Origin of the sequence: Rhizobium leguminosarum bv. viciae USDA 2370 (genome assembly GCF_002008365.1) — a bacterium.
Classification (GTDB): domain Bacteria; phylum Pseudomonadota; class Alphaproteobacteria; order Rhizobiales; family Rhizobiaceae; genus Rhizobium; species Rhizobium leguminosarum.
Genome location: NZ_MRDL01000047.1, coordinates 389,618 through 432,378, shown reverse-complemented (window position 1 = coordinate 432,378; position 42,761 = coordinate 389,618). Strand labels below are relative to the sequence as shown.

General features: G+C 61.1%; 40 protein-coding genes (1 of these 40 cut by a window edge). 19 read left to right on the top strand and 21 right to left on the bottom strand.

What is annotated here, in order from left to right:
- Positions 1 to 251: 251 nt before the first annotated feature.
- The 3 genes from BS629_RS26140 to ribH form a co-directional block, all read right to left on the bottom strand.
- Positions 252 to 2,390: a sodium-translocating pyrophosphatase gene (locus BS629_RS26140; protein ID WP_018447477.1), complete on the bottom strand. Its 2,139-nt coding sequence runs from the start codon at positions 2,388 to 2,390 to the stop codon at positions 252 to 254.
- Positions 2,391 to 2,588: 198 nt separating this feature from the next.
- On the bottom strand, positions 2,589 to 3,071 hold the full coding sequence (gene nusB, locus BS629_RS26135; protein WP_018241520.1) for a transcription antitermination factor NusB: 483 nt from the start codon (positions 3,069 to 3,071) through the stop codon (positions 2,589 to 2,591).
- A gap of 3 nt (positions 3,072 to 3,074) precedes the next feature.
- Positions 3,075 to 3,530, bottom strand: a complete 456-nt coding sequence (ribH, locus tag BS629_RS26130; protein ID WP_018241519.1) for a 6,7-dimethyl-8-ribityllumazine synthase — start codon at positions 3,528 to 3,530, stop codon at positions 3,075 to 3,077.
- A gap of 347 nt (positions 3,531 to 3,877) precedes the next feature.
- Between ribH and BS629_RS26125 the strand changes: the two genes are divergently transcribed.
- From BS629_RS26125 to BS629_RS26115, 3 genes are all read left to right on the top strand, one after another.
- Positions 3,878 to 4,237, top strand: coding sequence for a hypothetical protein (locus BS629_RS26125; RefSeq protein WP_018241518.1), 360 nt, complete (start codon positions 3,878 to 3,880; stop codon positions 4,235 to 4,237).
- Between the two features lie 209 nt (positions 4,238 to 4,446).
- Positions 4,447 to 4,968 (top strand): cupin domain-containing protein, encoded by a 522-nt coding sequence (locus BS629_RS26120; RefSeq protein WP_018241517.1) that lies wholly within the window; start codon positions 4,447 to 4,449, stop codon positions 4,966 to 4,968.
- A gap of 27 nt (positions 4,969 to 4,995) precedes the next feature.
- Entirely contained in the window at positions 4,996 to 5,511 is a 516-nt protein-coding gene (locus BS629_RS26115) for a GNAT family N-acetyltransferase (RefSeq protein WP_018241516.1), read from the top strand.
- Between the two features lie 31 nt (positions 5,512 to 5,542).
- Here the strand turns inward: BS629_RS26115 and BS629_RS26110 are convergent, their stop codons facing one another.
- From BS629_RS26110 to BS629_RS26080, 7 genes are all read right to left on the bottom strand, one after another.
- Entirely contained in the window at positions 5,543 to 6,154 is a 612-nt protein-coding gene (locus BS629_RS26110) for a riboflavin synthase (protein WP_026188350.1), read from the bottom strand.
- Entirely contained in the window at positions 6,154 to 7,275 is a 1,122-nt protein-coding gene (ribD, locus tag BS629_RS26105; RefSeq protein ID WP_018241514.1) for a bifunctional diaminohydroxyphosphoribosylaminopyrimidine deaminase/5-amino-6-(5-phosphoribosylamino)uracil reductase RibD, read from the bottom strand. Before ribD ends, BS629_RS26110 begins: the two co-directional genes overlap by 1 nt.
- Before the next feature lie 3 nt (positions 7,276 to 7,278).
- Positions 7,279 to 7,755: a transcriptional regulator NrdR gene (nrdR, locus tag BS629_RS26100; protein ID WP_003547190.1), complete on the bottom strand. Its 477-nt coding sequence runs from the start codon at positions 7,753 to 7,755 to the stop codon at positions 7,279 to 7,281.
- 9 nt (positions 7,756 to 7,764) lie between these two features.
- Positions 7,765 to 9,063, bottom strand: a complete 1,299-nt coding sequence (gene glyA / locus BS629_RS26095) for a serine hydroxymethyltransferase (RefSeq protein ID WP_003547182.1) — start codon at positions 9,061 to 9,063, stop codon at positions 7,765 to 7,767.
- A gap of 215 nt (positions 9,064 to 9,278) precedes the next feature.
- Positions 9,279 to 10,580: a L,D-transpeptidase family protein gene (locus tag BS629_RS26090; RefSeq protein WP_018241513.1), complete on the bottom strand. Its 1,302-nt coding sequence runs from the start codon at positions 10,578 to 10,580 to the stop codon at positions 9,279 to 9,281.
- A 441-nt stretch (positions 10,581 to 11,021) separates the two neighbouring features.
- Complete coding sequence (gene ldtR, locus BS629_RS26085; RefSeq protein ID WP_018241512.1) at positions 11,022 to 11,537, bottom strand: transcriptional regulator LdtR; 516 nt, start codon at positions 11,535 to 11,537, stop codon at positions 11,022 to 11,024.
- 128 nt (positions 11,538 to 11,665) lie between these two features.
- Positions 11,666 to 12,103: a DUF6163 family protein gene (locus BS629_RS26080; RefSeq protein ID WP_018447468.1), complete on the bottom strand. Its 438-nt coding sequence runs from the start codon at positions 12,101 to 12,103 to the stop codon at positions 11,666 to 11,668.
- Positions 12,104 to 12,332: 229 nt separating this feature from the next.
- Between BS629_RS26080 and hemB the strand changes: the two genes are divergently transcribed.
- From hemB to BS629_RS26045, 6 genes are all read left to right on the top strand, one after another.
- Positions 12,333 to 13,346 carry a porphobilinogen synthase gene (gene hemB / locus BS629_RS26075; protein WP_018241511.1) on the top strand — a complete coding sequence of 338 codons (1,014 nt, stop codon included), beginning with the start codon at positions 12,333 to 12,335 and terminating at the stop codon, positions 13,344 to 13,346.
- 281 nt (positions 13,347 to 13,627) lie between these two features.
- On the top strand, positions 13,628 to 14,086 hold the full coding sequence (locus BS629_RS26065) for an RDD family protein (RefSeq protein WP_018241510.1): 459 nt from the start codon (positions 13,628 to 13,630) through the stop codon (positions 14,084 to 14,086).
- A 206-nt stretch (positions 14,087 to 14,292) separates the two neighbouring features.
- Entirely contained in the window at positions 14,293 to 15,069 is a 777-nt protein-coding gene (locus BS629_RS26060; RefSeq protein WP_018241509.1) for an arginyltransferase, read from the top strand.
- A complete protein-coding gene (locus BS629_RS26055) occupies positions 15,070 to 15,957 on the top strand; it encodes a DMT family transporter (protein WP_018241508.1) in 888 nt (295 codons plus the stop codon).
- Between the two features lie 57 nt (positions 15,958 to 16,014).
- Positions 16,015 to 16,236, top strand: coding sequence for an AbrB/MazE/SpoVT family DNA-binding domain-containing protein (locus BS629_RS26050; protein WP_018241507.1), 222 nt, complete (start codon positions 16,015 to 16,017; stop codon positions 16,234 to 16,236).
- Between the two features lie 36 nt (positions 16,237 to 16,272).
- The gene (locus BS629_RS26045) at positions 16,273 to 16,614 is read left to right on the top strand and encodes a type II toxin-antitoxin system death-on-curing family toxin (protein WP_063824128.1); all 342 of its coding nucleotides are present in this window, start codon (positions 16,273 to 16,275) and stop codon (positions 16,612 to 16,614) included.
- Here BS629_RS26045 and BS629_RS26040 read toward each other — a convergent pair.
- Together BS629_RS26040 and parC are read right to left on the bottom strand one after the other, a co-directional pair.
- Complete coding sequence (locus BS629_RS26040) at positions 16,598 to 17,056, bottom strand: SRPBCC family protein (RefSeq protein WP_018241505.1); 459 nt, start codon at positions 17,054 to 17,056, stop codon at positions 16,598 to 16,600. The genes BS629_RS26045 and BS629_RS26040 overlap by 17 nt on opposite strands.
- Before the next feature lie 211 nt (positions 17,057 to 17,267).
- Positions 17,268 to 19,523: a DNA topoisomerase IV subunit A gene (gene parC, locus BS629_RS26035; protein ID WP_018241504.1), complete on the bottom strand. Its 2,256-nt coding sequence runs from the start codon at positions 19,521 to 19,523 to the stop codon at positions 17,268 to 17,270.
- Positions 19,524 to 19,758: 235 nt separating this feature from the next.
- On the opposite strand from parC, the gene BS629_RS26030 reads away from it, so the two are divergent.
- Positions 19,759 to 20,946, top strand: coding sequence for a YdgA family protein (locus tag BS629_RS26030; protein ID WP_018241503.1), 1,188 nt, complete (start codon positions 19,759 to 19,761; stop codon positions 20,944 to 20,946).
- Between the two features lie 104 nt (positions 20,947 to 21,050).
- On the opposite strand, the gene BS629_RS26025 is transcribed toward BS629_RS26030, so the two are convergent.
- A complete protein-coding gene (locus BS629_RS26025; protein ID WP_018241502.1) occupies positions 21,051 to 21,692 on the bottom strand; it encodes a TetR/AcrR family transcriptional regulator in 642 nt (213 codons plus the stop codon).
- Positions 21,693 to 21,758: 66 nt separating this feature from the next.
- On the opposite strand from BS629_RS26025, the gene BS629_RS26020 reads away from it, so the two are divergent.
- The gene (locus BS629_RS26020) at positions 21,759 to 22,928 is read left to right on the top strand and encodes a serine hydrolase domain-containing protein (protein ID WP_018241501.1); all 1,170 of its coding nucleotides are present in this window, start codon (positions 21,759 to 21,761) and stop codon (positions 22,926 to 22,928) included.
- 63 nt (positions 22,929 to 22,991) lie between these two features.
- On the opposite strand, the gene aspS is transcribed toward BS629_RS26020, so the two are convergent.
- Positions 22,992 to 24,782, bottom strand: coding sequence for an aspartate--tRNA ligase (aspS, locus tag BS629_RS26015; protein WP_026188349.1), 1,791 nt, complete (start codon positions 24,780 to 24,782; stop codon positions 22,992 to 22,994).
- 253 nt (positions 24,783 to 25,035) lie between these two features.
- Here aspS and BS629_RS26005 point away from each other — a divergent pair, with 253 nt between their 5' ends.
- The 4 genes from BS629_RS26005 (at position 25,036) to BS629_RS25990 (ending at position 30,565) form a co-directional block, all read left to right on the top strand.
- On the top strand, positions 25,036 to 26,427 hold the full coding sequence (locus BS629_RS26005; protein ID WP_018241498.1) for a multicopper oxidase family protein: 1,392 nt from the start codon (positions 25,036 to 25,038) through the stop codon (positions 26,425 to 26,427).
- A 176-nt stretch (positions 26,428 to 26,603) separates the two neighbouring features.
- A complete protein-coding gene (gene rnd, locus BS629_RS26000) occupies positions 26,604 to 27,749 on the top strand; it encodes a ribonuclease D (protein WP_018241497.1) in 1,146 nt (381 codons plus the stop codon).
- 187 nt (positions 27,750 to 27,936) lie between these two features.
- Positions 27,937 to 28,998 carry an adenylate/guanylate cyclase domain-containing protein gene (locus BS629_RS25995; RefSeq protein ID WP_018241496.1) on the top strand — a complete coding sequence of 354 codons (1,062 nt, stop codon included), beginning with the start codon at positions 27,937 to 27,939 and terminating at the stop codon, positions 28,996 to 28,998.
- A gap of 208 nt (positions 28,999 to 29,206) precedes the next feature.
- On the top strand, positions 29,207 to 30,565 hold the full coding sequence (locus BS629_RS25990; protein ID WP_018241495.1) for an esterase-like activity of phytase family protein: 1,359 nt from the start codon (positions 29,207 to 29,209) through the stop codon (positions 30,563 to 30,565).
- A gap of 102 nt (positions 30,566 to 30,667) precedes the next feature.
- Here the strand turns inward: BS629_RS25990 and ppx are convergent, their stop codons facing one another.
- The 4 genes from ppx to BS629_RS25970 all read right to left on the bottom strand — a co-directional run bounded on the left by ppx (position 30,668) and on the right by BS629_RS25970 (position 36,302).
- Positions 30,668 to 32,188 carry an exopolyphosphatase gene (ppx, locus tag BS629_RS25985; RefSeq protein WP_018241494.1) on the bottom strand — a complete coding sequence of 507 codons (1,521 nt, stop codon included), beginning with the start codon at positions 32,186 to 32,188 and terminating at the stop codon, positions 30,668 to 30,670.
- 12 nt (positions 32,189 to 32,200) lie between these two features.
- Positions 32,201 to 34,405: an RNA degradosome polyphosphate kinase gene (locus tag BS629_RS25980; protein WP_018241493.1), complete on the bottom strand. Its 2,205-nt coding sequence runs from the start codon at positions 34,403 to 34,405 to the stop codon at positions 32,201 to 32,203.
- A gap of 66 nt (positions 34,406 to 34,471) precedes the next feature.
- The gene (gene hdaA, locus BS629_RS25975; protein ID WP_018241492.1) at positions 34,472 to 35,185 is read right to left on the bottom strand and encodes a DnaA regulatory inactivator HdaA; all 714 of its coding nucleotides are present in this window, start codon (positions 35,183 to 35,185) and stop codon (positions 34,472 to 34,474) included.
- Positions 35,178 to 36,302 (bottom strand): AI-2E family transporter, encoded by a 1,125-nt coding sequence (locus BS629_RS25970; protein WP_018241491.1) that lies wholly within the window; start codon positions 36,300 to 36,302, stop codon positions 35,178 to 35,180. The genes hdaA and BS629_RS25970 overlap by 8 nt, the downstream gene beginning before the upstream one ends.
- A 245-nt stretch (positions 36,303 to 36,547) precedes the next feature.
- On the opposite strand from BS629_RS25970, the gene purM reads away from it, so the two are divergent.
- Together purM and purN are read left to right on the top strand one after the other, a co-directional pair.
- Positions 36,548 to 37,621 carry a phosphoribosylformylglycinamidine cyclo-ligase gene (gene purM, locus BS629_RS25965; RefSeq protein WP_018241490.1) on the top strand — a complete coding sequence of 358 codons (1,074 nt, stop codon included), beginning with the start codon at positions 36,548 to 36,550 and terminating at the stop codon, positions 37,619 to 37,621.
- Positions 37,618 to 38,289, top strand: coding sequence for a phosphoribosylglycinamide formyltransferase (gene purN, locus BS629_RS25960; RefSeq protein ID WP_018241489.1), 672 nt, complete (start codon positions 37,618 to 37,620; stop codon positions 38,287 to 38,289). The genes purM and purN overlap by 4 nt, the downstream gene beginning before the upstream one ends.
- On the opposite strand, the gene BS629_RS25955 is transcribed toward purN, so the two are convergent.
- Positions 38,286 to 39,455 carry an alpha-D-ribose 1-methylphosphonate 5-triphosphate diphosphatase gene (locus BS629_RS25955; protein ID WP_018241488.1) on the bottom strand — a complete coding sequence of 390 codons (1,170 nt, stop codon included), beginning with the start codon at positions 39,453 to 39,455 and terminating at the stop codon, positions 38,286 to 38,288. The genes purN and BS629_RS25955 overlap by 4 nt on opposite strands.
- Positions 39,456 to 39,691: 236 nt before the next feature.
- Here BS629_RS25955 and BS629_RS25950 point away from each other — a divergent pair, with 236 nt between their 5' ends.
- A complete protein-coding gene (locus BS629_RS25950; RefSeq protein ID WP_018241487.1) occupies positions 39,692 to 40,312 on the top strand; it encodes a PadR family transcriptional regulator in 621 nt (206 codons plus the stop codon).
- Between the two features lie 4 nt (positions 40,313 to 40,316).
- The gene (locus BS629_RS25945) at positions 40,317 to 41,615 is read left to right on the top strand and encodes an FAD-dependent oxidoreductase (protein ID WP_018241486.1); all 1,299 of its coding nucleotides are present in this window, start codon (positions 40,317 to 40,319) and stop codon (positions 41,613 to 41,615) included.
- A 67-nt stretch (positions 41,616 to 41,682) separates the two neighbouring features.
- Here the strand turns inward: BS629_RS25945 and BS629_RS25940 are convergent, their stop codons facing one another.
- Together BS629_RS25940 and BS629_RS25935 are read right to left on the bottom strand one after the other, a co-directional pair.
- A complete protein-coding gene (locus BS629_RS25940) occupies positions 41,683 to 42,273 on the bottom strand; it encodes an NUDIX domain-containing protein (RefSeq protein ID WP_018241485.1) in 591 nt (196 codons plus the stop codon).
- Positions 42,270 to 42,761, bottom strand: the 3' portion of a protein-coding gene (locus BS629_RS25935; protein WP_018241484.1) for a molybdopterin oxidoreductase family protein. The gene runs 1,713 nt beyond the window's last position; 492 of the gene's 2,205 nt are visible here — the last part of the coding sequence; its start codon lies beyond the right edge, outside the window; the stop codon is at positions 42,270 to 42,272. Before BS629_RS25935 ends, BS629_RS25940 begins: the two co-directional genes overlap by 4 nt.

Genomic DNA, 42,761 nt, shown 5'->3' with positions numbered 1-42,761 from the left:
GGGCTGAGCCCTGTGCAATACAGAACTCAGCCCTTAAATCTAACCAGCCTTTAAACCGTCCAACTTATTGGGGTCAGTTCACTCCGGCGGGCTTTTTACTGCATGATTCCTTAAATCGGAATCGATTTAAGGATAACATCATGCAGCCATTCAAAGTGTTACAGCGTCCTTTGCGCGTCTAGAAAGACGCGCGGCGCTGTAATTGCCTCTGCTTGGCGTGAAGTGTACCACGCCAAGCCGGCGGTCTTTGTTTATCCAGCGAGAACGGCGAGCAACAGCAGCGCGACGATGTTGGTGATCTTGATCGCCGGGTTGACGGCAGGGCCGGCGGTATCCTTGTAAGGATCGCCGACGGTATCACCGGTGACGGAGGCCTTGTGTGCATCCGAGCCCTTCATGTGGCGCACGCCGTCCTTATCGACGAACCCGTCTTCGAAGCTCTTCTTGGCATTGTCCCAGGCGCCGCCGCCCGATGTCATCGAGATGGCGACGAAGAGGCCGTTGATGATGACGCCGAGGAGCGATGCGCCGAGGGCGGCAAAGGCGGAGGCCTTGGAACCAGAGATAAGAAGAACGCCGAAATAGACGACGATAGGCGCCAGCACCGGCAGCAGCGAGGGCACGATCATCTCGCGGATGGCGGCCTTGGTCAAAAGGTCGACCGCCCTGCCGTAATCCGGCTTTTCCGTGCCTTGCATGATGCCGGGCTTTTCCTTGAACTGACGGCGCACTTCCTCGACGATCGCGCCGGCAGCACGGCCGACGGCGGTCATAGCGATGCCACCGAAGAGGTAGGGTATGAGACCTCCGAAGATCAATCCCGCCACCACGTAAGGGTTGGAAAGATCGAAGGAAATTTCGCCGATGCCGGCGAAATAAGGGAACTTGTCGCCATTCGCTGCAAAATATTTGAGGTCGTAGGAGTAGGCCGCGAAGAGAACCAGGGCGCCGAGACCGGCGGAGCCGATGGCATAACCCTTGGTGACGGCCTTGGTCGTATTGCCGACGGCATCGAGCGCATCAGTGGATTTGCGCACCTCCGGCGGCAGATGCGCCATTTCGGCGATACCGCCGGCATTGTCCGTCACCGGTCCGAAGGCGTCGAGCGCGACGATCATTCCGGCGATGCCGAGCATCGCCGTGACCGCAATACCGGTGCCGAACAGGCCGCCGAGCTGGTAGGTGGCGAGAATACCGCCGACGATGACGATCGCCGGCAGCGCCGTCGATTCCAGTGAGACGGCTAGGCCCTGGATGACGTTGGTGCCATGACCGGTGACCGAGGCCTGGGCGATCGAGACGACCGGACGCTTGCCCGTGCCGGTATAATATTCGGTGATCACCACGATCAGCGCAGTGACGACGAGGCCGACGATGCCGCAGAAGAAGAGGTGTGCGCCTGATATGTCGGCGCCTCCGACGGAACCGATCGATCCCCAGCCGATGGTGAGCGAAGTGGCAGCACCAAGTCCGACGATCGACAGTAGGCCGGTGACGATGAGGCCCTTGTAGAGAGCGCCCATGATCGAGCCGTTCGAGCCGAGCTTGACGAAGAAAGTGCCGATGATCGAGGTGATGATGCAGGCACCGCAGATCGCCAGCGGATAGACCATCGCAGACTGGAGGATCGGCGCGCCGGCAAAGAAGATCGCGGCAAGAACCATGGTGGCGACGACAGAGACCGCATAGGTCTCGAAAAGGTCGGCGGCCATGCCGGCGCAGTCGCCGACATTGTCGCCGACGTTATCGGCAATCGTTGCCGGGTTGCGCGGATCGTCTTCGGGAATGCCGGCTTCCACCTTGCCGACCAGATCGCCGCCGACATCGGCGCCCTTGGTGAAGATGCCGCCGCCAAGACGGGCGAAGATCGAGATCAGCGAAGCGCCGAAGCCGAGCGCCACCAGCGCATCGATGACTTCGCGCGAGCCGCTCTCATGGCCGAGCCCGACGGTCAAGACCGTATAGTAGATGGAGACGCCGAGCAGCGCCAGGCCAGCCACCAGCATGCCGGTGATCGCACCCGACTTGAAGGCGATGTCGAGGCCGGCGGAAAGGCTGACGGAAGCCGCCTGGGCGGTGCGCACATTGGCGCGGACGGAAACGTGCATGCCGATGAAACCGGCAGCACCGGAAAGCACGGCGCCGATCAGGAAGCCGATCGCGGCCTCGGCGGAAAGAAGCAGCCAGGCTAAAATGAAAACAACAACGCCGACAATGGCAATGGTTTTGTACTGGCGCGTCAGATAGGCTTGAGCGCCTTCGCGGATATAGCCCGCGATCTCCTGCATGCGGCTATTGCCCTGATCGGCGGCAAGCACCGACCGGGTTGCCCAGGCGGCATAAACCACCGAGAGCAGACCGCATGCGATTACGCATAAAAGAATCGTCATTTCGCTCTTTCCTCCCATAGGCCGGAGATCACTCCTTCTCCGGCAGATACGCCGCCGAATCGCCTTCCTCTCCACAGAAATGCCACAGCTAAGCGTTGCGGAGATTGCGTGGTCGATCACGTGGCGTCAAGACCGCAACGGGCGAAAACCATTGCGGTGCGAAGAAAGAAGCGGGAGGACTATTTGGCGGCGAAAGACTTATTTCTTCGCCTCGCCGCGAACCTGCTTTGCGATGCGGTCGAGCACGGCGTTTACGAGCTTCGGCTCGTCGTCATCGAAGAAAGCCTGGGCGATCTCGACATATTCGGTAACGATGACCGCCACCGGAACGTCCTTGCGGTCGGTGATCTCGAAGACGCCGGCGCGCAGGATGGCGCGCACGGTACTGTCGAGGCGCGACAACGCCCAATCATCCTGCAGGGCTGCGGCAATCAGCGGATCGAGGCGGACCTGATCGCGCACGACGCCGGAGACGATGGAACGGAACCAGGCGGCATCGGCCTTCAGATAGGTCGCGCCGTCGAGTTCCTGGCCAAGACGGTGCGCCTCGTATTCGGCGACGATCTCCAGAACGCCGGTGCCGCCGACATCCATCTGATAAAGTGCCTGAACGGCAGCAAGACGGGCAGCGCCCCGCTGGTTTGCAGTCTTGACTGGCCGTTCCGTCTTGTCGTCGTTCATTCGTTATGCACCCAGTTTCTGCTTCAACTCGATCATGGTCAGAGCTGCACGAGCGGCAAATCCGCCCTTGTCCTTGTCCGAGCGGCGCGCGCGCGCCCATGCCTGTTCGTCGTTTTCGACGGTCAGGATGCCGTTGCCAATGGCAAGGGACTCGCTGACCGCGAGATCCATCAAGGCGCGCGAGGATTCATTCGACACGATATCGAAGTGATAGGTCTCGCCGCGAATGACCATGCCGAGGGCGACATAGCCGTCATAATGCGTTCCGCCATTGTCGTCTCCATCGAGCGACATGGCAATCGCCGCCGGAATTTCCAGTGCGCCGGGGACGGTGACGACCTCGAAGGTGGCGCCGGCCTCTGTCAATGCGAAGGTCGCGCCTTCGAGCAGGGCGTCGGCCATGTCGTCGTAGAAGCGGGCCTCAACGATCAAAATATGGGGAGCGGTCTCTCTCGACATGGTTCACCTTCGGTTGGCGGGACATTTACCCACTCGGCAGCCCGCGGTCAAAACATGCCTTCGTCCGAATGGCAAGCAATTTCGCCCGATGCCGCAATGGGAAAGAGGAAATATCTGCAAGGGGATAGCCGCGCCCTGTATGCACAGCTGGGCAAGCCTCTGAATTCAGCTTTCCCGGACGCCCGGAAAGCGGCAATTCGAAGGCAGTTTTCATGAACAATTCTTAATGTCTTTTCAGTGGCTTAACCCATTGAATCGCGAATGGGAGAACGCCAATTTCATGTCGTGACGCAGACGATCCCCTGCAACGACAGCCGACCGTCTAAGCAGATGAAAGGATACAAATCATGCACCGCGTTCTCACCATCACCCTCGCTGCCGCCCTCTCCTCCCTCGCCTTTGCCGGCGTCAGCCGGGCCGAAAGCCTCGGAATGAACACCCCTCAAGGCATCGAACAGACGCTCAGGGGTTTCCAGGGCAATGATTTCAATGTCCAGGAGGTTTACAACTGGCGCAACTTCGACGACGCGACGAGCGGCCCACACTCGGCACCGCTGCGCTCCGGCGAGGCTATCCGTGGCATCCAGGCGTCGATCGATGCCAACAGGTCGCTTGCCCACCGTCTCAACAATGAAGGTGTCAACATTCGCAATGTGGTCAACGCCGAGCAGGCGGCCGATGGAAGCATAACCTTCTACGTTCGTTGACGGCTCCAGCGCATAACCTCGAAAATCGGAACGATCTTCGGGGGGGTATGCGTGGGTCGAAGTGATAGAGCGTCCTTCACGCGTCCTATTCGACGCACGGCGCTCGAAGCATGGGCGGCGGTCTCCTCTCCGCCCATGCTGGGGATATCGGAGATAAGCATTGAATTTTCCTGGGATGACGGCTTCTCTTGCTGAAACAGGAGGACGTCATGGCAACGGAACCGAAGGCGGTGATCAATACCGCCGATCTCAAGCTCGACCACTGGAAACAGGGCGAGCTCTATGAAAGCACCGACACCTCTTTCGGTGCGCTTCTTGGCTTGGCCAGCCTCGGCGTCAGCTACAACGAGGTACCTCCCGGCAAATCAGGCTGCCCCTTCCACAACCACCATGTCGAAGACGAGCTCTTCTATGTGATCGCGGGCTCTGGCGAATATCGCTTCGGCGACGCGCGCCATGTGATCAAGGCGGGCGACGTGCTCGGCGCGCCGGCCGGCGGGCCTGAAACGGCGCACCAGATCATCAATACCGGCACGGCGACACTCGTCTATCTCGGCATTTCGACAATGGCGAGGACCGAGATCGTCGAATATCCCGATTCCGGAAAGTTCCTTGCCAAAACGAACTGGGCAGCCAAGACCAACAGGGACAATACAGAAACCAAGCGCTTCCGTCATATCGGACGGCCGGAAGGCGATCTCGACTATTGGGACGGCGAGCCCGGCGCCTGAGGACACGTTATTTCACAAGGACCCGATGTGACCGACATTCCAACCCTCGAAACGGCGCGGCTGACGCTTCGCCCTCACCGCCTCGACGATTTCGACGCGCATGCGGCACTATGGGCGGACGAGGATGTCGTGCGCTTCATCACCGGCGTGCCATCGACACGCGAGCAGAGCTGGAGCCGCATGCTACGCGTTGCCGGCATGTGGCATCATATGGGCTTCGGTTTTCTGGCGATCGTCGAAAAGGGGAGCGGCCGGTTCATCGGCGAAGCGGGCTTCCTGGAAGCCCGGCGCGAGATGGAACCCTCGATCGAGGGGACGATGGAGGTCGGCTGGGCGCTGATACCCTCGGCGCACGGCCGCGGTTATGCCACCGAGGCGCTGACCGTCCTGATCGGCTGGGCGGAAACGCATTTCCCGGGTAAACCGATGAGCTGCATCATCAGCCCCGAGAACCAGGCCTCGCTGCGGGTTGCGGCCAAGCTCGGCTTCCGCGAGACGGCGCGCACCCAGTACAACGGCGATATCATTCAATTTTCGCGTTAGAGCGTCGGACGTCGATTCCGATTTTCGACGGTTATGTGCTGGGGAACTCAGCCAACCGGGCGGCATAACGCGCCATAGTGTCGACTTCGAAATTGACGAAATCACCGGCCCTGCGCTCGCCCCAGGTGGTGACCTCAAGCGTGTGCCGGATGAGCAGCACGTCGAAATCCGTGCCGTCGACGGCATTGACCGTCAACGAAGTACCGTCGAGTGCAATCGACCCCTTGGGGGCGACGAATTTCGCCAGATGTTCGGGCGCGCGCAGGCGGTAGCGCGTGGCGTCGCCCTCTGCTGTTACCGAGAGGATTTCCGCCTTGCCGTCGACATGGCCGGAAACGATGTGACCGCCGAGTTCATCCCCGATCTTCAGCGACCGTTCAAGATTGATGCGGCTGCCCTCCTGCCAGTTGCCGATCGTCGTCAGTCGCAGCGCCTCTTCCCAGGCCTCGACCTCGAACCAGCGGCCGTTGCTTCCCTCGGTCGGAAGTCCAGTGACAGTCAGGCAGATGCCGGCGTGAGAGATCGAGGCGCCCATATCGATGGTTGAGGGATCATAGGCGGTCGCGACCCGCAGCCGGATACCTTCCTTCAGCGGGGAAACGGATTCGACCGTGCCGACATCGGTGACTATTCCGGTGAACATCAAAGCCCTCTTTCGTATTCGTCCAGGCGATCGCCGCCGAACATCAGCGTGCCCGTATGGGCAAAACCCGATGGTATGTCGGTTGCATCAAGCGGGGATTCAATACCACCCTCGCCAATCATAACAGGCGCCTGATAAAGCTGGATGCGATCGACGAGGCCAGCCTCGAGGAAAAGCCGCGCCGTCTTTGCACCGCCCTCGACCAGAAGCGAGGAAATACCGCGCGTCGCGAGTGCCGGCAGCAGGACTTCCGGATGGTAGGGATTGCAATGGACGACCTCGACGCCGGCGGCCTCGAGGGCTGCGCGGCAAGATTCCATCTCTGTGGATGCGATATCACCCTCTGCCTGCGACAATGATCCTTCCTCACTCGTAACCACGATGACTGGCACCTCCCGCGCCGTCCCGACGAGTCTGCTGGTCAGCGGCAATGCCAGGGAAGGATCGAGGACGATGCGGATCGGCGATTGTGATTCAAGACCTGGCGAGCGCGCAGTCAGCAGCGGATCATCCGCAATCGCGGTACCGATGCCGACCAGGATGGCATCGGTTTCGGCGCGCAGCGCCTGCACCTGGGCGCGGGCCTCCGGGCCTGTTATCGCCACCTGCCCTGCCCCCTGGCGGCCGATCATGCCATCGGCGGAAACGGCAAGTTTGAGAGTCACATAGGGCCGGTTCTTCGTCTGGCGGGTGAGATAGGCGGCAAGCGACTGCCTGCCCTCCGCCTCCAGCACGCCGGCGTCCACCTCTATGCTAGCTTCGCGCAGCCTGGCGATGCCGCGGCCGGAGACCCGCGGATCGGGATCGGTGACGCTGATGACGACGCGGGCAACACCATAGGCGATCAGCGCCTCGGCGCAGGGCGGCGTCTTGCCGTGATGCGAGCAGGGTTCGAGCGTCACATAGGCGGTAGCGCCGCGGGCCAGCGCGCCGGCTTCAGAGAGCGCCTGCGTCTCGGCATGCGGGCGGCCGCCGAGGGCGGTCACGGCACGGCCGACGATGACGCCGTCCTTGACGATCAGACAGCCGACGGAAGGATTGGTGGCGGTGCGGCCGAGATGCCAGCGCGACAGACGGATCGCCGCCGCCATGAAACGTTCGTCATGCGGCGTGATGCTCATGGCTCACCTGTCCAGCGGGTCGCGGGCGATCTTGGCGTTGATTTCGGAAATAACCTTCTCGAAATCCTCGGCAAGCGAGAAATCCCGATAGACCGAGGCATAGCGCACGAAGCCGACATCATCGAGGCTCTTCATGGCTTCCAGCACCTGCAGGCCGATCTGCTCGGAGGAGATCTCGGTCTCGCCGGAGCTTTCAAGCCGGCGGACGATACCGGAGACGGCGCGCTCGATGCGATCGCGCTCGACCGGGCGTTTGCGCAGCGCCACCTCGAAGGAGCGCACCAGCTTGTCGCGGTCGAAGGGCACTTTGCGTCCGGTCTTCTTGATGACCATCAACTCGCGCAGTTGCACACGTTCGAACGTGGTGAAGCGGCCGCCGCAATCCGGACAGATACGCCGCCGGCGGATGGACGTGTTGTCCTCCGCCGGGCGCGAATCCTTGACCTGGGTATCTTCCGAACCGCAATAGGGGCAGCGCATCCCTACTCCTTATCCCATGTAGCCGTACATGGGGAAGCGGTCGGTGAGGTTGACCACCTTGCCGCGCACAGCGGCTTCGACGGCAGCGTTGCCTTCATCGGAATTGGCGACCTTCAGCCCGTCGAGGACCTCGACGATGAGATTGCCGATCTCGCGGAATTCAGCTTCCTTGAAGCCGCGAGTCGTGCCGGCCGGTGCGCCGAGGCGCACGCCCGAAGTAACGAAGGGCTTTTCCGGATCGAAGGGAATGCCGTTCTTGTTGCAGGTGACGTAAGCGCGGCCAAGCGCTGCCTCGGCGCGCTTGCCGGTGGCGTTCTTCTTGCGAAGGTCGACCAGCATCAGGTGGTTGTCGGTGCCGCCGGAGACGACGTCAAGGCCACCCGATATCAGCGTTTCGGCCAGCGCCTTGGCGTTCTTGACGACCTGGGCGGCATAATCCTTGAATTCAGGCTGCAGCGCCTCGCCGAAGGCCACAGCCTTGGCGGCAATAATGTGCATCAGCGGGCCACCCTGCAGACCGGGGAAGACGGCCGAATTGAACTTCTTGGCCAGATCCTCGTCATTGGTGAGGATGACACCACCGCGCGGGCCGCGCAGCGACTTGTGGGTCGTCGTCGTCGCGACATGGCAGTGCGGGAATGGCGACGGATGAACGCCACCGGCAACGAGGCCGGCAATATGCGCCATGTCGACCATGAGGTAGGCGCCAACCGAGTCGGCGATCTCGCGGAAACGCTTCCAGTCCCAGATGCGGGAATAGGCAGTGCCGCCGGCGATGATGAGCTTCGGCTTGGTTTCCTCGGCCTTGCGGGCCACTTCATCCATGTCGAGCAGGTTGTCGCCTTCGCGCACGCCGTAGGAGACTACATTGAACCACTTGCCGGACATGTTGACCGGCGAACCATGCGTGAGGTGGCCGCCCGAATTCAGGTCGAGACCCATGAAGGTGTCACCCGGCTGCAGCAGCGCCAGGAACACCGCCTGGTTCATCTGCGAGCCGGAATTCGGCTGAACATTGGCGAAATTGACGCCGAACAGCTTCTTGGCGCGCTCGATCGCCAGTTCCTCGGCGATATCGACGAACTGGCAGCCGCCGTAATAACGCTTGCCGGGATAACCCTCGGCATATTTGTTGGTCATGATGGAGCCCTGGGCTTCCAGCACGGCGCGGGAGACGATGTTCTCAGAAGCGATCAGTTCGATCTCGTGCCGTTGGCGACCGAGTTCCTTTCCGATCGCGCCGAAAATGTCGGGATCGACGTCCGCAAGCGAGCGATTGAAGAAGGATTCGGTGGAAGCATTGGTCATGGGCGGGCTCCTCAACTGGAATGCGCTGAGGTATTAGCCTTCCGCCGTGGCGAGGGCAATACGAAGAACGACATTTGCTGAGCAAAGCGCGCGCTCTCGCTCTTTTGTGGTCGCACCGGCCGATCCTTGGCGACGACATCGAGGAGCGTCTCCTCGGACATAAAAAAACCGCGCCCGAAAGCGCGGTTCTCAAATCACGATGCAAAGGTCGCCGCTTACTGGACCGGCTGTTCCATGCCCGCCGTGGTGTCGAGCGCCAGCTCGGCATTGCCGTCCATCTGATAGATGTCGTCGCGGAACTGGACGATGCCGTCGGGCATGCCCCAGGCAGAGATGTAAACGAAATAGACAGGAACTTCCGCAGCGAGCTTGATCGGCGTGTTGACGCCGGTTGCAATCACCTGCTCCATCTGCTGGCGGCTCCAGCCGGGGGTCTCGCGCAACAGCCAGTTCGTCAGGTCGCGGACGTTCTGAACGCGGACGCAGCCCGACGATTCAAAGCGCATCAGCTTGTTGAACAGGCCCTGCTGCGGCGTGTCGTGCATATACTCGCCGTTCTTGTTGTAGAAGTTGATCTTCGTCGAGGCCATGGCGTTGATCTTGCCGGGGTCCTGACGGAACATCAGATTTGGCGCCTCGCCGTTCCAATCGACGGTTTCGGGGGCGACTTCATTGCCCTTGCCGTCGATCAGGCGGATGGCGTTCTTTTCGAGATAGGTCGGATCCTTGCGCATCAGCGGCATGATGTCTTTTTCGACGATCGAGCGCGGCGCCGTCCAGTAAGGATTGAGGATGACCTCGTAAATCTTCGAATTGACGAGATGCGTCGGGCGGCTCAAGCGGCCGACAACCGCGGTGTGGCGCGTCGCGACACTGCCGTCTTCGACAGCCTCGACATAAGCGGCCGGGATGTTGACCATCAGGTGACGGCGGCCCATGTCTTCGGGGAAGGTCTGCAGGCGGATCAGATTGGTGTTCAGCTGCTGCAGGCGGACATCGGCAGGAATGTTCATCGCCTTCAGCGTGAATTCGCCGAGAACACCATCGGACGGCAGACCGTGGCGGGCCTGGAAGCGCTTGACGGCGCCATCGACATAGGAATCGAAGGCGTTGGACATGCCGGCTTCGCGCGGCAGGTCGCCGGTGATCGCAAGGCGCTGGCGCAGCGCCTGGACGGAAGGAGAGCTAACGCCGAGCTGCAGGCGCTGGTCACCGGGGTTGACCTCAGGCCAGCCGCCGGCTGCGGCGATCTGCTGATACTGCATGATCGCCTGCTGCGCGCTCGCAACCGACTGCGGGCCGAGGATCGGCGTGTTGGAAACCATGGCGGTCGCCGTGCGCGAAGCCGCCTTGGCGTCAAACTGGTCGTCCCAGTTGCCGCGGCGCGGCGCATTGATCAGCGTATCGAGCGCCGATTGCGCGAATGCCGGCGCAGCAATCGCGCTGGCGCCAACCGTTGCCGCGGACGCAAGGAATGCGCGGCGCGAGAGAGCTTCAATTCCGTTTTTCTTCGACATAGTCCCAACCACTGACTGCGGCGATAAAGAGATGCCGCGGGCTCTTTGCGATATCACTGCGCTTTAACGCAGATCCCAGTCCATTCGTTGTCCCGGCGCATCAAAAAATTCCGCTTGCCCCATCACAAGATTGCGATGCGACAGCCAGCATTCCTGATCGGTCCATTGAAAGCGCCGGTTGTTAAGCCTTCCGCTGCCACACCAATATGGCCAATTCGTGTTGCCGGGTGGGTAGAAGGACTGCCGGCTACCGGAAACACGACACAACGAACCATATGACGGGGTAAAGCGTGCCGGTTAATAACGGCTAAAAAACGGCTTGAATACCGGGCTTTGCGCTTGCCTGCCATGCGTTGCAAAGATGCCACGCGGATCAAACGGCAAATCGGACGTGCAGGGACACGTCCGATTTTCTGCAACCCTGGAAGGAGGTCAGGGGTCTTAGAGACGGTACAGGATCTGATCGTTCCAGAAACGGTCCAGACGCTGGAGCAGCTTGTTCATCTGCGTGAACTCGTCGGTGCCGATGCCGCCGACCTTGTCGATCGAGGCGATGTGGCGTTCGTAGAGCTTGGCCACCGTTTCGGCGATGTCCTGGCCGGTTTCGGTCAGGCTGATGCGGACCGAGCGGCGGTCGATGCGCGAGCGCTGGTGGTTGATGAAACCGAGATCGACCAGTTTCTTGACGTTGTAGGAGACGTTGGAGCCGAGATAGTAGCCACGCGAGCGCAGCTCGCCGGCGGTCAGCTCGGAGTTGCCGATGTTGAAAAGGAGCAGCGCCTGGATGGCGTTGACATCGCTGCGACCCTGACGGTCGAATTCGTCCTTGATGACGTCGAGAAGACGACGGTGCAGACGTTCAACGAGGTGAAGGGATTCCATGTAAAGATCACGGATGTCATGATCCTGCTGGTCACGGAAGTTCGATACCGCCTGCGGCTTAATTTTCGTGTTCATATTGACTGCCTCACTGTTTGTTTGGCGGTGTGTTTTCTTCCCGCCTTGAGTGAGACCCTATCGAATACATATAAAATTCGACTTAAACCGCAGGCTTAACGGAGCCTTACCGCTAACCCCACGTTGTCTCAGGGTAAATCAACACTTACCTGGCGGCGGTGCCGGCGCTTTTCCAGCCACAGCAGCAGGCGGAAAATCCAGTAGACGACGGCGACCATGAGATGCAGCAGGATGATCAGCTGGTTGGGTCCGAAAATATCCGGCAGCAGGCCATACATGAGGATCTGCCCGCCGGCGGCCAGCACCCAGATGACCGGTCCCCAGGAGACGGTGAGCCAGAGGCCGAGGGAGGCGACGGGGAAGAGCACGGCGAGGCTGGTGCTCGCCACCTTCCACGGCAGGCTCAAAAGATCGAAGCGGCCGGCGCCGACCAGCGAATAGCCGACGAGCATCGCCCAATATTGCAGGCCAAACCAGAAGCAGGATACGGCAACCAGCCTCAGGAAGAGAATGAAGAGGATATCCGCCAGTGTGCGTTTCGGTATCGTCGGGGATTCGGTTTCCATAGCGCAGACATCGGTTTGGGGTTGCATCTTCACAAGGGCGCCCGCGCGTCTGACACGACGCGCCAGGGACGCTCTATAACATCGAGTTGGCGCATAACCCGAAAATCCATTTCGATTTTCGGGTTATGCGCCAGAGGTTTTTCCGCCGCGGCCAATCGTCCGGTTTGGATTTTCCAGGCGCCATGATAATGAGCGCTCCGATAAATGGAATGGGCCAAGGACAGATATCATGCAGGACAGGACGCATCTCGTCGACGACATCACCGGTCATCGCCGCATGCGGCGCAACCGCAAGGCGGATTGGACACGCCGGCTGGTGCAGGAGAACCGGCTGACGGTCGATGACCTGATCTGGCCGATCTTCATCGTGCCGGGTTCCGGCATCATCGATCCGATCCCGGCCATGCCGGGCGTCAACCGCATGAGCATCGACAAGGCCGTGGAAGCCGCGCGCGAAGCGGCCGGCCTCGGCGTTCCGGCGCTTGCCACCTTTCCGAATATCGAGATGGAACTGCGTGACGAGACCGGCTCGAACAGCCTCGAGGCCAACAATCTGATCAATCAGACGACGGCGGCGATCAAGAAGGCGGTGCCCAATATCGGCGTCATTACCGACGTCGCGCTCGATCCCTTCACCAGCCACGGCCATGACGGCATTCTCAGGGGCGGCGAGATCGTCAACGACGAGACCGTTGACCAGGTCGCACGCGCCGCCGTCATGCAGGCGGATGCCGGCGCAGACATCATCGCGCCGTCGGAGATGATGGACGGGCGCATCGGCGCGATCCGCATGGCGCTCGATGCGGCCGGCCACCAGAGCGTCGGCATCATGAGCTATGCGACGAAATTCGCCTCCGCCTTCTACGGTCCCTATCGCGAGGCGATCTCGACGGGCGGGCTGCTGAAAGGCGACAAGAAGACCTATTATATCGACCCCGCCAACGGCACCGAGGCAATCCGCGACGCGGCCCTCGACGTCGAAGAAGGCGCCGACATGCTGATGGTCAAGCCCGGCCTGCCCTATCTCGATATCTGCTGGCGGATGAAGGAGGCCTTCGGCCTGCCGACCTTCGCTTACCAGGTTTCCGGCGAATATACGCAGATCAAGGCGGCGGCGATGAACGGCTGGATCGATGGCGAGCGGGCGATGCTCGAAACGCTGCTGTCGTTCAAGCGGGCGGGATGCGACGGTGTCCTCACCTATTTCGCGGTCGAAGTGGCGAAAATTCTCGCAAAGCGATGACTGCATAATTCCTTAAATCGGAATCGATTTAAGGATAAAATTATGCAGCGATTCAAAGTGCTACAGCGTCCTTCGCGCATCTCAAAAGACGCGCGGCGTTGTAGTGCATGATGCCGAAAAGGGTCCGCGGTTTTCGGACGACATCATGCTCCATTTCTTTAATTTAGATGCGGATGGTTTTGGGCCGATCCGGCCTAAAACCATTCGCATCTGGGGCAGATTATTGCATTTTGCCCTGCCGATACCATATCAGCGGCATCGCTTTTCCTGAGGAGATTGAGATGAGCTACAACCCCAATCCGCTTTATGCCGCCCCGGAGGACTGGCGCGCCTATAGCGGCGTGTTGAGCCGCCGGGTCTTCGCCTTCATTCTCGACTATGTCATCGTGGCGCTGCTCTGCATTCCCGCGGCGATCGTGCTGTTCTTCCTGTCGATCGTCACGCTGGGGCTCGGCTTCTTTCTCTACCCTGCCCTCTTCGTCATCGTCGCCGGCATTTACTTCGGCCTGACTGTGGGCGGGCCGAGCCAGGCCTCGCTCGGCATGCGCGCGATGGGTATCGCGATCGTGCGCATCGATGGACGGCCGATGGATTTCATGACGGCGATCGTGCATCTGGCGCTGTTCTGGATCCTCAACTCGGTGCTGACGCCGCTCATCCTGCTTGCCGGCCTGTTTATCGAGCGCAGCCGTCTCGTCCACGACCTGCTGGTCGGCACGGCGACGGTGCGCACAGCCTGATACCTTGGCTGAAACCCTAAATGCGATCCCGGGGCGGAGACGAAATAAAGTCTCCGCCTTCTCTTTGCGGACGGGCGCCAGCGCTCCATATTTAAAATTAGAAGACTGATATGAAGGGCGAAAAACGCCCCGCTGTTGACGTTTTTTATTCTTAGGTCATGCTGTCAGGAAACGGCACGGTCTCGACAAGGAAATTTCCGCGACAAATGAATACGCAGACGACGCCATCACCGCAGTTTTATCTGACGGCTCCGGCTGCGTGTCCGTACCTGCCGCATGAGATGGAGCGAAAGGTGTTCACCCATCTGGTCGGCCCGCGCGCCGCCGAGATGAACGACATCCTGACGCAGGGCGGTTTCCGCCGCTCGCAGAACATCGCTTATCGCCCGGCCTGCGAATCCTGTCGCGCCTGCGTTTCCGTGCGAATTCTCGCCCAGGAGTTCGAGCCGACGAAATCGATGAAGCGGGTGCTTGGCGCCAATTCCGACGTCATCGCCACCGAATTCGCAGCCCAACCTTCCAGCGAACAATATTCGCTCTTCCGACGCTATCTCGATTTTCGCCACCAGCAGGGCGGCATGTCCGACATGACCGTGCTCGACTATGCAATCATGGTGGAAGACACGCATGTGAATACGAGAATCATCGAATATCGCCGGCGCGAGGAAGGCTCCGGACTGGAGCAGCGACCAAAGGGCGAGTTGCTGGCTGCCGCCCTTACCGACACGATGAGCGACGGGCTGTCGATGGTCTATTCCTATTTCAATCCGGCGCTTGAACGGCGTTCGCTCGGCACTTTCATGATTCTCGACCATGTCAGGCGCACAAAAGCGCTGGGACTGCCGCATGTCTACCTCGGCTACTGGGTTCAAGGGTCGCGGAAAATGGACTACAAGACGCGCTTCCAGCCGCAGGAGCATCTGACCCCGCGCGGCTGGGAACGCTTCGATCCCTCGTCCATGCCCGAGAGCACCCACGACTGAATGTTCCCCACCGCTCTTTCCGACCATCGGAAGGGCCTGCTGCTGACGGCGATCGGCGGGCTGGCGCTTTCCGTGGATATCCCGCTCATGCGGCTCGCCGACGGCGAGCTGTGGTCGATCCTTGCCGCGAGAAGCATCGCGACCCTTGGCGTGACGCTTCTGGTAGCCACAGTGCTCAGGATCGCCAAGGGGCGATGGCCAGTGCTCGTGCCGGGGTGGCCGGGCCTCGTCACCGGCCTGCTCTACGGGCTGACGACGGTGGTCTTCCTTCTTGCCGTTTTCAACACGTCGACGGCCAATGTCGTTTTCATCGTCGCCTTCAATCCGATGTTCGCCGCGCTGCTTTCCTGGATTTTCCTCAAGGAGCGGCCGGCGCTAGCTACGCTGATCGCCATGGCAGCGATGATCTTCGGCGTCGGTCTGATCGTGCGGGACGGGCTTTCGGGCGGCCATCTCTTCGGCGATATCATGGCGCTGCTGACCGCCTTCATCATTGCCGCCGCCATCACCGTCAGCCGCGCCTCGCGCCGGGAGATGGGCTTCGTCTCCCTGCTTTCGACGGTGCTGCCGGCGGCGGTCGGCCTGATCTCGGTCATGCCAGCCGGCGGTTTTTCGATCGAGCATCCCGCCTGGATCCTCTTCAACGGCGCGGTGATGATGCCGCTTGCCTTCTGGTGCCTGGCGACCGGGCCGCGTTACCTCTCTGCGCCTGAGGTCGGCATGTTCTACCTGCTCGAAACCGTTCTCGCACCGATCTGGGTCTGGCTGATCTTTGCGGAAACGCCGACGACCATGACACTGGTCGGCGGCGGCATCCTGGTGGCGGCGATCGCAGCCCATTCCGTCTGGATGGTGCGGAGGAAAAGCATCGTTCAAATGGCAGGCTAGGACGGTCTCGCCTGCTCGGCCTCATGTTATAACGCCGCTATCACAGAGGATAAAACGATGAACGTCACAATCCGCAAGATCGGCAATTCCGAGGGTATTATCATCCCTAAAGAGGTGCTGCAGCGGTTGGGCCTGAGCAGCGGCGACAGCCTCGAACTGCGAGAGATCGAGGGTAATATTCAGCTTGTACCGGAATCGGCGGATCTTGCCGAGCAAATGCGGGCGGCCCGCATCGGTATGGAAAAATATCGGGTGGCACTCCGTGAACTCGGGAAATGATACGGCTTCAGTGGCTGAGCCGCCAAGCGATTGAATATGCACGATGAGCATGGCGGTCTGCCTGGCCTGCGGGATGCCAATGCATTGGAAACCTTAGCGCGCCCGCTTAACAAGGCTGCATACGGCGAGACCGACATCTTCGTACTCGCCGCAGCCTATCTCAATGCCATTGTTAGAAACCACCCATTCGCGGATGGAAACAAGCGTACCGGCTATCTCGCGGCGTTTACGTTTCTCTACATCAACCGCTATGTCATCAATGCCGATAAAGCGCAGGTCATTGTATTTGTACTAGAGGTAGCCGCAGGCGAGATCGACGAGGAAGGTGCGACCCGCTTCCTTCGAGATTTCAGCATACCGCTCAACCCGTCGCCTTGAACTGCTGCTGCTCCAGTTCCCTGCCAAGCCCTTCGACCACATGCGCCCAGCCTTGCCGGGTCTTTTCCTCGTGTTCGGCCCATTCGGCGCACATTTCGTGGGTCAGCGTCAGACGACTGCCGCCGCCAAGAGGCTCGATGTTGATTTCGACACGGTCGCAATTGTGGTCGTGTTCCTCGACGGAAAAGCTGAAGACCATGCGCTGCGGGCGCTTCAGTTCCAAAAAGACGCCCTGGTGGAAGGCGTCGCCGGTCGGGCGGCGGTCGACGACGAAGAAACGGCCGCCGACATGCGGATCGATATCGGCGCGGATGACGTGACCGTCATCGGTCGCAAACAGGAAGCGGCGGGCGATTTCGGGGTTGAGCCAGGCGTCGTAGACAACGGCGGGCGGCACCCTATAGGTGTGGCTGACATGCAGTTTGATGGTGCTGGCGGGCATCTATTTTCCTCCGGTAATGGCGCGCGCACTCCTCCCGTGCGCGGCCTGCGGCCATTCCGTCCGCCTCCGGAGCCGGCCTGCTCATATTTTTGCTAACAGGATTGAAATAGAGGAATTGTCGCGCCCGCCAAGAGTCTGGCGCGGAATTTACTGCATCTAAGTTTTACAGCGTTCTTTGCGCGTCTGAAAAGACGCGCGGTGCTCTCGTGCCTCAGCCGGCGAATTTACCGCTGCGCGGGAAGCCCTTTGGCACGGTGCGGCCGGCGGTGGCGCGGTCGGCCAGCCATTCGGCAAGTTCATCCTTGTTCTTCGTGAAGGTGCGGCCGGCGCTGTCTTCCCAGACGAGGCCGTCTGATATCGCGAAGCAACGGACGTCGGAAATGCCGCCATCCTTGTAACGCTGCAGACGCACGCCCTTGCCGCGCGACATTTCCGGCACCTGCGCCAGCGGGAATACCAGCAGCTTGCGGTTTTCGCCGACGACGGCGACATGGTCGCCGCTGACGGGCACGAGCAGCTGCGTTTCCTCGGGCAGCCCGACGTTCATGATCTGCTTGCCCTTGCGCGTATTGGCGACCAGTTCGGCTTCAGGCACGACGAAGCCGTTGCCGGCGGTCGAGACAATCAGTTGCTTGCGCGAGGGATCATGGACAAAAGCGGTCAGCACCGCCTGGTCGTTATCCATATCGACGATGATGCGTAGCGGCTCGCCATGACCGCGGCCGCCCGGCAGCTTGTCGCCGCCGAGCGTGAACGCCTTGCCGCCTGTCGTGACGATCAGGATCTTGTCCGTCGTCTGCGCCGGGAAGGCGATCTTCAAGCCGTCACCTTCCTTGAAGGTCAGCGTTGCCGTATCGGCGATATGGCCCTTCAATGCGCGGATCCAGCCCTTTTCGGAAATGACGACGGTGATCGGTTCCTTCTCGATCATCGCCTGCTGGATTGCTTCCTCGTCAGTCTCGGGCGCGTCGGCAAACTGGGTGCGGCGGCGGCCGACCTCCGTTGCCTTGGCGAATTTCTTCTTCACCTCACCGATTTCCCAGGCGACCGTCTGCCATTGCTTGTCGTCGGAGGAAAGCAACGCCTCGATCTCGCCCTTTTCCTTGGTGAGTTCGTCGAATTCCTTGCGGATCTCGAACTCTTCCAGCTTGCGCAAGGCGCGCAACCGCATATTGAGGATCGCCTCGACCTGATTGTCGGTGAGATCCCAGCGCGCCATCATGACCGGCTTCGGCTCGTCCTCCTCGCGGATGATGCGGATGACCTCATCGATGTTGAGGTAGGCGACCAGCAGGCCGCTGAGGATTTCGAGGCGTCTGTCGATCGCGGCGAGACGGAAGCGCGAGCGGCGCTGCAGAACTTCGCGGCGGTGGTCCAGCCACTCCCTCAGCACCTCGTTCAGCGCCATGACCCGCGGGATGCGGCCCATGGAGAGCACGTTCATGTTGAGCGGGAAGCGGCTTTCGAGCTCCGTCAGCTTGAACATCGATTCCATCAGGATCGTCGGATCGACGCTGCGTGTCTTCGGCACCAGCACGACACGAATGTCCTCGGCCGATTCGTCGCGGATATCTTCCAGCAGCGGCAGCTTGCGGGCGATCAGCAGCTCGGCGATCTTCTCGATCAGCCGCGATTTCTGCACCTGGAAGGGAATTTCGGTGATGACGATCTGGTAGCCGCCGCGACCGAGATCTTCCGTCTGCCATTTCGCCCGCACGCGGAAACCGCCGCGGCCGGTGCGGTAGCTCTCGATGATGCTGTCGCGGCTGTCGATGATGATGCCGCCGGTGGGGAAATCCGGGCCGGGAATGAATTCGACGAGTTTTTCGACGGTCGCATCCGGATGCTTGATCAGATGCAGGGCGGCATCGCAAAGCTCGTGGGCATTGTGCGACGGGATCGAGGTCGCCATGCCGACGGCGATGCCGGAGGAGCCGTTGGCGAGCAGGTTCGGAAAGGCGCCGGGAAGGACGACCGGCTCGGAATTCGATTCGTCGTAAGTGTCGCGGAAATCGACGGCATCCTGATCGATGCCTTCAAGCAGCAGCTCGGAGACCGCCGTCATCTTCGATTCGGTGTAACGCATGGCGGCGGGGCTGTCGCCGTCGATATTGCCGAAATTGCCCTGGCCGTTGACCAGCGTGTAGCGCTGCGAGAAATCCTGGGCGAGACGGGCAAGCGCGTCGTAGATCGACTGGTCGCCGTGCGGATGGTAGTTACCCATCACCTCGCCGACGATCTTGGCGCATTTTCTGAAGGCCGAGTTCGGCCTCAGCCCCATTTCGTTCATCGCATAGACGATGCGGCGGTGAACGGGCTTCAGCCCGTCGCGCACGTCAGGCAGGGCACGGTGCATGATGGTCGACAGCGCATAGGCAAGGTAACGCTGCTCGAGCGCCGCCTTGAGGTCGACCGGTTGGATATGATCGTCGTCTCCGCCGGAAGGCGGCAAAATCTCTTGTCCCATAGGTCCTGACTAGCTCAGAAGCGGCCGGCGGGCAAGGAATCCGGGCCATTACGGCTGTGGATGAAGTCTTGGGACTGACATCAAAGGATGAGACAAACGTTCCGCCGCAATTTGGACTTCGTTTGCCGTTCCTCTCAACAGAAATTTAGAGATCCGCAAATATAAAGCTGGCCCAATCCGTAGTAGCGTAACTGCAGATTTCCAACCGCCACCACGCCACCAGAGGAAACACCCCATGAACTTTTCCCGGACAACGCGGCTGATGCTGTCGGGCGCCGCCTTTTTCTCGCTCGCCGGTTCGGCTTTCGCTCTCGACGGCGCCGATCTGCTGAAGAAGCTCAACGCCGCCTATGCCGTCCAGGGCGGAACGATTTCGGCTGACGCCGTCGATATCGACGGCACGACCGCGACGCTGAAGAATGTCACCGTCAAATCGGCCGGCGGCGAAAGCCTGGCCGTCGGCGAAGTCACCCTTTCCGGCGTCGAAGAAGACGAGGATGGCGGCTATTACATCGAAGAGGCCGCCTTCCCCGATATCAACACCACGAAAGACGGCGTCACGGTAACGGCGCAGGAGCTGACGCTCGGCGGCATCTCGATCCCGGCAACGGCGGGCGGCGACACGCTCGATACTATGATGCTCTACGAAACCGCCCATACCGGCCCGCTGAAGGTGGTCAAGGACGGCGCGGAAATGTTCTCGGTGCTCGAAAGCGACGTCAACCTGACACTGCGCGAAGACGAATCCGGCTTCGATTTCGACGGCGCCTTCAAAAGCATGAAGGCCGATCTCAGCAAAGCCGAGGATCCGCAGAGCAAAGACGCGATCGAGAAGCTTGCCCTGCAGCACATCCAGGGCGACATCACCATGAAGGGCGCCTGGGAACTTGCCCCCGGCACGATCGACATTTCGGAATTTGCCTTCGACTTCACCAACATCGGCAAGCTGAACCTTGGCTTCAAGATCTCGGGCTATACGATGGCCTTCGTGAAGTCGCTGCAGGATGCGATGAAGCAATCCGAAGCCAGTGCGAACAAGGAAGAATCGCAGCAGGCGCTCGGCCTTGCCATGCTCGGCCTGATGCAGCAGCTGTCCTTCGAGGCAGCACAGGTGCGCTTCGAAGATGCCTCGATCACCAAGCGTGCGCTGGATTATGCCGGTTCGCAGCAGAACATGTCGGGCAAGCAGATGGCGGATTCGCTGAAAGCGATGACGCCGATCATGCTGGCGCAGCTCAATATCCCGGAACTGCAGAACGCCGTTTCGGCTGCCGTCAACACCTTCCTCGACGATCCGAAGAGCCTGACCGTCAAGGCCGCTCCCGAAAAGCCGGTGCCGTTCCCGACGATCGTGGGCGCCGCCATGGGTGCTCCGAACACACTGCCGCAAGTGCTCGGCGTCAAGGTTACCGCCAACGACTGATCGCTTCGATCTTGCGATGAAAGGCCCGGCAGTCCGTGAACTGCCCCCAAAGGTTGACGTCCAACTTTCGGGGGCAGTTCACGGACTGCCGGGCCTTTTCGTTTTCAGGCGTGGTGGCGGGCGACTTCAGAAATGGCGAAGTTTGCGATATCAAGCAATTCTTCAAGAGATGCGCCGTCCCTCGCCTGCACCGACATGCCCTGGATGATGGCACCGAGGAACCGTGCGAGTGCGCGAGGGTTCGTCCCGGCCTTGATATCACCCTCGCGGATGCCACGCTCGATCCTTGCCGTGAAAGCGTCCAGCGACCGACGACGCATCGCCGCAACATGGTCGGCGATCACGTCGTTCTCGCTGGCGCAATTCAGCACAGCCGTCGAAATCATGCAGCCTTTAGGATGCTCGGGAGCCGAGAAAATCTCGGCCGAGCCCCGCAATATGCACTCGAAGGCGGAGACGGTGTCGATCGGATCGCCGAGCGCGGAAAACGTGTCGGAGCCCAGCGTTCGGTATTGCTCGAGCGCGGCGCGATAGAGATCGGCCTTCGAGTTGAAGGCGGCATAGAGGCTTTGCGGCGTGATGCCCATAGCGGCAGTGAGATCGGCGATCGAGGCGCCCTCATATCCATGCGCCCAGAAGGTCTCGCGCGCCGCCGACAGCACAGTCTCGCGGTCGAAGGCCGGCGGACGGCCGCGGCGGCGGGTGGCAGGATTTTTCATGTCAGTGCTATTTTTCACAATGATCACTCTAGAAATTCAAAACGGCTTTCTATATTCAGGAACGGTCATTGTGATTATAGAAGGTTTAATCTGATGAGTCTTCCCCTCGAAATGGCAGACGCCGACAGGAATTCATCCCTTGCCGCAGCGGTTGATGCGGCAATCACAAGCGCGCTCGACGACAAACGGCTTGTGGGGACGGTGGTACTCGTTGCCCGCGACGGAGAGATCGTCCATCACCACGCCGACGGCCTTGCCGACCGCGAAAGCGGTCTGCCGATGCGCGAGGACACCATCTTCAGGCTTGCCTCCATCACCAAGCCGATCGTCACCATCGCCGCGATGCGGCTCGTCGAGCAGGCAAGAATCGGGCTCGACGACGCCGTGACGAGATGGCTGCCGGATTTCCGTCCGAGGCTGCCTGACGGCGGAGAGGCGATCATCCGCATCCGCCACCTGCTGACCCATACGTCCGGCCTTGGCTACAGCTTTTCCGAAGAGGACGGCGGTTCCTATATCAGCGCCGGCGTTTCCGACGGCCTTGCCGAACCGGGACTGCCGCTGGCCGAGAACCTGCGGCGGATCGCCAGCGTGCCGCTGCGCTTTGCGCCGGGCAGTGACTGGCAATATTCCGTCGCCATGGATGTTCTGGGCGGCATCATCGAGGCGGAAACGGGAGTGCCGTTGGGCGATGCCGTCGCTGATCTGGTGACGAAACCGCTTGGCCTTGCCGATACCGCGTTTTCCGTGCGCGACCGCCGTCGGCTTGCCGCGGCCTATATGAATGCCTCGCCGGAGCCGGCGCTGATGGGCGAGAATGCGCTGGTGATGTCGCTGATGGGTCCCATCCGCTTCGCGCCGAACCGCATCTTCGACCCCGCCTCCTATCATTCCGGCGGCGCCGGCATGGCGGGAACGGCGGGTGACGTCCTGGCCATACTCGATACCATCCGTAGGGGTGGCGCGCCGCTACTCTCGACCGAAACCGTAGGGATGATGATGACTGACCAAGCCGGCGGGCGCCGCCAGCAGCATGAACCCGGCTCCGGCTTTGGCTTCGGCTGGTCTGTTATCACCAATCCGGCCGAGGCAGGCGTCCCCTTCCCCAAGGGCACGCTGAAATGGGGCGGCGTCTACGGCCATAGCTGGTTCATCGACCCCGTCAACGGGCTGACCGTCGTTGCGCTGACCAACACGACACTGGAAGGCATGTGGGGCAAGTTCACAGTCGATCTTCGCGAGGCGATCTACGCGGCATTGTGAGCGACCGAACCAAACGAAAAGCCCGGCGATTTGCCGGGCTTTTGCATTCGGGATCAGACGATCTCAGTCCTTCTTGACCGGCGGGATCGGCCGGATAGAGAGCTCACGCAGTTGCGTCGGCGTTGCCGGGCTCGGCGCGCCCATCAGCAGGTCCTGGGCCTGCTGGTTCATCGGGAAGAGCGAGATTTCGCGCAGGTTCTTCGCGCCGACGAGCAGCATGACGATACGGTCGATGCCGAAAGCAGCACCGCCATGCGGCGGCGCGCCGTACTGGAAGGCGCGGTAGAGGCCGCCGAAACGGTCTTCGACATCCTGCTGGCTGAGGCCGACCTTCTCGAAGGCGGCGACCATGGTTTCCGGCGACTGGTTACGGATCGAGCCCGAGGCGATTTCGAAGCCGTTGCAGACGGCGTCATACTGGAACGCCTTGATCGTCAGCGGATCCTGGTTCTGCAGCGCATCGAGGCCGCCCTGCGGCATGGAGAACGGGTTGTGCGCGAAATCGACCTTCTTTTCTTCCTCGCTCCATTCGAAGAACGGGAAGTCGACGATCCAGCAGAGTTCGAAACGGTCGCGATCGACGAGGTTCAGCTCTTCGCCGGCTTTGGTGCGGGCTTCACCGGCAAACTTGTAGAACTTCGCCGGATCGCCGGCAACGAAGAAGCAGGCGTCACCGTCATCGAGGCCGAGCTGGGTACGGATCGCGTCGGTGCGCTCCTCGCCGATGTTCTTTGCAAGCGGGCCGGCGCCCTCGAGCTTGTCACCTTCCTTGCGCCAGAAGATGTAGCCGAGGCCAGGCTGACCGGTCGACTGCGCCCAGGCATTCATGCGATCGCAGAACGCTCTGGAACCGCCGGTCTTGGCCGGAATAGCCCAGATCTCGACCTTCGGGTTGGAGGCGATCATGCCTGCGAAAACCTTGAAGCCGGAGCCGGCGAAATGTTCGGTGACCGCTTCCATGACGATGGGGTTGCGCAGGTCCGGCTTGTCCGAACCATATTTACGGATCGCCTCGTCGTAGGGGATGCGCGGCCATTCCTTGGTGACCGGCTTGCCTTCGGCGAACTCTTCGAAAATGCCGGTCATCAGCGGACCCATCGTGTCCCAGACGTCTTCCTGGGTGACGAAGCTCATTTCGAGGTCGAGCTGGTAGAATTCGCCCGGCAGGCGATCGGCACGCGGGTCTTCGTCGCGGAAGCAGGGCGCGATCTGGAAGTAGCGGTCGAAGCCTGCAACCATCAGCAGCTGCTTGTACTGCTGCGGCGCCTGCGGCAGCGCATAGAAGGTGCCGGGATGAATGCGCGACGGCACGAGGAAGTCGCGTGCGCCTTCCGGCGAGGAGGCCGTCAGGATCGGCGTCGTATATTCGGTGAAGCCGACATTGCCCATTTCGCGGCGCATGGCGGAGATCACCTGGGTGCGCTTGACGATGTTCTTGTGCAGCGTTTCGCGGCGAAGATCGAGGAAGCGATACTTCAAGCGGACGTCTTCCGGATAATCCGGCTCGCCGAAGACCGGCAGCGGCAGTTCCTTGGCGGCGGAGAGAACTTCGATCTCCTGCGCGTAGAGTTCGATCTCGCCTGTTGCCATGGCCTTGTTGACGGTGTCTTCGGTACGGGCCTTGACGAGGCCGTCGATACGGATGACCCATTCGCCACGCACGGTTTCCGCCATCTTGAAGGCCGGGCTGTCGGGATCGGCGACGACCTGAGTGATGCCGTAATGGTCGCGAAGGTCGATGAAAAGAACGCCGCCATGGTCGCGAACGCGGTGAACCCAGCCGGAAATACGGACGGTCGAGCCGACATCCGTCTTGCGGAGGGCGGCGCATGTGTGGCTGCGGTAGCGATGCATGATCTCAAATCCTGGCATGTGGCTTAAGACGGCACAAGGGTTCCAAGACCCTCAAGCGCCGACAAGAAAATCGGGCGGAAAAGCGCATGGACGCTCCGATTTGTCAAGGCTTGGCGCACGCGGCCGGGCGTTTGGCACGCGTTTATGGCGAGGCTGCGACCGGTATGCTGCGGCAGTTTGGCCGCGTTTCCTGTATTGATGAAGATGTCGGTCAACTTTACAAGGATCGGCATTCTCATCGTGGAGCCTCCGCATGCCTCTCCTGACCCGCCGCAACCTCTTGAAGGCATCCGCTGTCGCGGGCGCCTATGGTGTCGGCATCGGCGTTGCCGGTAAATTCGGGCTTGCCGAGGCAGCTCCCGAGCCGCAGCTGCTGACGGCAGTGAAAACCGAAGCCATGCTGACCGAGGCGGGACCGACCAGGGATATCATGAGCTGGGGTCATGACGGCATGCCGCCGGTTCTGAGGATGACAAAGGGGCGACCCTATGCGGCGCGGCTGAAAAACGGCCTCGACGAGCCGACGACGATCCACTGGCACGGGCTTCGCATCGATAATCGCATGGACGGCGTGCCGTTCATGACGCAGCCCTACATCTATACCGGCGACAGCTTCGATTATGCCTTCACGCCGCCCGATGCCGGCACCTTCTGGTATCATCCGCATTGCAACACGCTGACGCAGATGGGGCACGGCATGACCGGCATCATCGTCGTCGAAGATCCGACCGATCCGGAGTTCGATGCCGAAGTGGTGCTGAACCTGCGTGACTGGCGGCTCGGCGGCGACGGGCAATTCATCGCTCCCTTCCGGCCGCGGGACGCTGCCAAGACCGGTACCTACGGCACGGTGCGCACCGCCAACTGGCATCAGGAACCGCGATATGACGCGCCAGCCGGCGGACTGGTGCGGCTGCGCATCGCCGTGACCGACGTGACGCGGATCTTCTCGCTGAAGATGGAAGGCGCCGATGCGACCGTGATTGCGATCGACGGCAATCCGGTGCCGAAGCGCTTTTCCCTCGACCTCCTGCAGATCGGACCGGGTCAACGGCTCGATCTTGCAGTGCGCATGCCGGATGGTGAAGGTGCGGTCGCAACGCTCGAGGATATCCGCGGCACGACGCCGAAGACGATCGCCAGCCTGCGCGCGGTCGGATCATCGCTGAAGCGCGATATCGGCGATCTCGGGCCGCTTGTCGAGAATCCCGTCCCGAAAGCCGATCTTTCCGCCGCTGAGCAGATCCCGTTGATACTGAGCGCCACCGCCGAGAATGCCGCTGTTGAAAGCATCTGCGGCACGCTGGGCTACAGTTTCTGGGCAATCAACAAGGTGCCGTGGCCAGGCGATACGCCCGATCCGACGGCGCCGCTTGCGGAATTGAAGCTCGGCAAGAGCTATGTCTTTAATCTGGAGAATACTACGCCGCATGCCCATCCGATTCATCTGCACGGGATGAGCTTCACGGTGGTCTCCTCCTCGACGCGCGAGGTGATGCCGCAGGTGTCCGATACCTATCTCATTCAGCCGGACGAGAAGGTGCAGCTTGCCTTCGTCGCCGACAATCCCGGCGACTGGCTGCTGCATTGCCATATCATCGAGCATCAGAAGACGGGGATGACGAGCTATCTCAGGGTAAGCTGAGACAGCCCGCGCTTTCGCCGCGATTGCAGCTTTGCTTCGCGCCGGCGTTCGCGCCATGCCTCAGTTTAGACGTGATTCTTCGCCAGCAATGCTCGAAGCGTATGCTGTTGTATTGACATATCGAACCGAAAGGAGAAGGAAGGTTTAACCGACCTTTTCCTTGCGAATGAAATGATATGATCGAAACCACCGCCGATTTGGCGGCCGCCTGCAAAGAGCTGGCCAAGTCCGACTTCATCACCATCGACACCGAATTCCTGCGCGAAACGACCTTCTGGCCGGAGCTCTGCCTGATCCAGATGGCAAGCCCGACGACGGAAGTTCTCGTCGATCCGCTGGCCAAGGGCATCGATCTCGCCCCCTTCTTCGAGCTGATGGCCGATCCGAAGGTGCTGAAGGTCTTTCACGCGGCGCGCCAGGATATCGAAATCATCTTCAATCGCGGCAATCTCATTCCGCATCCGATCTTCGACACGCAGGTCGCCGCCATGGTCTGCGGCTTCGGCGACAGCGTCTCCTATGACCAGTTGGTCAGCCGCATCAAGAACGTCCATATCGACAAGTCGTCGCGCTTCACCGACTGGAGCCGCCGGCCGCTCTCGGACAAACAGCTGGATTATGCGCTGGCTGACGTCACCCACCTGCGCGACGTCTACCTGTCGCTGAAGGCGGAACTCGATCGCGAAGGCCGCACCTCCTGGCTCTCCGAGGAAATGGACATTCTCGAGTCGCGCGAAACCTACGACATGCATCCCGACGATGCCTGGCAGCGGCTGAAGATGCGTCTGCGCAAGCCGCAGGAGCTGGCGATCCTGAAATATGTCGCCGCCTGGCGCGAACGCGAGGCGCGGGCCCGCAACGTGCCGCGTTCGCGGGTGCTGAAGGATGATGCGATCTACGAGATCGCCCAGCAGCAACCCAAGGATACCGAGGCGCTCGGCCGTCTGCGCACCATTCCAAAGGGCTGGGAGCGCTCGACTTCCGGTGCCGCGGTCATCGAGGCCGTCAACACGGCGCTTGCTCTTCCGAAGGCCGATATGCCGCATGTGCCACGCCAGGCGCAGGCGCCCGAAGGGGCCGCTGCTGCCGTCGAATTGTTGAAGGTGCTGCTGAAGCTGATTTCGGAAAAACACGGCGTGGCGCCGAAGGTCATCGCCAACAGCGAGGATCTCGACAGGATCGCCGCCGAGGGCGAGAAGGCCGAAGTGGCTGCCCTGCACGGCTGGCGGCGCGATCTTTTCGGCGAGCCGGCACTGCAGCTGATCCAGGGCGCAATCGCCTTGCGTTTCGTCGACCGGAAGGTCGAAACCGTCAGCCTCTGAGGTTGCTGCCTAACTCCTTAAATCGGACTCGATTTAAGGGTAAAATTATGCAGCAATTCAAAGTGCTACAGCGTCCTTAGTGGCTCTCGAAAAGACACGCTAAGGACGCTGTAGTTTCGAATTCGCTTGACGGTTTTTTCCGGCCTGAAACAATGGGCGGGAAGTGACATCACGGCGCAGAGGCGGCATGCGGGAAATATCTCCGACGCAGAATTGGATCCTGATCGCGATCGTCCTCGCGGCCAGCGGCGTCATGTATGATCTGATGTTCTACTCCAACCAGACGCCCGTCATTGGCGCGATCTTCGCGCTCTTCATCGGCATGCCGATCATCGCCTTCGAGCGCAAGGTGCTGTTTCGCCGGCTCTACAGGCGCATCCAGAAGCTGCCGACCTTCGCCTTCATCATTACCGAGCTGGTGATCTACGAGATCCTGATGAGCATCGGCTTTGCCTGCGCCGGCCTGCTGCTCTGGTCGTTCGCCATGCTGAAGCCGGCATCGCTCCTCGATCTCGTCATCATGCCGTTCGAGGTCTTCCTCTATGCGCTGACGGTCTGCGCGCTGCTGATCTTCGTCTTGCGCGTGCGAGAGCTGCTCGGCCGCGAGGTTTTCCTCAGCATGCTCATTAGCCGCTACCGCAACCCGGTTAGGGAAGAGCGTGTCTTCCTGTTCATCGATCTCGTCGATTCGACGGCTTTTGCCGAAAAGCACGGCGACCTCAGGGCGCAGCAGCTGCTGAGCTCGCTGTTTGCGACTTTCGCCGAACCGGTCAGGCGCCACAAGGGCATGATCAACGACTATGTCGGCGATGCGGCGATCATCACTTGGCCGCTTGCCCGCGGCGTCAAAAATGCGCGCTGCGTGCGCTGCATCTTCGATATCCTCGGCGATATCGAAGCCAATGCCGCCGGCTGGCGGAAAAGCTATGGGCAGGTGCCGAAGCTCCGCGCCGCCCTTCATGGAGGCGAAATCATCACCGCCGAAATCGGCGTCGACCATCACAAGATCAGCTATTTCGGCGACACGGTGAACACCACTGCCCGGCTGGAGACGCTCTGCCGCAGCCTGAACCGGCCGGTGCTGATCTCCACTGAGCTTGCCCGGCGCATGAACTTTCCCGACGACGTCAGCTGCGAGGATCTCGGCACTCACGCCGTGAAGGGGCGCGGCCAGGCGCTCGGCGTGATGGCGCTTTCCTCGCGCGCAGTCACCGTGTTGAACACGCCGGCGGTCATTCTGCACGGCTGAGCAAGGGCTCTGCCGCATCGGCCCGAAAATCGGAATCGATTTTCGGAAAGCACGATGCGAGAATTGAAAGTGTTGCAGCGTCCTTTGCGCGTCAGAGGAGACGCGCTGCGCTGTAAGTACGTCACCAAAGCTTCACCCAACCGTCAATTCGCTGACATTAAAGCCCTGCTAAGCGGAAGGCCTTTGCAATCCGTTCCACGGGGATATTATGAAGAACGTCCTTTTTGCTTCCGTATCGCTTTTCATCCTGGTCGCCGGCTCCGCTTCGGCCGACCAGCAGCAGTTCCCGGCCAAGCTCGCCGGCCAGGCGATCCTGCCTGCCAACACCATGGTTCCGGCACCGGCCGACGCCCCCGAATTCCTCAAGTATGCTGGCAAGTTCACGACGCCTGACCGCAAGCGCACCGAAGCGCTCGGCACCGTTCCCGGTAAGGACGGCGCCCGTGTCACCGATCTGAAGCTTCCCTTCGACGGCCAGCCGATCCAGGGATTCTCCGGCGTCAAGACGATGACCGACGGCACGTTCTGGACGCTCTCCGACAACGGCTTCGGCTCGAAGTCCAACTCGTCGGACTCCATGGTTTTCCTGCACCAGATGAAGTTTGACTGGGCCGGCAACAAGGCTGAGGTCGTCAAGAACCTCTTCCTCTCCGACCCCAACAAGATTGCTCCGTTCCCGATCGTGCTTGAAGGTACTGACACGCGCTATCTCACCGGTGCCGACTTCGACATCGAATCGATCCAGCCGGTTGCCGACGGCTTCTGGCTCGGCGACGAATTCGGTCCCTACATCCTGAAGTTCGACACCGCTGGCCGCCTCACCGACGTCATTCCGACGACGCTCGACGGCAAGCCGGTGCTTTCGCCCGACAATCCGCTTCTCTCGGTTCCATCAAACCCGGCCGCCAAGATGCCGGTCTTCAACCTGAAGCGCTCCGGCGGCTTCGAAGGCCTCGCTATGTCGAAGGACGGCGCCAAGCTCTACGGCCTGCTCGAAGGGGCCATCTACAAGGATGACGGCACTGTGGAAACCATCGATGGCCACACCGCCATCCGCGTCATCGAATTCGATGTCGCCTCCAAGAAGTGGACCGGCCGCAGCTGGCTTTATCCGTTCGAAGACAAGGGGGTATCGATCGGCGACTTCAACATGCTCGACGACACCACCGCTCTCGTCATCGAGCGCGATAACGGCGCCGGCACGACGGACAAGGCCTGCGCCGATCCGAAGCAGCCGAAGCCGGATTGTTTCGAAGCTCCGGCCGTGCTGAAGCGCGTCTACAAGATCGAGTACAACGATGCCAATGTCGGCAAGGCGGTCCGCAAGATCGGCTATATCGACCTCCTGAACATCCAGGACCCCGACAACAAGAAGAAGGCCGGCAGCAAGGACGGCGTCTACGACATGCCATTCGTGACGATCGAAAACGTCGACCGCGTCGACGCCACGCACATCATCATCGGCAACGACAACAACCTGCCCTTCTCGGCCGGCCGCGCCGTCGACAAGGCTGACAATAACGAGTTCAGCCTGCTCGAAGTCGGCGAGTTCCTGAACGCGAAGTAATTCGGCGTTCTGGTGTGAAATGCAGAGGGTGGCGCGAAGGCGCCGCCCTTTTTGTTCTTGGCTGCTTAGGTTGCGTTCCTGACGACGTGCCGTGGCACAGACCTATTCAAACCGAAACGCCAACCGCTTGTTTGTCAGCCTCGACAGCTGCTGCAGGCGGCCGTCCAGGCGCTCGCCGGCGAAATCGCGATATTCGGGAGGCACGACGAATTCGAGGTCGAGGTCCGGGCTCGACGATTTGCGGAAGGTCAGGTTCTTGACGATGCCGGGCATCGAGGCAGAGAAGAGGTAGACGACGCGCAGCATGCCGCCGAGCAGCTTGGCGCGCTCGATGAGCTGGGGCGTGGCAATCTGCGCCAGCGGACCGGTGGCGCCGTCGTCATGCAGGCCTTCGAAACGGTAATAGTTGGAAAGCGCGATAAAGGCGCGGCCGGGATGACTGATGCCGACGAAGGAAGAGTGGGCGATGACGTTCAGCGCCTGCAGGCCGCGATAGTCAGGATGGGCGCGCCAGCTGATATCGGCAAGCAGACAGGCGGCCTGGCGGTAGCGGCTTTCCTCTTCAGTTTCCTGGATGCCGAAAAGGGGCATCATGCGGCCGGTCCATTCCGCCAACTCGCGGGCATGCTCCGGCGAACGGGCACGCAGAATTGCCAGTTCTCCGGCGGCGGCAAGCAGCGGATCGGCGCGGCGCTCGGCCTCCGACAGCAGCGAATAGAGATATCCCTCGCGCACACCCTGCGCCGAGAAGGAAATCAGCGACGGCTTCATTGCACTCAGCACTTCCTTCATGGCGACGGCGCCGAAAGGCAGCAGCGAACGGCGGTGCTTGGAAACGGCCTGCAGTGCCGGCTCCCTGGAGTCGCGCGCGGTCACCACCTGGTCGAGGAACTGCATCATTCCTTCGAACGACACCTCATAGCCCTGCATCATGTGCAGCGGATAATGAGTGATTTCCATGTGCAGCTTGGCGATGTTTCGCCAGGTTCCGCCGACGGCGTAGAAGGTGCGCCCCTCGCCTTTCGACAGCAGCTTTGCCGTCTTCAACTGCTTGCGGGCAAAGGTCTGGGCCTTGGAGAGCGAACCGCCGGCATATTCCGACAGGCGCAGGCCGCCGAGCGGCAGCGTGATGCCCTTGCCGAACTCCTTGCCCTTGATATCGATCAGTTCCAGCGAGCCGCCACCGAGGTCGCCCGCAATGCCGTCAGGATTGTAGAAACCGCTGATGATGCCGAGCGAGGCGAATTTCGCCTCCTCCTCACCCGAGAGTACGCGGACCTTGCGTTTAAGGATGGTTTCCGCCTGATGAATGAAATCAGGACCGTTGCTCGCCTCGCGCGCAGCCGCCGTCGCCAGCACATACATGGTGGCAGCGCGGGCCTGGTCTGACAGAGCCTTGAAACGGTGCAGCGCCGCCAGAGCCCGCGCGACGCTGTCTTCGTCCATCTTGCCGGTAAGAGCGACGCCCTTGCCGAGGCCGCAGAGGACCTTTTCGTTGAACAGGACGGTTGGCGAACGGGACATGCCTTCGTAGACGACAAGACGAATCGAATTCGATCCAATATCGACGACGGAGACCGGGGCGATCCCCGGAAGGCGCCCCTGGGCTTCAGATTCAACCATTTAGGTCCAGTTTTACTTGTTGTTGCGGCCTTCGAGCAGGCCGGCGATCAGCTTCGGCGCACTGGACTTCAGAGCTTCACCACGGCCCGACAGGCTCGGATTGGTCATGAAATACTGCTGCGCATTGAACGGTTCTTCGCCCCTGCGCACTTCCATGCGTCGCGACGTACCGTCGGGCAATATCTCGTAGCTTTGTTGATTGTCAATCACGTTGCCGAGCATAATCTGTGACAAGACCTGCTCGTGAACAGTCGGATTCGTCAACGGAACCATGGTTTCGACACGGCGATCGAGGTTTCTCGGCATCATGTCGGCCGAGCCGATGTAAACCAGCGCCTTGTCGGACGGCAGGCCGTGGCCATTGCCGAAGCAGAAGATGCGGCTGTGCTCGAGGAAGCGGCCGACGATCGACTTGACGCGGATCTTTTCCGAAAGGCCGGGCACCTGCGGACGCAGGCAGCAGATGCCGCGCACGACGAGGTCGATCTCGACGCCGGCATGGCTGGCGCGATAGAGCGCGTCGATGATGTCGGGGTCGACAAGCGAATTCATCTTCATCCAGATCGCGGCCGGCGCGCCGTTCCTGGCATGCTGAATCTCTTCCTCGATGTGGCGCAGGATGCGCGGGCGCATCGTATAGGGCGAGATCGCGAGCTGCATGCCCTGCTCCGGTTCGCCGTAGCCGGTAATGAAGTTGAAGATGTTCGCCATGTCGTGGGCGATGACGGGATTGCAGGTGAAATAGGACAGGTCTGTATAGATCTTCGCGGTGATCGGGTGGTAGTTGCCCGTTCCGAGGTGGCAATAGGTTCGCAGCTTGCCTTCCTCGCGCCGAACGACCATCGACATCTTGGCGTGGGTCTTGAGCTCGATGAAGCCAAAGACGACCTGCACGCCGGCGCGCTCGAGATCGCGCGCCCAGCGGATGTTCGCCTCTTCGTCGAAGCGGGCCTTGAGCTCGACCAGCGCCGTCACCGACTTGCCGGCTTCGGCGGCGTCGATCAGCGCGCGGACGATCGGGCTGTCGTTGGAGGTGCGGTAAAGCGTCTGCTTTATCGCCAGGACGTCAGGATCGCGCGCAGCCTGGAGAAGAAACTGGACCACGACGTCGAAAGATTCGTAGGGGTGATGGACGACCATGTCCTTTTCGCGGATGGCGGCGAAGCAGTCGCCGGCATGTTCGCGGACGCGCTCGGGAAATCGCGCATTGTAGGGGGCAAACCTGAGATCTTCGCGCGGCGCCTTGGTAATCTCGGACAGGGTGTTCAACGCCAGAAGGCCCGGCAGAACGGCGACGCGATTATCAGGGATATTGAGCGCCTGGACGACGAACTGACGCAGCGAGGCCGGCATTTCCGAGTCGGTCTCGATGCGGATGACCTTACCGCGGCGGCGGCGTTTCAGCGCCGTTTCGAAGAAGCGGACGAGATCCTCGGCCTCTTCCTCGACTTCGATATCGCTGTCGCGGATGACGCGGAACGTACCGGAGCCCTGCACCTCGTAACCCGGGTAGAGCCGGTGGATGAAGATGTTGGCGACATCTTCCAGCGTGATGTAGCGGATCGTGTTTCCATCATCCGGCAGACGGACGAAGCGGTCGAGCGCCACCGGCAGGCGCAGCAGCGCCGTCATCGGCTCGCGGCCATTCTTGCTAACGAGCTGCAGACCGATCGAGAAGCCGAGATTCGGAATGAAGGGGAACGGGTGGGCAGGATCGATCGACAACGGCGTCAGGACCGGGAAGATCGCCTGTTCGAATTCGGCGGCCAGCCACTGGCGGTCGGCATCGCTCAAGGCGCCGGGGCGTACGATCAGGATGTCTTCCTTGGCGAGATATTGTTGCAGGACGGCCAGCGAGGCCTGCTGCTCCATCTGCAGATGGTCGATCTCCTGCAGGATCGAATCGAGCTGCTCGGCCGGCGTCTTGCCGTCGGGACTGCGGATGGCGATGTTCTGGCGTACCTGGCCCTCGAGGCCGGCGACACGCACCATGAAGAATTCATCGAGGTTGGCGGCCGAGATCGACAGGAAGCGGACGCGCTCGAGCAGCGGATGCTCGGTATTCAACGTTTCTTCCAGGACACGGCGGTTGAATTGCAGCCAGGAGAATTCTCGGTTGATGAAGCGCTCGGGGCTCTTGAGCAGCTCTTCCAGCGGGGGGGTGTTGTCGTTGATTTCCGGAGTGAGTTCCTGATGTTCTGCGACTGCGCTGTCCATGGTCCGCTTACCCCGTTTTCAATCGCCAAAGGCAATTATATCAGTTTGACGACGGAACTGTGACAGTCAATCGGCCGGTTCCGAATTTCCCAATTCATTCAATACTTCGGCAGCAAGAGACCGGGTGATTTTGGTGCCTCGCGACAGGGCCAGCCGGTCAAGCCTTTCGACGATCGTCTGGGCCGCGTTCAGCGACCGCTCCATCCGGTTCACGATATAGAGCACGAGTTTGTCATCTATATAAAGCTGCCGGTCGGCGAAGAGCTTGACGATCACCTGCGACAACAGCGCCTCATCGGGTTCGCCGATCTCGACGACGGTTGCCGCTTTCAGGCGCGAGCGCAGATCGGGCAGCAAAACTGGCCACGACATCGGCCAGAGGCGGCTGGTGATCAACAGGCTGGTGCCGTTTTCGCGCACGCTGTTGATGACATGGAAGAGCGCGTTGTCGTCGAAGCCGAGGCGGTCGGCGTCCTCGAACAGCACCGGGCCGGCGGCGGCGGCAACCGCGGCGTCCGAGCCAAGCTCGGGATGGATGTCGACGGCGCCGCTCAATTCCCGCCAGATGCGGGCGAGATGTGATTTTCCCGAGCCGACGGGGCCGGCGAGCACGACAACCGGTGATGGCCATGCCGGCCAGGCATCGACGATCGAAACGGCGGCGGCAAGACGCTCCGAGATCAGGAGGTCGTCGCGCCCGCTTGCGGCATCGTGCGAAAAGACCAGCGGCAGCTGCTCTCCGGCTTTGCGCTTCGGATCAGCGTTCTTCACGTCATTCATTGGGAACTGATTTCGTCTTCCGGGCGCGGCCACTGAGCGACCCGCCAAAATAAAGATCACTCTGAAGGTAGCGTGAAAGCGCGAAACGAACAAGGACGCCGACGGCGGCGGCGGCCGGCACCGCGACCAGAAGCCCTACGAAACCGAAGAGCGCGCCGAAGGCAAAAAGCGCAAACATCAGCCAGACCGGATGCAGGCCGACGCTCGAGCCGACGAGCTTCGGCTGCAGAATGTTGCCTTCTAGGAACTGGCCACTGAAGAAGACGACGAGCACCAGGCCGATCCAGGGATAATCGGGCCAGAATTGCACAAGCGCCACGCCGATGGCGAGCACGAGGCCAACCATCGAGCCGACATAGGGAATGAAACTGATCATGCCGGCGAAGAGGCCGATCAGCAGGCCGAAATTCAGCCCGACAAGAGAAAGGCCGACGGCATAATAGATGCCGAGGATGAGGCAGAGCGAGCCCTGGCCGCGGATGAAACCGGCGATCGCCTGGTCGATCTCCTTGGCGATCTGGCGGACATCGCCGACATAGTCGCGCGGGATCCACTGGTCGACCTTGGCAACCATACGGTCCCAATCGAGCAGGATATAGAAGGCGACGACGGGGGTGACCACGAGCAGCGATATGACGTCGACGATCGCCTTGCCCGAATTCCAGATCTGCGCGAAGAGCCCGGTGAGGAAGCCCATGCCCTCCGACAGGATGCCGGAGAGATTGTCCTTGATCGTGCCCATCTGGTTCTCGACCCAGTCCGGCAGCAGCGAATTCTGCGCCTGCGTGATGAACTGCTGTAATTGGCTGATATAACCCGGCAGACGCTGAGCGAAATCGTTGAACTGGCTGATGAGCACCGGAATGAGGATCATCAGCGCCAGCGTGAAGACGATGACGAAGGCGACGAGAATGCCGATGGTCGCCATCATGCGGCTCAGACCCAGGCGTTCAAGCCGGTCAGCCACCGGATCAAGGAAATAGGCAATCGCCATGCCGGCGATGAAGGGCAGCAGGATCGAGCTGAAGACATAAAGGAAGACGATGAAGAAGACGAGCACTACCAGCCAGAAGAAAATCTGACGCTTGAGACTGTTGCCGCTGACATGCTGTGGCATCGCTTCCCCGCTGATCACTCGCCGCCGCCAAACGCCGCACCCGAACCGGAGCGGCCATTCAGCACATAGGATGCAGGCGCAAAGATGGTCAACCCTGTCGTGCCAAATCCCCGAAAGGCTGGAGGAAGACGCGGGAAATTGGGGGCTTTTGCCATGCAACGCTTGCATAAACGCCCCTGTCATGCAATTGCGACCGGCAGATGACGCGGCACGTTTGCCGCTTGAAATAGCCATCGGAGACCAGCATGAGCCAGTCTGGGAAAAACGGCCTGACATATAGCGATGCGGGCGTCGATATCGATGCCGGAAACCTCCTCGTCGAGAAGATCAAGCCGGCGGTGCGCTCGACGCGCCGTCCCGGCGCCGACGGCGAGATCGGCGGCTTCGGCGGGCTCTTCGACCTCAAGGCCGCAGGCTTTACCGATCCGGTTCTCGTCGCCGCCAATGACGGCGTCGGGACCAAGCTGAAGATCGCGATCGATGCCGACTATCACGACACCGTCGGCATCGACCTCGTCGCCATGTGCGTCAACGATCTCGTGGTGCAGGGCGCCGAGCCGCTGTTCTTCCTCGATTACTTCGCGACCGGCAAGCTCGACCCCGACCAGGGCGCGGCTATCGTCGGCGGCATTGCCGCCGGCTGCCGCGAGGCCGGCTGCGCGCTGATCGGCGGCGAAACGGCCGAGATGCCCGGTATGTATTCCTCCGGCGACTACGACCTCGCCGGCTTTGCCGTCGGTGCTGCCGAACGCGGCAAGCTCCTGCCATCAGGCGATATTGCCGAGGGTGACGTGATCCTCGGCCTTGCCTCCTCCGGCGTCCATTCCAACGGCTTTTCGCTGGTGCGCAAGATCGTCGAACTGTCCGGCCTCGACTGGAGCGCAGCCGCACCGTTTGCCGAAGGCCGGCTGCTCGGCGAAGCCCTGCTCGAGCCGACCCGCATCTATGTGAAGCCGCTTCTGAAGGCGATCCGTGAGACCGGCGCCATAAAGGCGCTGGCGCACATCACCGGCGGCGGTTTCCCGGAAAATATTCCGCGCGTCCTGCCGAAGCACCTGGCGGCCGAGATCGATCTTGACGCCGTCAAGGTTCCGCCGGTGTTTTCGTGGCTCGCCAAGACGGGCGGCGTCGAATCCAGAGAAATGCTGCGCACCTTCAACTGCGGCGTCGGCATGATCGCCGTCGTCGCCGCTGAGAACGTCGCGGCGGTTTCCGAGGCACTCGAAGCTGAGGGCGAGACTGTCATCACGCTCGGCCGCATGATCGTCCGCGACGAAGGCGCTGCCGGCACGGTCTACAAGGGTACGCTTGCCATATGAGCTCGCCGCGCAAACGCGCCGTCGTCTTCATATCAGGCAGCGGCTCCAACATGATGGCGCTGGTTGCGGCGGCGAAAGCAGCCGACTACCCGGCCGAGATCGTCGGGGTGATCTCCGATAAGGCGGATGCCGGCGGGCTTGCCAAGGCTGATGCCGAAGGCATTTCCACCTTCGCTTTTCCCCGCAAGGACTACGCCAGCAAGGATGCGCATGAGGCGGCGATCTTTTCGGCGCTCGACGAGCTTAAACCCGATATTCTCTGCCTGGCAGGCTACATGCGGCTGCTGACGGCGACATTCATCCAGCGTTACCAAGGCCGGATGCTCAACATCCACCCTTCCCTGCTGCCGCTATTTCCCGGCCTGCATACGCATCAGCGGGCGATCGACGCCGGCATGCGGATCGCCGGCTGCACGGTGCATTTCGTCACCGAAGGCATGGATGAGGGGCCGGTGATCGGCCAGGCGGCTGTGCCGGTTCTCTTGGGCGATACGGCCGAAAGCCTTGCCGCGCGCGTGCTCACCATCGAACACCAGATCTATCCGCAGGCCTTGCGGCTGTTTGCCGAAGGTCGAGTGGCGATGGAAGGCGGCAAAGCCGTCGGCGCGGAGGCCGCGACCGCCGCACCCAAGGCTCAACTGATTTCGCTCATCGGCGACCGAGCTTAAGCCGCCAAAGCCCTTAACGGATGGAGGGTGCCGTCGCTGTAGACGAAGCGACCGGCGCGGAAGGTGGCGCGGATGCGATTGATATCGCCCGGCTCGACCACGACGAGATCGGCGCGCTGGCCGACGGCGATCTCGCCGCGATCCGACAGGCCGGCGGAACGGGCCGCATTGCCGGTCGCCATGGCAACGGCTGCCGGCAGGCCGCCTTCCACCATGTCGGCAAGCTTGAAGATGCCGGGCACGAAGGCAGCCGGATGGTAATCGGCGGCGATGACGCTGAGCAGCCCGGCCTTGGCGGCGTCGAGCGCGCTGAGATTGCCCGACATAGACTGGCCGCGCAGCGCGTTCGGCGCACCCATCAGCGTCCAGAGACCGCGGCGGCGCGCCTCTTCCGCTGCAGCTGCGGTGACGGGAAACTCGCTGATGGTGACGCCAAGATCGTGCATCTCGGCGACTTTTTCGACGCTGTCATCGTCATGTGAGGCAAGCGACAGCTTGTGCCTCAGCGACAGCGCGACGATCTCCTTCAGCTTGGCCTCGATGTCCGGATTGTTGCGCATGGCGATGCGCTTGGCGACGATCTCCGCGGCCATGTCCTCGGAGATGGCGCGGCGCTCGGAAATGCTGAGGATGTAGCTCTGCAGGTTGTTGTACTGGCCCTGGCCCGGCGTGTGGTCGGTCAGGGAGACCATGTCGATCTGGTCGGCATTCAGCAGGCGCTCAAGCGCGGGAGCTGCCCCGACATTGGTGATTTCGTAACGGGCGTGAACGCGGTGATCGATCAGCAGATCATCCCGCAAGCGATTGATGCCCTCGATCACTGCGGAGGTGGTCTCCAGCGAACGGACATGGCCGTAGACGCTCTCGGTCGCAAAGGAGACGGCGGCGAACGCCGTCGTGACACCGGCGGCGGCAAGCTTCTTGTCGAGTTCGTGGATGCCGAAATCGATCGGCATCGTCGCGTTTGGCCGTGGGGCGATCTCGCGCTCGATCATGTCGCCGTGCAGATCGACGAATCCGGGCATCAGCAGCCGCCCGCCGCCATCGATGGCAGCACCGGCGACCGGCTCCGGCCTGATCTCGGCGATGGCGCCATCCTCAACACGCACGGAACCTTCACTCACCACCTCGTTTGGGAGAACGAGGGTGAAATTGCTGAGCCACATGGGCTTTCTCCTGACCGCATCCGAGATTGACAAACCGCAGCGGATAGAACCGCTTCGTGACAGTCGTATGAAATTTCCAACGTTGTCACCTTAAAGCTGAAACTTGCGCTTTGGAATTGGTTGGATGCGCTCGCCCCTCGGATTCACGGCCATAGATCCAGCCGGCGCCTGTCCAGGAGCCAACGCCCCTGGTTACCGCGTTGACTAGTTATAAAATAACTAGTAACACTATTACTATGAAAACGATCAAACGCTCTCCAATCGCGCTCGCCGTCCTTGCAATGCTCATGGAAGAACCGCTGCATCCGTACCGAATGCAGCGACTCATCAAGGAGCGCGGCAAGGACGAGGTGATCAATGTCACGCAGAGGGCGAGCCTTTATCAAACAATCCAGCGGCTCGAACGCGAGGGTTTGATCACCCCGCAGAAAACAGTTCGGGATGACAAGCGTCCCGAGCGGACCGTGTACGAGATAACCGAGAAGGGCCGCGAGATCGCGCTGGAATGGATGCGGGCGATATTGTCGACCTTAACGCGGGAATATCCGGAATTCCCCGCAGCCATGTCATTTCTTCCTCTGCTTACGCCTGATGATGTGGCGAGCCAGCTTGAGCTCAGAGCAAAAGCCATCGAGTCAGAACTTCGCCGGATAGACGAAGTCCTGCAGGAAGCGCAGGCCGTTCCAAGGCTCTTCCTTCTCGAGATGGAATATCTCCGAGTGCTTCACGCAACCGAATTGTCCTGGGTCAACAGCGTTGTCGGGGACCTCAGCGCCCAGCGCATTACCTGGACACAGGAGTGGCTGAGGCAGATCGCCGCCAAGTTCTCCATCGACCCCAAACTCGACCAGGATTAGCACCATGAAGGTTTTGATTATCGGCGCCGGGACTGGCGGTCTAGCACTCGCACATCTGCTTAAGCAGGCTGGGGTTTGCATAGCGGTGTATGAGCGCGACCTTGCGCCGAACACCAACAGCGGTGGTTATCGCGTTGGCATCAGCCCGGCTGGAAGCCGAGCGCTGAAAGCCTGTATCCCCGGTGAACTCTACGATCTCTATGTCGCCACCTGCGCCAGGTCGCCGCGCTATTTCAACATGCTCACTGAACAGCTGGGCGAAGTGCTGAGCTTCGATATCGATGATGCAGGCCCGAACGCTCTCGACGATGAAAGGAATGTTATTCGAAAGACGCTGAGGCGGGTTCTGCTCAGGGGACTTGAAGATGACGTCTTCTTCGGGAAAGCGCTTCAAGGTTACTCAAATAACGCCGACGGGTCGGTCACCGCCAGCTTTCAGGATGGAAGCCTCGCGACGGGAGATGTGCTGGTGGGCGCTGACGGCACGAACTCCGCGGTACGCAGGCAACGCTTGCCGGAAGCGCGTTTGGAAGACACCGGAATCGTATCGCTCGGGGGCAAAATTCCTATGACGGTCGAGACGAAAGCTCTGCTGTCGGACAAAATGTTCAAAGGCATGTCGCTGATTATGGCACCGATGGGCTTCGGCGCAATCATTCACTCGCTCGAGTTCGTCGACAGCCGAAGCGACCCTAGTGTCGCTGCTCGTTGGCCGGATTTCGTCGAGGCACTCGACGAGGACAGCATCGGCTGGGGCATATGGGGCGCTCGGCAGAATTGCCCGCGGGATCCGGCCGGCCTGAGCGGCGAACAATTGAGAGAGCTGGGGCTGGAGCTCGCTCGGGACTGGCATCCGCATTTGCGTACTCTGATCCGCATGACGGAGCCGTCGACGATCCGCGATATCAAGGTGAGGACCTCGGTCCCGCTGACGCCTTGGACGAGTTCGAATGTCACTTTGCTCGGTGACGCCGTCCATACGATGACACCCGGACGAGGCGCGGGCGCCAATACAGCGCTTCGCGACGCCGCTCTGCTTGGACGCATGCTGGTCGAAGCGGACCAGGGACGAAAGCCGCTCGTCGAAGCCATACATGCCTACGAAGTCGAGATGCTTCGCTACAGTACCGAAGCAGTCCGAGAATCGAAAAAGCAGATGGATGCCGGCGATCTGGCCCATCGGCCGATTGTCGGCAGACTTCAGCTCGCTGTCATGCGCGGCGTGATGCGCATCATCAACGCGATGCCTGCACTCAAGCGGCGCGCCTTTCGGCAGATGATGCGAGTTCGCGGGGAAAACTAAGACGGTCGCGGATCATCTCGATCCGCCCGAGGCAACTTGACGAACCAGGCCTCCATCGCCCTGCCCGCTATCGAAGTTTGCCCCTGTTCAACAGTGCCCACTGTAGAAGCACGATCGTTTTGGCGTCGAAGATCTCGCCGGTTTCGATCATCGCCGCAGCCTCGTCGAGCGGGGTTTCGAGGACCTCGATATCCTCGTGTTCCTCGTCCAGACCGCCGCCTTCCGCCACGCGGTCGGCAGTGTCGATGAGGGCTGCGAAGAAGTGGACGACTTCGGTGATGGCACCCGGCGAGGTATAGGACTTGAACAGGAAGCGCGCATCGCGCAGGCGATAGCCGGTCTCCTCCATCGCCTCGCGACGGATCGCCGCTTCGGGATGGTCATCGTCGAGAAGGCCGGCCGGCACCTCGATCATCCAGGCGGGATCGCCGTTGAGATGGACGGCAAGGCGGAACTGGCGGACGAGAACGACGAGGTCGCGCTTGGGATCATAAAGCAGGATGCAGGCAGCGGGCGTGCGGTGATAGATCTCCCGCTTCAGCCCTTGGGTTGCGCCCTTGCGGTCGATATAGTCGAGCAGATAGCTGCTCAGCCGCGTCCACCCATTCGACAGTGTTTCTTCGCTGACGATCTTCACCCGGGATTTCGGCTGCATCATGCTGGGTCCCTGCGAAGCCAGACCTTGTTGTCGTGCACGGCGGCCCCACCATAGGGCGCGACAGGGTCGGCGCCAGTCAAGACATTGATACCCTCGCCGTCGACATGCGCCTTGTTTGGCCAAAGCCCCTCGGCGATCAGCACGCCGGATTTCACCTCGGTGGTGACGCGGGCGTGAATGCGCAGATCGCCGCGGCTATTGCCGATGCGGACGAGATCGCCATGGGCGATACCGTTGGCTTCGGCGTCGGCTGGATTGACCATCACTTCAGGGCGGCCCTCCTTCTGGCGAGAGGTCTTGGTCTCGGAGAAGCTCGAATTCAGGAAGTTGCGCGCCGGCGACGTGGCGAGCCGGAAGGGATGCTCGGGATCGGCGACTTCGATGACATCGACCTGATCCGGGAAGGGCGGAAGTTCGGCATGTGGCCCGAGCGCGCCGATAGAAACCGGCGGCTTGTTGGGAGCCGGCTGATTGATCCAGTCCGGGCG

Excerpts from the sequence above, each read along its gene's own strand:
- BS629_RS25945 (WP_018241486.1), top strand. The coding sequence starts at position 40,317 with ATGAAGGTTTTGATTATCGGCGCCGGGACTGGCGGTCTAGCACTCGCA.
- BS629_RS26020 (WP_018241501.1), top strand. The coding sequence starts at position 21,759 with ATGAGTCTTCCCCTCGAAATGGCAGACGCCGACAGGAATTCATCCCTT.
- BS629_RS26125 (WP_018241518.1), top strand. The coding sequence starts at position 3,878 with ATGCACCGCGTTCTCACCATCACCCTCGCTGCCGCCCTCTCCTCCCTC.
- rnd (WP_018241497.1), top strand. The coding sequence starts at position 26,604 with ATGATCGAAACCACCGCCGATTTGGCGGCCGCCTGCAAAGAGCTGGCC.
- BS629_RS26140 (WP_018447477.1), bottom strand. The coding sequence starts at position 2,390 with ATGACGATTCTTTTATGCGTAATCGCATGCGGTCTGCTCTCGGTGGTT.
- hdaA (WP_018241492.1), bottom strand. The coding sequence starts at position 35,185 with ATGAATGACGTGAAGAACGCTGATCCGAAGCGCAAAGCCGGAGAGCAG.
- BS629_RS26040 (WP_018241505.1), bottom strand. The coding sequence starts at position 17,056 with ATGCCCGCCAGCACCATCAAACTGCATGTCAGCCACACCTATAGGGTG.
- BS629_RS25940 (WP_018241485.1), bottom strand. The coding sequence starts at position 42,273 with ATGATGCAGCCGAAATCCCGGGTGAAGATCGTCAGCGAAGAAACACTG.
- BS629_RS26120 (WP_018241517.1), top strand. The coding sequence starts at position 4,447 with ATGGCAACGGAACCGAAGGCGGTGATCAATACCGCCGATCTCAAGCTC.
- BS629_RS26030 (WP_018241503.1), top strand. The coding sequence starts at position 19,759 with ATGAACTTTTCCCGGACAACGCGGCTGATGCTGTCGGGCGCCGCCTTT.
- ppx (WP_018241494.1), bottom strand. The coding sequence starts at position 32,188 with ATGGTTGAATCTGAAGCCCAGGGGCGCCTTCCGGGGATCGCCCCGGTC.
- BS629_RS26050 (WP_018241507.1), top strand. The coding sequence starts at position 16,015 with ATGAACGTCACAATCCGCAAGATCGGCAATTCCGAGGGTATTATCATC.
- BS629_RS25970 (WP_018241491.1), bottom strand. The coding sequence starts at position 36,302 with ATGCCACAGCATGTCAGCGGCAACAGTCTCAAGCGTCAGATTTTCTTC.
- BS629_RS26110 (WP_026188350.1), bottom strand. The coding sequence starts at position 6,154 with ATGTTCACCGGAATAGTCACCGATGTCGGCACGGTCGAATCCGTTTCC.
- BS629_RS26090 (WP_018241513.1), bottom strand. The coding sequence starts at position 10,580 with ATGTCGAAGAAAAACGGAATTGAAGCTCTCTCGCGCCGCGCATTCCTT.
- BS629_RS25995 (WP_018241496.1), top strand. The coding sequence starts at position 27,937 with ATGCGGGAAATATCTCCGACGCAGAATTGGATCCTGATCGCGATCGTC.
- BS629_RS26005 (WP_018241498.1), top strand. The coding sequence starts at position 25,036 with ATGCCTCTCCTGACCCGCCGCAACCTCTTGAAGGCATCCGCTGTCGCG.
- nusB (WP_018241520.1), bottom strand. The coding sequence starts at position 3,071 with ATGAACGACGACAAGACGGAACGGCCAGTCAAGACTGCAAACCAGCGG.
- BS629_RS26080 (WP_018447468.1), bottom strand. The coding sequence starts at position 12,103 with ATGGAAACCGAATCCCCGACGATACCGAAACGCACACTGGCGGATATC.
- ldtR (WP_018241512.1), bottom strand. The coding sequence starts at position 11,537 with ATGAACACGAAAATTAAGCCGCAGGCGGTATCGAACTTCCGTGACCAG.
- ribD (WP_018241514.1), bottom strand. The coding sequence starts at position 7,275 with ATGAGCATCACGCCGCATGACGAACGTTTCATGGCGGCGGCGATCCGT.
- BS629_RS25990 (WP_018241495.1), top strand. The coding sequence starts at position 29,207 with ATGAAGAACGTCCTTTTTGCTTCCGTATCGCTTTTCATCCTGGTCGCC.
- ribH (WP_018241519.1), bottom strand. The coding sequence starts at position 3,530 with ATGTCGAGAGAGACCGCTCCCCATATTTTGATCGTTGAGGCCCGCTTC.
- BS629_RS26055 (WP_018241508.1), top strand. The coding sequence starts at position 15,070 with ATGTTCCCCACCGCTCTTTCCGACCATCGGAAGGGCCTGCTGCTGACG.
- BS629_RS26045 (WP_063824128.1), top strand. The coding sequence starts at position 16,273 with ATGCACGATGAGCATGGCGGTCTGCCTGGCCTGCGGGATGCCAATGCA.
- BS629_RS25980 (WP_018241493.1), bottom strand. The coding sequence starts at position 34,405 with ATGGACAGCGCAGTCGCAGAACATCAGGAACTCACTCCGGAAATCAAC.
- parC (WP_018241504.1), bottom strand. The coding sequence starts at position 19,523 with ATGGGACAAGAGATTTTGCCGCCTTCCGGCGGAGACGACGATCATATC.
- BS629_RS25950 (WP_018241487.1), top strand. The coding sequence starts at position 39,692 with ATGAAAACGATCAAACGCTCTCCAATCGCGCTCGCCGTCCTTGCAATG.
- BS629_RS26060 (WP_018241509.1), top strand. The coding sequence starts at position 14,293 with ATGAATACGCAGACGACGCCATCACCGCAGTTTTATCTGACGGCTCCG.
- BS629_RS26065 (WP_018241510.1), top strand. The coding sequence starts at position 13,628 with ATGAGCTACAACCCCAATCCGCTTTATGCCGCCCCGGAGGACTGGCGC.
- nrdR (WP_003547190.1), bottom strand. The coding sequence starts at position 7,755 with ATGCGCTGCCCCTATTGCGGTTCGGAAGATACCCAGGTCAAGGATTCG.
- aspS (WP_026188349.1), bottom strand. The coding sequence starts at position 24,782 with ATGCATCGCTACCGCAGCCACACATGCGCCGCCCTCCGCAAGACGGAT.
- BS629_RS25955 (WP_018241488.1), bottom strand. The coding sequence starts at position 39,455 with ATGTGGCTCAGCAATTTCACCCTCGTTCTCCCAAACGAGGTGGTGAGT.
- purM (WP_018241490.1), top strand. The coding sequence starts at position 36,548 with ATGAGCCAGTCTGGGAAAAACGGCCTGACATATAGCGATGCGGGCGTC.
- purN (WP_018241489.1), top strand. The coding sequence starts at position 37,618 with ATGAGCTCGCCGCGCAAACGCGCCGTCGTCTTCATATCAGGCAGCGGC.
- glyA (WP_003547182.1), bottom strand. The coding sequence starts at position 9,063 with ATGACCAATGCTTCCACCGAATCCTTCTTCAATCGCTCGCTTGCGGAC.
- hemB (WP_018241511.1), top strand. The coding sequence starts at position 12,333 with ATGCAGGACAGGACGCATCTCGTCGACGACATCACCGGTCATCGCCGC.